At 70.4% G+C, this 45,713-nt stretch carries 44 protein-coding genes, 1 tRNA gene, 1 other RNA gene and 1 riboswitch; of the genes, 27 read left to right on the plus strand and 19 right to left on the minus strand.

Going from position 1 to position 45,713, the window contains the following annotated elements; translation table 11 throughout:
• The coding region (locus JHD63_RS07325; RefSeq protein WP_198970094.1) for a putative bifunctional diguanylate cyclase/phosphodiesterase at positions 1-1,180 on the plus strand (1,180 nt) is incomplete at its 5' end.
• Between the two features lie 42 nt (positions 1,181-1,222).
• Here JHD63_RS07325 and ssrS read toward each other — a convergent pair.
• The 3 genes from ssrS to JHD63_RS07335 all read right to left on the minus strand — a co-directional run bounded on the left by ssrS (position 1,223) and on the right by JHD63_RS07335 (position 2,150).
• Positions 1,223-1,403, minus strand: a non-coding RNA gene (gene ssrS / locus JHD63_RS25270) — 6S RNA.
• 193 nt (positions 1,404-1,596) lie between these two features.
• The gene (locus JHD63_RS07330) at positions 1,597-1,917 is read right to left on the minus strand and encodes a cell division protein ZapA (protein WP_198970095.1); all 321 of its coding nucleotides are present in this window, start codon (positions 1,915-1,917) and stop codon (positions 1,597-1,599) included.
• Complete coding sequence (locus JHD63_RS07335; RefSeq protein ID WP_198970096.1) at positions 1,914-2,150, minus strand: cell division protein ZapB; 237 nt, start codon at positions 2,148-2,150, stop codon at positions 1,914-1,916. The genes JHD63_RS07330 and JHD63_RS07335 overlap by 4 nt, the downstream gene beginning before the upstream one ends.
• 92 nt (positions 2,151-2,242) lie before the next feature.
• A riboswitch (cobalamin riboswitch) is annotated at positions 2,243-2,478 on the plus strand.
• A gap of 91 nt (positions 2,479-2,569) precedes the next feature.
• Here JHD63_RS07335 and JHD63_RS07340 point away from each other — a divergent pair.
• Genes JHD63_RS07340 through JHD63_RS07400 form a run of 13 tightly spaced genes read left to right on the plus strand, consistent with a single transcriptional unit; the run spans position 2,570 to position 14,750 of the window.
• Positions 2,570-4,399 carry a TonB-dependent receptor domain-containing protein gene (locus JHD63_RS07340; RefSeq protein ID WP_198970097.1) on the plus strand — a complete coding sequence of 610 codons (1,830 nt, stop codon included), beginning with the start codon at positions 2,570-2,572 and terminating at the stop codon, positions 4,397-4,399.
• Between the two features lie 29 nt (positions 4,400-4,428).
• Entirely contained in the window at positions 4,429-5,010 is a 582-nt protein-coding gene (locus tag JHD63_RS07345) for a bifunctional adenosylcobinamide kinase/adenosylcobinamide-phosphate guanylyltransferase (RefSeq protein ID WP_198970098.1), read from the plus strand.
• Positions 5,007-5,873, plus strand: a complete 867-nt coding sequence (locus JHD63_RS07350; protein WP_198970099.1) for an ABC transporter substrate-binding protein — start codon at positions 5,007-5,009, stop codon at positions 5,871-5,873. The genes JHD63_RS07345 and JHD63_RS07350 overlap by 4 nt, the downstream gene beginning before the upstream one ends.
• Before the next feature lies 1 nt (position 5,874).
• Positions 5,875-6,903 (plus strand): FecCD family ABC transporter permease, encoded by a 1,029-nt coding sequence (locus JHD63_RS07355; RefSeq protein ID WP_198970100.1) that lies wholly within the window; start codon positions 5,875-5,877, stop codon positions 6,901-6,903.
• A gap of 11 nt (positions 6,904-6,914) precedes the next feature.
• Positions 6,915-7,568: a MarC family protein gene (locus JHD63_RS07360; RefSeq protein WP_370590415.1), complete on the plus strand. Its 654-nt coding sequence runs from the start codon at positions 6,915-6,917 to the stop codon at positions 7,566-7,568.
• Entirely contained in the window at positions 7,568-8,338 is a 771-nt protein-coding gene (locus tag JHD63_RS07365; protein ID WP_198970101.1) for an ABC transporter ATP-binding protein, read from the plus strand. The genes JHD63_RS07360 and JHD63_RS07365 overlap by 1 nt, the downstream gene beginning before the upstream one ends.
• Positions 8,339-8,356: 18 nt before the next feature.
• The gene (cobO, locus tag JHD63_RS07370) at positions 8,357-8,926 is read left to right on the plus strand and encodes a cob(I)yrinic acid a,c-diamide adenosyltransferase (RefSeq protein ID WP_198970102.1); all 570 of its coding nucleotides are present in this window, start codon (positions 8,357-8,359) and stop codon (positions 8,924-8,926) included.
• Between the two features lie 45 nt (positions 8,927-8,971).
• On the plus strand, positions 8,972-10,465 hold the full coding sequence (locus tag JHD63_RS07375) for a hypothetical protein (RefSeq protein WP_233167758.1): 1,494 nt from the start codon (positions 8,972-8,974) through the stop codon (positions 10,463-10,465).
• Positions 10,466-10,491: 26 nt separating this feature from the next.
• Positions 10,492-11,427 carry an adenosylcobinamide-phosphate synthase CbiB gene (gene cbiB / locus JHD63_RS07380; RefSeq protein WP_198970135.1) on the plus strand — a complete coding sequence of 312 codons (936 nt, stop codon included), beginning with the start codon at positions 10,492-10,494 and terminating at the stop codon, positions 11,425-11,427.
• Positions 11,415-12,410: an aminotransferase class I/II-fold pyridoxal phosphate-dependent enzyme gene (locus JHD63_RS07385; RefSeq protein WP_198970103.1), complete on the plus strand. Its 996-nt coding sequence runs from the start codon at positions 11,415-11,417 to the stop codon at positions 12,408-12,410. Before cbiB ends, JHD63_RS07385 begins: the two co-directional genes overlap by 13 nt.
• Positions 12,411-12,441: 31 nt before the next feature.
• On the plus strand, positions 12,442-13,002 hold the full coding sequence (locus JHD63_RS07390; RefSeq protein WP_198970104.1) for an NYN domain-containing protein: 561 nt from the start codon (positions 12,442-12,444) through the stop codon (positions 13,000-13,002).
• Positions 12,999-14,486: a cobyric acid synthase gene (locus JHD63_RS07395; protein WP_198970105.1), complete on the plus strand. Its 1,488-nt coding sequence runs from the start codon at positions 12,999-13,001 to the stop codon at positions 14,484-14,486. The genes JHD63_RS07390 and JHD63_RS07395 overlap by 4 nt, the downstream gene beginning before the upstream one ends.
• A 24-nt stretch (positions 14,487-14,510) precedes the next feature.
• Positions 14,511-14,750 carry a helix-hairpin-helix domain-containing protein gene (locus tag JHD63_RS07400; protein ID WP_198970106.1) on the plus strand — a complete coding sequence of 80 codons (240 nt, stop codon included), beginning with the start codon at positions 14,511-14,513 and terminating at the stop codon, positions 14,748-14,750.
• A 14-nt stretch (positions 14,751-14,764) separates the two neighbouring features.
• Here JHD63_RS07400 and JHD63_RS07405 read toward each other — a convergent pair whose 3' ends face one another.
• From JHD63_RS07405 to JHD63_RS07430, 6 genes are all read right to left on the minus strand, one after another.
• Positions 14,765-16,141 carry a sensor domain-containing protein gene (locus JHD63_RS07405; RefSeq protein ID WP_198970107.1) on the minus strand — a complete coding sequence of 459 codons (1,377 nt, stop codon included), beginning with the start codon at positions 16,139-16,141 and terminating at the stop codon, positions 14,765-14,767.
• A 50-nt stretch (positions 16,142-16,191) separates the two neighbouring features.
• A complete protein-coding gene (locus tag JHD63_RS07410; protein ID WP_198970108.1) occupies positions 16,192-17,124 on the minus strand; it encodes an NAD(P)-dependent oxidoreductase in 933 nt (310 codons plus the stop codon).
• Complete coding sequence (locus JHD63_RS07415) at positions 17,121-17,807, minus strand: RraA family protein (protein ID WP_198970109.1); 687 nt, start codon at positions 17,805-17,807, stop codon at positions 17,121-17,123. Before JHD63_RS07415 ends, JHD63_RS07410 begins: the two co-directional genes overlap by 4 nt.
• A 41-nt stretch (positions 17,808-17,848) precedes the next feature.
• Positions 17,849-18,838: a Bug family tripartite tricarboxylate transporter substrate binding protein gene (locus tag JHD63_RS07420; protein WP_198970110.1), complete on the minus strand. Its 990-nt coding sequence runs from the start codon at positions 18,836-18,838 to the stop codon at positions 17,849-17,851.
• Positions 18,835-19,749 (minus strand): amidohydrolase family protein, encoded by a 915-nt coding sequence (locus JHD63_RS07425; RefSeq protein ID WP_198970111.1) that lies wholly within the window; start codon positions 19,747-19,749, stop codon positions 18,835-18,837. Before JHD63_RS07425 ends, JHD63_RS07420 begins: the two co-directional genes overlap by 4 nt.
• A 109-nt stretch (positions 19,750-19,858) precedes the next feature.
• Positions 19,859-20,854, minus strand: coding sequence for a Bug family tripartite tricarboxylate transporter substrate binding protein (locus tag JHD63_RS07430; protein ID WP_198970112.1), 996 nt, complete (start codon positions 20,852-20,854; stop codon positions 19,859-19,861).
• 109 nt (positions 20,855-20,963) lie between these two features.
• Here JHD63_RS07430 and JHD63_RS07435 point away from each other — a divergent pair, with 109 nt between their 5' ends.
• Complete coding sequence (locus tag JHD63_RS07435; RefSeq protein ID WP_198970113.1) at positions 20,964-21,743, plus strand: IclR family transcriptional regulator; 780 nt, start codon at positions 20,964-20,966, stop codon at positions 21,741-21,743.
• A 682-nt stretch (positions 21,744-22,425) separates the two neighbouring features.
• Positions 22,426-22,896 carry a CHRD domain-containing protein gene (locus JHD63_RS07440; RefSeq protein WP_198970114.1) on the plus strand — a complete coding sequence of 157 codons (471 nt, stop codon included), beginning with the start codon at positions 22,426-22,428 and terminating at the stop codon, positions 22,894-22,896.
• Between the two features lie 51 nt (positions 22,897-22,947).
• Here JHD63_RS07440 and nth read toward each other — a convergent pair whose 3' ends face one another.
• Together nth and JHD63_RS07450 are read right to left on the minus strand one after the other, a co-directional pair.
• Complete coding sequence (gene nth / locus JHD63_RS07445; protein WP_198970115.1) at positions 22,948-23,589, minus strand: endonuclease III; 642 nt, start codon at positions 23,587-23,589, stop codon at positions 22,948-22,950.
• Complete coding sequence (locus JHD63_RS07450; protein WP_198970116.1) at positions 23,586-24,044, minus strand: Lrp/AsnC family transcriptional regulator; 459 nt, start codon at positions 24,042-24,044, stop codon at positions 23,586-23,588. Before JHD63_RS07450 ends, nth begins: the two co-directional genes overlap by 4 nt.
• Before the next feature lie 93 nt (positions 24,045-24,137).
• On the opposite strand from JHD63_RS07450, the gene JHD63_RS07455 reads away from it, so the two are divergent.
• Both JHD63_RS07455 and JHD63_RS07460 read left to right on the plus strand, forming a co-directional pair.
• Complete coding sequence (locus tag JHD63_RS07455) at positions 24,138-24,752, plus strand: LysE family translocator (RefSeq protein ID WP_198970117.1); 615 nt, start codon at positions 24,138-24,140, stop codon at positions 24,750-24,752.
• 148 nt (positions 24,753-24,900) lie between these two features.
• Positions 24,901-26,088, plus strand: coding sequence for an aminotransferase-like domain-containing protein (locus tag JHD63_RS07460; protein WP_198970118.1), 1,188 nt, complete (start codon positions 24,901-24,903; stop codon positions 26,086-26,088).
• Here JHD63_RS07460 and bla read toward each other — a convergent pair.
• On the minus strand, positions 26,085-26,981 hold the full coding sequence (gene bla / locus JHD63_RS07465) for a class A beta-lactamase (RefSeq protein ID WP_198970119.1): 897 nt from the start codon (positions 26,979-26,981) through the stop codon (positions 26,085-26,087). The genes JHD63_RS07460 and bla overlap by 4 nt on opposite strands.
• Before the next feature lie 135 nt (positions 26,982-27,116).
• Here bla and JHD63_RS07470 point away from each other — a divergent pair, with 135 nt between their 5' ends.
• Positions 27,117-29,420, plus strand: coding sequence for a penicillin-binding protein 1A (locus JHD63_RS07470; RefSeq protein ID WP_198970136.1), 2,304 nt, complete (start codon positions 27,117-27,119; stop codon positions 29,418-29,420).
• A gap of 22 nt (positions 29,421-29,442) precedes the next feature.
• Positions 29,443-29,763 carry a DUF6172 family protein gene (locus JHD63_RS07475; protein ID WP_198970120.1) on the plus strand — a complete coding sequence of 107 codons (321 nt, stop codon included), beginning with the start codon at positions 29,443-29,445 and terminating at the stop codon, positions 29,761-29,763.
• Positions 29,764-29,769: 6 nt separating this feature from the next.
• Here the strand turns inward: JHD63_RS07475 and JHD63_RS07480 are convergent, their stop codons facing one another.
• Together JHD63_RS07480 and JHD63_RS07485 are read right to left on the minus strand one after the other, a co-directional pair.
• On the minus strand, positions 29,770-31,047 hold the full coding sequence (locus JHD63_RS07480) for a DEAD/DEAH box helicase (RefSeq protein WP_198970121.1): 1,278 nt from the start codon (positions 31,045-31,047) through the stop codon (positions 29,770-29,772).
• Between the two features lie 5 nt (positions 31,048-31,052).
• The gene (locus JHD63_RS07485; RefSeq protein ID WP_198970122.1) at positions 31,053-31,280 is read right to left on the minus strand and encodes a hypothetical protein; all 228 of its coding nucleotides are present in this window, start codon (positions 31,278-31,280) and stop codon (positions 31,053-31,055) included.
• 91 nt (positions 31,281-31,371) lie between these two features.
• Between JHD63_RS07485 and JHD63_RS07490 the strand changes: the two genes are divergently transcribed.
• Positions 31,372-31,704, plus strand: coding sequence for a hypothetical protein (locus JHD63_RS07490; RefSeq protein ID WP_198970123.1), 333 nt, complete (start codon positions 31,372-31,374; stop codon positions 31,702-31,704).
• Between the two features lie 105 nt (positions 31,705-31,809).
• Here JHD63_RS07490 and JHD63_RS07495 read toward each other — a convergent pair whose 3' ends face one another.
• The 3 genes from JHD63_RS07495 to mfd form a co-directional block, all read right to left on the minus strand.
• Positions 31,810-32,796: a glycerophosphodiester phosphodiesterase family protein gene (locus JHD63_RS07495; protein ID WP_198970124.1), complete on the minus strand. Its 987-nt coding sequence runs from the start codon at positions 32,794-32,796 to the stop codon at positions 31,810-31,812.
• Positions 32,797-32,872: 76 nt separating this feature from the next.
• Complete coding sequence (gene serB / locus JHD63_RS07500) at positions 32,873-33,583, minus strand: phosphoserine phosphatase SerB (protein ID WP_198970125.1); 711 nt, start codon at positions 33,581-33,583, stop codon at positions 32,873-32,875.
• Positions 33,580-37,062 (minus strand): transcription-repair coupling factor, encoded by a 3,483-nt coding sequence (gene mfd, locus JHD63_RS07505; protein WP_198970126.1) that lies wholly within the window; start codon positions 37,060-37,062, stop codon positions 33,580-33,582. Before mfd ends, serB begins: the two co-directional genes overlap by 4 nt.
• Before the next feature lie 130 nt (positions 37,063-37,192).
• On the opposite strand from mfd, the gene ispD reads away from it, so the two are divergent.
• Both ispD and ispF read left to right on the plus strand, forming a co-directional pair.
• Entirely contained in the window at positions 37,193-37,984 is a 792-nt protein-coding gene (gene ispD, locus JHD63_RS07510) for a 2-C-methyl-D-erythritol 4-phosphate cytidylyltransferase (RefSeq protein ID WP_198970127.1), read from the plus strand.
• Between the two features lie 13 nt (positions 37,985-37,997).
• Complete coding sequence (gene ispF / locus JHD63_RS07515; protein WP_198970128.1) at positions 37,998-38,474, plus strand: 2-C-methyl-D-erythritol 2,4-cyclodiphosphate synthase; 477 nt, start codon at positions 37,998-38,000, stop codon at positions 38,472-38,474.
• Here the strand turns inward: ispF and JHD63_RS07520 are convergent.
• Both JHD63_RS07520 and ompR read right to left on the minus strand, forming a co-directional pair.
• Entirely contained in the window at positions 38,460-39,947 is a 1,488-nt protein-coding gene (locus JHD63_RS07520) for a sensor histidine kinase (RefSeq protein ID WP_198970129.1), read from the minus strand. The genes ispF and JHD63_RS07520 overlap by 15 nt on opposite strands.
• Positions 39,948-40,028: 81 nt before the next feature.
• Positions 40,029-40,760: an osmolarity response regulator transcription factor OmpR gene (gene ompR, locus JHD63_RS07525; RefSeq protein WP_198970130.1), complete on the minus strand. Its 732-nt coding sequence runs from the start codon at positions 40,758-40,760 to the stop codon at positions 40,029-40,031.
• A gap of 183 nt (positions 40,761-40,943) precedes the next feature.
• On the opposite strand from ompR, the gene JHD63_RS07530 reads away from it, so the two are divergent.
• From JHD63_RS07530 to JHD63_RS07545, 4 genes are all read left to right on the plus strand, one after another.
• Entirely contained in the window at positions 40,944-41,648 is a 705-nt protein-coding gene (locus JHD63_RS07530; protein WP_198970131.1) for an SIMPL domain-containing protein, read from the plus strand.
• A 155-nt stretch (positions 41,649-41,803) separates the two neighbouring features.
• Positions 41,804-42,751 (plus strand): alpha/beta fold hydrolase, encoded by a 948-nt coding sequence (locus tag JHD63_RS07535; protein WP_198970137.1) that lies wholly within the window; start codon positions 41,804-41,806, stop codon positions 42,749-42,751.
• On the plus strand, positions 42,748-44,964 hold the full coding sequence (locus JHD63_RS07540; RefSeq protein ID WP_198970132.1) for a RelA/SpoT family protein: 2,217 nt from the start codon (positions 42,748-42,750) through the stop codon (positions 44,962-44,964). Before JHD63_RS07535 ends, JHD63_RS07540 begins: the two co-directional genes overlap by 4 nt.
• A gap of 76 nt (positions 44,965-45,040) precedes the next feature.
• Positions 45,041-45,117 (plus strand) — tRNA-Val (locus JHD63_RS07545).
• The last annotated feature ends 596 nt before the right edge of the window (positions 45,118-45,713 follow it).

The following is a 45,713-nucleotide window of genomic DNA, read 5'->3' on the forward strand; positions in this document are numbered from 1 at the left end:
CCTGGACCTGGACCGCTTCAAGAACATCAACGATTCGCTCGGACACCAGTTCGGCGACCGGGTGCTGGTGAAGGTGGCCGAGCGCATCGAGGGCTGCCTGCGGCTGGCCGACACGCTGTGCCGGCTCGGAGGTGACGAGTTCGTGATCCATCTCCACCACGCCGACGCCGCCTCGGCGGAGGTGGTGGCGCGCCGCATACTTGAAGCCATGGGCCAGCCGTTCGAGCTGGACGACATGCACTTCTCGATCAGTTGCAGCATCGGCCTGGCCCTGTACCCGCAGGACGGCTCCACGCTGGACGACCTGGTGCGGCACGCCGACACCGCGATGTTCAGGGTCAAGGAGCACGGTCGCGGCAGCTACCGTTTCTACCAGCCGCAGATGAACTCCAACCTGCTGGCGCGCATGAAGCTCGACCATGCGATGCGGCAGGCCATGGAGGAAAAGCGCTTCATGCTGCACTACCAGCCGCAGATCCACATAGGCAGCGGCGAACTGGTCGGCGTCGAGGCGCTGATCCGCTGGACCGACCCAGAACTGGGCGCCATCTCCCCGGGCGTTTTCATTCCTCTGGCAGAGGAGTCCGGCTTCATCGTGTCCATCGGCGCCTGGGTGCTGGAGGAGGCGGTGCGCCAGGCCGCGGTCTGGCAGCGCGCCGGCCAGGCGGTGCCGGTGTCGGTCAACGTCTCGGCGCTGCAGTTCCGACAGGCGGACTTCGTGGATCGCGTGGCAGCGGCCATCGATGCGTCGAGCCTTGCTCCGTCATTGCTGGAGCTGGAGCTCACCGAGTCCATCCTGCTGCAGGGGGCGGACGAGGCGCTTGAGCGACTGCACGCGCTGGCGGCGCTGGGCGTGCGGCTGGCCATCGATGATTTCGGCACCGGCTACTCCAGCCTGGCCTACCTCAAGCGTTTCCCGATCCATCGGCTCAAGATCGACCAGTCCTTCGTGCGCGGCCTGCCCGACGACGAAAGCGACCGCGCCATCGTCAGCGCCATGACCAGCATGGGCGCCGCGCTGCGCTTCCAGATGGTGGCCGAAGGCGTGGAGACGCAGGCCCAGCACGACTGCCTGCAGGCGCTGGGGTGCGAGCTGTTCCAGGGGTTCCTGTGCGCTCCCGGCCTGCCGGCCGATGTCCTGACGGAGCGCATGCAGGTGCGGCCGTTCATGGCGCAATGAGAACAACGCCGTGCGGGTCGGTGACCGGCACGGCGTTGGGAATAGGCGTCTGCGAATGCCACCGGACCGGCATCCTGAACCGGGGGTTCAGGTGGGCGAGGGCAACCAAGCATTGGGTTCATCTGACGCGAGATGATCACGCTTGCCAGGCAATGTACCAAGCCCGTGCTCAGTGAGCATTGGTTCAAGGAAATATAAAGCCCGGCGAGCACCGCAGACGGCTCCATTGTAGAGCCGTCTGGCTGCATGACCTAGGGCAACGCTGAATAAGTCCGCGTGGTGGCGCGCGCCCTGGTGTGGGATGGGATGCAAGGCGCAAACCGCAGCCATAGCCGCAGCTATGGCGAGGATTTGCAACGCCGCAGACCGCCCACAGCAGGGATGCGCGACACGCGAGGGGCTTGTTCAGCGTTGCCCTAGAGCAGCCGCCCGTCGCCCAGCGCATCGTCCAGGCGGCGCAGCAGTTGGGTCCAGCGCGCGCCGTCCTCGTCGTCGCCCGGAGGCGCCGCGGCCGGGGTGATGGACGGTGGCGCCTGTGCCCGGTCGGCCACGTCGAATGCCAGGTTGAGCGCGGCCAGCACCGCGATGCGGTCCCGGGCGCGTACCTTGCCGGCGTCGCGGATGCGCTGCATGGTGGCATCCACGCGCTCGACCGCGGCGCGCAGCCGCGCTTCACCGCCCTCGGGGCAGCCCAGCAGGTAGCTTTGCCCCATGATCTGTACTTCGAGCTGCTTCATGTGTCGTTGCCGGGGCCGGGTGCCGGAGCGATGAGGTCGGCCGGAAGCCGCTCCAGCAGCGCGTCGATGCGGGCGCGGGCCGCGCGCAGACGCGACTTGAGCGAGTCCCGTTCCTGGGTCAGGGCCGCCACCTGCTGCGCCAGCAACTGGTTGGTGCGCTGCAGCTCCGCATGGCGCAGCAAGAGGCGCTCGACGCGTTCAGCGACCTGGTCGACGGTTGCGGGGCTGGGCATAGGCCGGCAGATTGTAGGTGTCTGCCATGGTTTGATGCATTCGGCCTGCCGCTGGAGTGTGCAATGGTTCTCGGAACAGGCGGCAAGGTGCGCCTACAATCCTGCCCGTTGGTGCTCGCGGCCTGGTTCACAGGGCGCAGTTCAACGGGAAGCAGGAGGGCGCGCCGGTGATGGGCGCCTGACCTGCGCTGCCCCCGCAACGGTCAGCGGACGAATCGCAAGATTCCGCACCCCCTACACAGCCACTGGGCGCACTGAACACGTGCCTGGGAAGGCGGGGGTTGTCGATTCCGCCAGCCCGGATACCGGCCAACGAGGTGGACGCGCGCGCCCAAGCTCCGGCGACGTTGCGCGCGTCCGTGACGCCCACAGACTGGCGGGGAGGCCGGTCAGGGGTTTACATGCTCTGCTCCTTTCCGATGAGAACCCGTTTTTCCTGCCTGCGCGCCGCCGCGCTGCCCCTGGCCCTGGCCGCCGCATTTCCCCTGCATGCGCAGAACGCCGCCATCGCGCCCGAACTTGCCGCGACCGTGGTCACGGCCACGCGCGTGGCCCAGCCGCTGTCCGACCTGGTGGCCGACGTGTCCATCGTCGACCGTGACAGCATCGAGCGCAGCGGCGCCGCCGGCGTGGCCGACGTGCTGGCGCGCCTGCCGGGCGTGGAGATCACGCGCAACGGCGGCCCGGGCACTTCCACCAGCGTGTTCCTGCGCGGCGCGGAGTCGCGCTTCACGGCGGTCTACATCGACGGGGTGCGCGTCGATTCCCAGTCCACCGGCGGGGCGCCCTGGGAGCAGATCCCGCTGTCGCAGATCGACCGCATCGAGGTGCTGCGCGGCCCTGCGGCGGCGGTGTACGGTTCGGACGCGATCGGTGGCGTGATCCAGCTCTTCACCCGCAAGGGCGAGGGCGGGCCCGCGCCTTTCGTCGGGATCGGCGTCGGCAGCCACGGCACCTCGCGCGCGGAAGCCGGCATCAGCGGTGCAGGCGGCGTGGACGGCGCCTTCGACTACTCGCTGGGCGTGGCGCATGAGGAAAGCTCCGGCTTCAATGCCCGCCCGATCGCCGGCCAGAACCCGGACAAGGACGGCTACCGCAGCAACTCCTTCAACACCAGGCTGGGCCTGCGCATCGACGCGCGCCAGCGCATCGACGCCACCTTGCTGGCCAACAACCTCAACTCGCAGTACGACAGCAGCCCGAAGGCCGACGACCGCAGCCTGAACCGGCTGCGCACCGCCGGCCTGGGCTGGACCGCGCAGTGGACCGACGCCTGGAAGACGCGCGTGCAGGTCACCGATTCCAGCAGCCGCTACCAGACCACGCCCTCGCCGTACCTGACCCTCACCGACCTGCGCGGCTACCTGTTCCAGAACGAATTGCGCTTCGGCGCGCATCTGGTGACGGCGGCCCTGGAGCGGCGCGAGGACCACCTGAAGAACGCGCCCATCGACCGCGGCCGGCATCAGGACGGTCTGGCGCTGGGCTATGGCTTCACGCAGGGGGCGCACACGCTGCAGCTCAATGCGCGGCACGACAAGGACAGCGAGTTCGGCGGCAAGACCACCGGCAGCGCGGCCTACGGCTTCGCCTTTGCGCCGAACTGGCGCGCCACCGCGTCGGCCGGCACCGCCTTCCGCGCGCCCACGCTGTACCAGCGCTTCAGCGACTACGGCGTGGCCACGCTGCAGCCGGAGAGCAGCCGCAACCTGGAGGCCGGCCTGCGCTGGAGCCAGGGCGGCAGCAGCGCCGGCGTGGTCGCCTACCGCAACCGCGTGAGCAACGTCATCACCTTCGCCGGCGCCGGCGCCTGCCCATCTCCGTTCGGCTGCTATGCGAACGTGGCGCGGGCCGAGTACAAGGGTGTGACCTTCTCGGGCGAGCAGCGCCTGGGCGACGTCGCGCTGCGCGGCTCGCTGGACTTCCAGGACCCGCGCGACCTGGCGACCGACAAACTGCTGGCGCGCCGCGCACGCCGGCACGGCACGCTGGGCGCGGACACGCGCATCGCCGGCTGGACGGTGGGCGCCGAGGCGCAGTTCTCCGCCAGCCGATTCGACAACGCCGCCAATACGCAGCGCCTGGGCGGCTATGCGCTGCTCGGCCTGTACGCCAGCACGCGCCTGTCGCGCGACTTCACGCTGCAGGCGCGCATCGACAACCTGGCCGACAAGGACTACCAGCTGGCCCGCAACTACGCCACCCCGGGCCGCGTCGCCTTCGTCAGCCTGAAGTGGATGCCGCAGTAGGCAGGGCGCGCGCGCCTTGGACGACGGACGTGAACCCTGCGAGCGAACTGGTGCTGGGCGGTCAGAAGAGTGGCAAGTCGCGCCGTGCCGAGCAACGCGCCGAGGCCTGGCTGGCGGCGTCGCCCGGGCGCCGGGCGGTGTTCATCGCCACGGCCCAGCCCTGGGACGAGGAAATGCGCCTGCGCATCGAACGCCACCGCCAGGACCGCGCCGAGCGCCTGCCGCGCATGGCGACGGTCGAGGCGCCGCGCCGCCTGGCCGAAGCCATTGCGGCGCATGATTACCCGCATACGCTGCTGGTGGTGGACTGCCTCACGCTGTGGCTGACCAACCTGATGATGCCCCTGCACCCAGAATCTGAAGAAAAAGTGCCTGAAGCCCAGGTGATACCTGGGCATGTAGCTATGCTTTTGGTAGCAATAGGGCAGGCAAGGGGCCCGCTGGTGCTGGTCTCCAACGAGATCGGCCTGGGGGTGGTGCCGATGGGGCGCGAGGTGCGCGCCTTCGTCGACATGCTGGGCCAGACCAACCAGCGCGTGGCCGCGGCCTGCCGGCGCGTGACGCTGATGGCGGCCGGGCTGCCGCTCGTCTTGAAGGACGATGCTCCATGAAAACCGCTCTGCGCTGGCTGCTGCTGGCGCTGTGCCTGCACGCCGCCGCCGCGCGGGCGCTCAGCGTCCGCGATGACCGCGGCCGCGCGCTGCGGTTCGAGCACGGCCCGCAGCGCATCGTGAGCCTGCTGCCCTCGCTCACCGAAAGCGTCTGCGCGCTGGAGCAGTGCCAGCGCCTGGTGGGCGTGGACCGCTATTCCAACTGGCCCGAGAGCGTGCGCCGGCTGCCGGTGGTGGGCGGCGGCCTGGACCCCAACATCGAGGCCATCGTCGCGCTCCAGCCCGACGTGGTGCTGCTGGCCACGTCCTCGCGCGCCAGCGAACGGCTGGAGGCGCTGGGCGTGAAGGTGCTCGCGCTCGAACCCAAGACCCATGCCGACGTGCGCCGCGTGCTGTCGAAGCTGGCGCAACTGCTGGAGCTGCCGGACGAGCGCGCGGCGCAGCTCTGGCGCGTGATCGATGCCGGCGTGCAGGCCGCGGCGCAGTCGCTGCCGCCGCGCGCGCGGCAGGCGCGGGTGTATTTCGAGGTGAGCCGCGGGCCGTATGCGGCGGGCGAATCGTCCTTCATCGGCGAGACGCTCTCGCGCCTGGGCGTGCGCAACGTGGTGCCGGCGGCGCTCGGTCCGTTTCCGCGGCTCAACCCGGAGTTCGTGGTGCGCGCCCACCCCGATGTGATCATGATCGGCAACCGCAGCATGCAGGCCGCCGTGCCCTACCCGGGCTGGGGCGGCATGCGCGCGATCCGCGAGCAGCGCATCTGCGTGTTCGGGCCGGAGGACTCCGACGTGGTGGTGCGCCCCGGGCCGCGCATGGCCGAGGCGGCGCGGCTGATGGCGCAGTGCATCGCCGAGAAGGCGCCCTAGCATGATGCCGCGCACCCGCCGCCGCGCCGCGCTGCTGGGCAGCGCCCTGTTCGTGCTGGCCCTGGTGCTGCTGGCGCTGGGCGCGGCGGTGGGCAGCACCGGCCTGGACAGCCTGCGCGCGATGCGCGAAGACCCGGTCGCCTGGCAGATCGTGCGCGACATCCGCCTGCCGCGCACCGTCGGCGGCTGGATCGTCGGCGCGCTGCTCGGGCTGGCCGGCGCGGTGGCGCAGGGCCTGTTCCGCAATCCGCTGGCCGACCCGTACCTGCTGGGCAGCGGCTCGGGTGCGTCGCTGGGGGCCGCGCTGGCGCTGCTGGCGGCCGGGCTGTCGCCGGCCGCGGCCATGGCCAGCGGCTGGTGGCTGCAGGTGGGCATCACCGGCGCGGCCTTTGCCGGCGCGGTGCTGGCGGTGATGCTCACGCTGGCCCTGGCGCGCGGCGCGCAGCACACGCTGCGGCTGCTGCTGGGCGGCGTCATCGTCGGCGTGGTGCTGGGCGCGGCCAAGGACCTGGTCACGCTGGCGGCGCCGGAGATCCTGCAGTCCATGCAGGGCTTCACGCTGGGCAGCACCAGCTTCCTGGGCTGGCAGGCGGTCGCGCTGATGGCGCTGGTGCTGGCGCTGTGCGCGGGCGCATCCTGGCTGCTGGCGCCGGTGCTCGACGGCCTGAGCCTGGGCGAGGCCACGGCCGCCAGCCTGGGGCTGCCGCTGCCGCGCCTGCGCGCCGCGCTGGTGGCGGTGCTGGCGCTGGCCACCGCCACGGCGGTGGCGCAGGCCGGGCTGATCGCCTTCGTCGGCCTGGCCGCGCCGCACCTGGTGCGGCCGCTGCTGCGCTCCACCCATGGCGCGCTGCTGCTGCTGTCGGCCGGCATGGGCGGCGCGCTGCTGATGGCCGCCGACCTGCTCGCGCGCTGGCTGCTGGCGCCGCAGGAACTGCCGGTGGGCGTGCTCACCGCGCTGCTGGGCGGCGGCTACCTGCTGTGGCTGATGCACCGGCGCGGCATGGCGCGCAGCGGGGCGCGGGTCAGTTAAGGTATGCGCCCATGAGTACATCGATGGATCTGATCAAGCCGCTGGTCACGCTGGTGGCCATCGTCAACCCGCTGGCCATCGTGCCCTTCTTCATCCACTACACCCAGGGCTACAGCGACGCGCAGCGCCGCCGCACGGTGCGCATGTCGGCCTTCAGCGCGTTCGTGGTCATCGCGGTCAGCGCGCTGCTCGGGCTGCAGCTGCTGTCCTTCTTCGGCATCTCCATCGCCAGTTTCCAGGTCGGCGGCGGCATGCTGCTGCTGATGAGCTCCATGTCCATGCTCAACGCCAAGCCGGCCGAGAGCCAGACCAACGCCGACGAGCTGCGCGCCACCGAGGTGAAGGCCTCGATGGGCGCCTCCATCGCGGTGGTGCCGCTGACCATCCCGCTGCTCACCGGCCCGGCCGCGATCTCGACCGTGGTGATCTATGCCGACAAGGCGCAGCACCTGTGGGAGCTGGCGCTGCTGGTCGGCTATGGCGTCGTGGTGGCGCTGGCGACCGCGCTCGCCTTCTCGCTGGCGCAGCCGATTGCGCGCGTACTCGGCAAGACCGGCATCAACATCATGACGCGGCTGATGGGCCTGATCCTGGCCGCGCTCGCGGTCGAGGTGATGGCCGACGGGCTCGGCAAGCTGTTCCCGATCCTGTCGAGGGCATCCTGATGCGCGCGGCCGCGCTGCAGGCGCGCGCCGTGCAGGCGCGGCTGGGCCGGGCCGAGGTGCTGCACGGCATCGACCTGGCGCTGCCCGCCGGCCGCTGGACCAGCATCGTCGGCCCCAACGGCGCGGGCAAATCCACGCTGCTCAAGCTGCTGGCGGGGCTGGTGCCCTGCAGCGGCGGCGCGGTCGCGCTGCAGGGCCGGCCGCTGGCGCAGTGGCCTGGCAGCGCGCGCGCGCGCGAGGTGGCCTGGCTCGGCCAGGGCGAGGGCGGCGCGGACGACCTGAACGCCTACGACGTCGCCATGCTCGGCCGGCTGCCGCACCGGCCCTGGCTGGCGCCGCCGGGCCCGGCCGACCATGCGGCGGTGGAGCGCGCGCTGCGCGCAACGCACGCCTGGGACTGGCGCGATCGCGCGCTGGGCGAGCTCTCCGGCGGCGAGCGCCAGCGCGTGCTGCTGGCGCGCGCGCTGGCGGTGGAGGCGCCGGTGCTGCTGATGGACGAACCCCTGGCCAATCTCGACCCGCCGCACCAGGCCGACTGGCTGGCCGCCGTGCGCCGGCGCGTGGATGCGGGCGGCACCGTCGTCAGCGTGCTGCACGAGATCGGTTTCGCGCTGCAGGCCGACGAGGTGGTGGTGCTGCAGGCCGGGCGCGTGGCGCATGCCGGCGCCGCCGCCGACGCCGCCACGCACCGCGCGCTGGAGGCGGTGTTCCAGAACCGCATCGCCATCCTGGCCGTGCAGGGCCAGTGGGTGGCGCTGCCGCGCCCCTGAAACATCCGAGGACACCCCATGCAGATCGAAACCCCGCCCTCCGTCAAGCCCTACGAGAAGCCCGAGGGCGAGCGCCGCGGCCTGGTGCTGGTGAACACCGGCGACGGCAAGGGCAAGAGCACGGCCGCCTTCGGCCTGGCGCTGAGGGCGCATGGCCGCGGCAAGGCCGTGAAGATCTACCAGTTCATGAAAGTGCCGAGCGCGCGCTTCGGCGAGCACCGCATGTTCGAGCAGATCGGCATCCCGATCGAGGGGCTGGGCGACGGCTTCAGCTGGAAGAGCCAGGACCTGGAGCGCAGCGCGCAACTGGCGCGCGAGGGCTGGGCGCGGGCGCGCGCGGCGATCCTCTCGGGCGCATACTTCCTGGTGGTGCTCGACGAGATCACCTATCCGCTGATCTACGGCTGGCTGCCGCTGCCGGCGGTGCTGGAGACCCTGCGCGAGCGCCCCCGCGACGTCCACGTAATGCTGACCGGACGCCGCTGCCCGCCCGAGATAATCGCGCTGGCCGACACCGTGACCGAGATGCAGATGATCAAGCATGCGTTCAAGGCCGGCATTCCCGCACAGCGGGGCATCGAGGACTGAGCCGCCTCGCTGCCCGCGTTTTTTCCGAAGGCAACCGCAGCGCATATGGGTATGAAGAAGGTCGTGGTCAGCCTGCACCAGATGCTGGGCGTGGTCCTGGCCTTGCTGCTGCTGGCCTGGATGGTGGGCGGCCTGGTGCTGCACTTCGTGCCTTTCGGCGCGTCGGTCCTGGCCGAGCGCCTGACCGCGCTGCCGCCGTTGCAGGCGCTGCCCGGCTGCTGCCTGACCGCGCAGCAGGCCGCCCGGCGCGCCGGCCTGCTGGCCACCGAGGGCCGCCTGAGCCTGCACGGCGGCGTGCCGGTGTGGCGCCTGCTGGTCCGCGAGCCGGGCAGTGACGATGCGCCGCGCTGGACGGTGCTCGATGCGCGCAGCGCCGCCGCGCTGCCGCCCCTGTCCGAATCCCAGGCCGCCGCGGTGGCCGAGGCCTTCAGCGGCCGGCGCATGCTGCAGACGGACTGGCTCGACAGCGATCCCTGGACCCGCTCCCCGGAGCTCGATCCCTACCGGCCGCTGGTCAAGGTCACGCTCGACGGTGACGACGGCCTGCAACTGTACGTCTCCGTCGGCGCGGCCGAGGTGGTGCGCAGCACGCGCTTGGCCGAGCGCTTCTGGTCCCGGCTGGGCAGCGCGCCGCATTGGCTCGACCCCACCGTGCCGCGGTCGCCGGCGCGGCCCTGGCACCAGATGGTCGTCGGGCTGCTGCTGGCCGCCGCCACTCTGGCTCTGGGCCTGGGCCAGTTCCTGCTGTACCGGCTCGGCTGGATTCCCGCGCGGGCCGGCCTGCGCTGGTACCAGCTCGCCGGGCTGGTGGCCGTGGCCTGCGCGCTCAGTTGGATGTTCACGGGGTCGCTGGACATGGAGCAGGACTTCGGGGCGACGCCTCTGGCGCGCGCGATGCCGTCCGCCGAGGCCACGCTCGACCCCAGCCGGGCATTGGCGCAGGCGCAGTTGCGCGGCATCGCGGTGCGCGAACTCGACCTGCTGCAGGTGGCCGGCCAGGCCTGGTACCTGCTGCGCGAGGCAGGACGGCGGCAGATGCTGCTGCGGGCCGATGCCGGCGCCTCCCTGGAGCCCTTGCCGGTGCTGCCCGAGGCCACGGTGGCGCGGGCGCTGAGCGCGCTGCGCCCGCAGTCCGGCGCCCCCTCGCTGCGCCGCCTCGACGCCTATGACGAGCAGTACTACCTCTGCCATCGCGCCTGGATCTGCCGCCAGCAGGAGCGGCCGCTGCCGGCGTGGCGCGCCGACTGGGCCGACGGCGCGCGCGCCTACGCCGACCCGGCCTCGGCCCGCGTGCTGCTGAACAGCCCTGCGCCCGCAGCCTTGCCGCGCTGGCGCTACCCCGGCCTGCACGGCCTGACGGAGGTGCCGCCGTGGGCGCGCGCCGGGCTGTGCCACGGCGTGGTGCTGGGCCTATCGCTGCTGGGCCTGGGGCTGTGCCTGGGCGTGCTCGCGGCCGCCTGGCAGGCGCTGCGGCCGGGCCTGCCGGAGCGCCGGCAGCCCGCGGCAGGCAGCCCCGGCGCCGGGACGCTGGCATCGTGAACGGCCTGCTGCCGGCCGGCGCCTGGATGGCGCTGGTGCCGCCGCTGGCACTGCTGGTGGACCGCCTGTGGGGCGAGCCGCGCGCGGCCTGGCACCCGGTGGTGTGGATCGGGCACTACCTGGGCCGTGCCGGGCGCCGCATCGCGCCGGCCGCCGGCAGCGTGCCGCCGTCGCCCGACTACCGGCGCCTGCTGCTCGGCGCGCTGGCCTGGTGGGCGGGCGCCGCGACCGTCTGGTGCGTGGCGGCCGTGGTGCAGCAGGGGGTGTCGCGGCTGCCTGGCTGGGTGGCGCTGCCGCTGCTGGCACTGCTGCTCAAGCCCCTGCTCGCCTGGCGCATGCTGCGCGAGGAAGTGGCGGCGGTCGAAGCCGCGCTGGCGCAATCGCTGGCTGCCGGCCGCGCCCGGCTCGCGCGGCTGGTCAGCCGCGACGTGAGCGCGCTGTCGGCGGCCGAGGTGCGCGAAAGCGCCATCGAGACGCTGGCGGAGAACCTCAACGACTCGGTGCTCGCGCCGCTGTTCTGGTTCGTGCTGCTGGGCCTGCCCGGCGCCGCGCTCTACCGCTTCGCCAACACCGCCGACGCCATGTGGGGCTACCGCGGCCGCTGGGAATGGGCCGGCAAGTGGGCCGCCTGGGCGGACGACCTGCTGTCCTGGCTGCCCGCGCGCATCACGGCCGCGCTGTTGCTGCTGGGCGCCCCCGCTGCCGCATGGCGCGCGCTGCCGGCCGAGGCGCGCCGCACCGCCTCGCCCAACGGCGGCTGGCCCATGGGCGCCATGGCGCTGCGGCTGGGCGTGCGCCTGGGCAAGCCCGGGGTCTATGTGCTCAACCCGGCGGCGCGCGAGCCGGATGCCGGCGACGTCGCCCGTGCCGGGAAATATGCATCAAAAGTGGTTGTAGCCCATGTAATACCTGGGGTGTTAGCTATTGTTTTGATAGTGATGAGCCGCGCATGGTGGCCGTGAGCGGGGCCGCGCTCCCGCGCCGCGCGCACGGCGGCCCCGACGCCGCGGGCGCCGCGCCATTCGACTTCTCGACCAATGCCAATGCCTGCGGCCCCTGCCCGCAGGCGCTGGCGCGGGTACAGGCAGCCGATGCCACCCGCTACCCCGACCCGGCCTACCAGGCGCTGCGCGAGCGCCTGGCCGCGCGCCACGGCGTGGCGCCCGCGCGCATCGTGCTGGCGGCCAGCGCCAGCGAAGCCATCTTCCGCCTCACGGCCCGCGCCGCGCAGCGCGGCCTGCGCCGGGTGGCGCTGCCGGCGCATGCCTATGGCGACTATGCGCATGCGGCCCAGGCCTGGGGCCTGGACGTCGAGCCTGGCCCAGGGGAGGGCGCCGTGCTGCGCTGGCAGTGCGACCCGTCCAGCCCGCTCGGCCAGCCCGACCCGCCCGGGCCCGGCGGCCTGCGCGTGCTCGACCGCGCCTACGCGCCCCTGCGTCTGAGCGGCGCGGACCCGTGGAGCCGCGCCGCGCTGGAGCCGGTCTGGCAGCTCTGGAGCCCGAACAAGGCGCTGGGCCTGACGGGCGTGCGCGCCGCCTACCTGGTGGCGCCCGAGGGCGGCGGGGGCGAGGCCGCCGCACTGGAGCGGCTGGCCCCGTCCTGGCCGCTGGGCGCGCACGGCGTGGCCCTGCTGCAGGCCTGGTGCGAGCCTGCCGTGGCGGCCTGGCTGGCGCAGAGCCTGGCCACGCTGCGCTCATGGAAGGCGCAGCAGCAGGCGCTGTGCACCGGTTTTGGCTGGACCTGCCTGCCCAGCGAAGCCAACTTCTTCTGCGCCCGGGTGCCGGGCGGTGGGACGGCGCCGCTGCTGCGGCGGCTGCGCCGGGCCGGCGTCCGGCTGCGCGACGCCGCCTCCTTCGGCCTGCCGGGCCACGTGCGCCTGGGGGTGCTGCCGCCGCAGGGGCAGGCCGCGCTGGCGGCGGCGCTGCGGGCGGAGGGCGCGCCGTAAGATCAGGCTTTCCATTCGCAGAAAGTCCGACGTGGCCCAGGCCGACAGCGACAACCCCCGCTCCGTAGCCCTGTACTGGGACTTCGAGAACCTGCACGCCAGCCTGTTCGAGGAGCGCTACGGCGAGGGCGCCTATGGCCGGCCCGACGGGCGCTTCCGGCTGCAGGAGCCGCTGGTGGACGTGCCGGCCGTGCTGGAGCGCGTGGCCGCCTTCGGGCCCATCGCCATCCATCGCGCCTACTGCAACTGGCAGTTCTTCGGCCGCTACCGCGACGCGCTGCTGCAGGCCTCGATGGAGCTGGTGCAACTGTTCCCGCCGGGCGCCTCGGCCAAGAACGGCGCCGACATCCAGCTGTGCCTGGACGCGGTGGACGACCTGCAGCGCCACGCGCACATCGGCACCGTGGTGGTGGTCGGCGGCGACAGCGACTTCATGCCGGTGTCGCACCGCATCAAGGCCGCCGGCCGCAGCCTGGTGGGCATCGGCACGCGCAAGTCCACCAACCGGCACTGGGCCAGGAGCTGCCATGCCTTCCTGTACTACGACGACTGGGCCACGCCGCCGCCCGCGGATGGCGCGGCCCCGCCATGACGGCGCGCTGCGTGATGGTGCTAGGCACCACCAGCGGTGCGGGCAAGAGCTGGCTGGCCACCGCGCTGTGCCGCTGGTATGCCGACCAGGGCTGCAAGGTCGCGCCCTTCAAGGCGCAGAACATGAGCAACAACGCGCGCGTGGTCGCCGGCCCGGGCGGCGTCTACGGCGAGATCGGCAGCGCCCAGTACTTCCAGGCGCTGGCCGCGCGTGCCGTGCCCGACGTGCGCATGAACCCGCTGCTGCTCAAGCCCGAGGCCGACACCCGCAGCCAGGTCGTGCTGCTGGGCCAGGTCAGCGATGAGCTGTCGCGCCTGCCCTGGCGCGGCCGCAGCGCGCGCGTCTGGCCCGTGATCGCGCAGGCGCTGGACGCGCTGCGCGAGGAGAACGACGTCGTCGTCATCGAAGGCGCGGGCTCGCCGGCCGAGATCAACCTGCACGCCAGCGACGTCGTCAACATGCGCGTGGCGCGCCATGTCCATGCCGATTGCCTGCTGGTGGCCGACATCGACCGCGGCGGCGCCTTTGCCCACCTGTACGGCACCTGGGCGCTGCTGCCGCAGGACGAGCGCGCCCACCTCAAGGGCTTCGTGCTCAACAAGTTCCGGGGCGACGCCGCGCTGCTGGCGCCCGGCCCCGAGATGCTGCAGCAGCTCACCGGGGTGCCCACGGTGGCCGTCATCCCCATGCAGTGGCGGCACGGCCTGCCCGAAGAGGACGGCCTGTTCGATGAGCGTGCGAGCAGCGGCGGCGGCGTGGTCCACACCCGCATTGCCGTCGTCGCCTATCCGCGCATCAGCAACCTGGACGAATTCCAGCCGCTCAAGAACATGCCCGGCGTGCGCCTGCAATGGGTGCGCAGCCCGGCAGAGCTGCAGGGCGCCGACTGGATCGTGCTGCCCGGCTCCAAGGCCACGGCGGCCGACCTGGCCTGGCTGCGCGCACAGGGCCTGGACCAGGCCATCAACGCCCACGCCGCCGCGGGCGGCCGGGTGCTGGGCGTCTGCGGCGGCCTGCAGATGCTGGGAGAGGCGCTGGTCGATCCGCACGGCATCGACGGCAACGCGCCCGGCCTGGGCCTGCTGCCGCTGGTCACCGTGTTCGAGCCAGCCAAGACCGTGCGCCCGGTGCGCACTGCGTTTGGCGCGCTCGGCGGCGCCTGGAGCGCGCTCTCGGGGGTGGCGGTGCAGGGCTACGAGATCCACCACGGACAGACCGCCCAGCACCCCGCGATGGCCGCCGCCGGCGACCTGGCGCACGCCGCCATGCCCGACGGGCTGGCCTGGCGCAACCAGCGCGGCAACGTGCTCGGTGTCTACCTGCACGGCCTGTTCGAGGACGGCGCCGTGCTGCAGGCGCTGTTCGGCACCGGCGTGCCGACGCTGGACAGCGTGCTCGATGGGCTGGCGCGCGGGGTGGACGAATGGTTCGAACCCGGAGTGCTGCGGGGCATGCAGGCAGAGGCCGCCTGCGCGCCTGCATGAAATTCAACGTCACAAGGAGAATGCATGGGTTTTTCATTGGAAGAGCGCGCCGCGCTGCTGGGCGTCAAGGGCGTGGGCCCCACGGTCGTGGCACGGCTGGAGCAGATGGGCTTCATATCGCTCGCGCAATTGGGCAAGGCCAACGCGCTGGACATCGTGTCCAGGGCGTCGGAGATCGTGGGTTCCTCCTGCTGGAAGAACAGTCCGCAGGCCCGGGCGGCGATTCAGGCCGCCATCGCACTGGCGCGGTCCCGCGGCTCCTGAGCGTCAATTGAGCGTCAACTGATGGCCGGAACTGCGGGCGCCGCCAGTTGCACCCGGTTGCCTCCCTGCCGCTTGGCCTGGTACATGGCCTGGTCGGCCTGCAGCATCAGCTGCCGCTCGTCCACGCCGTGCTCGGGATACAGCGCCATGCCGATGCTGGGCGATATCCGTACCGGCTCTCCGGCCAGATCGAAGGGTTCGCCGAGGGCCGCGCGGATTTTCTCGGCCACCTGCAGGGCCTGCTCCATCCGGTGCAGACCGACGAGCAGCACCAGGAATTCGTCGCCGCCGATGCGGCCGACCGTATCGGACTCGCGCAGGCAGCGCTGCAGGCGGCGCGCGGCCTGCTGCAGCAGCAGATCGCCGGCGGCGTGGCCGAGCCGGTCGTTGACCGGCTTGAAGCGGTCCAGGTCGAGGTAGAGCAGCGACAGCCGCGCGCCGTTCTGCCGGGCCTGCACGAGCGCCGCCTGCAGGCGCTCGTGCAGCACGCTGCGGTTGGGCAGGTCCGTCAGCGGGTCATGGCAGGCGGCGTGCCGCAGGCGCGCCTCCGACTGCTTGCGCTCGATGGCCGCGGCGACCTGCAGCGACACGAACTGCAGCAGTTCCACATCCCCCCCGGTGTAGCGCGCCACGCCCGCGCCGCTTTGCACCACCAGTGCGCCGATGGTGCCCTGCTGGCCTTTGAGCGGCACGCCCAGCCAGTTCGGCAGATCGTCCGCGGGGCCGGACTGGAGCGACTGCCCGGGCGCGGCCGTGCCGCCGGGCGTCAGCAGCAGCGCCTGCCCGCTGCGGATGACCTGGGCGCAGAGGGCGTCGGCTTGCGGCTGCCGCGGGCCGGGCGCGGTGTCGCCCTCGTGGGCGCGGTAGGGCACGGTCAGCTCGCCGGTGGTCCCGTCATGCAAGGCAATGAAGAAGTTGGCCGTGGTCAGCAGGCCCCCGATGACGCGGTGGATGCGTTCGAACAGGGCGAGCAGGTCCCCGGCGGAGTGGGCCGCTTCGGAAATGGCATACAGCGCCGAGCGCATGGATTCGTCGCGCCTGCGCTGCGTGACGTCGCGCGCCACGGCCACGCGCAACTGCTGCGCCTCCGACCAGTGGGCCGACCACATGATGTGGGCGACGCGCCCGTCCTTGCGCAGGTAGCGGTTTTCGAAGTGGGGCTGGTGCGTGCCGGCCAGGATCTCATCCACGGCCTGCAGCGTACGGGCGCGGTCCTCGGCGTAGACGAAGCCGAGCATGGGCTGGCCCACCATCTCGTGCGGTGGGTAGCCGAAAATGCGTTCACCCGCGGCGCTCACGAAGACGAAGAAGCCCTGTGCATCGACGACGCAGACGGCGTCGAGCAGCAGGTCCAGGACGGTGGGCAGGAGGGCGTCGCTGATTTTTTTCATGCAGCAGCGATGGTAGTGGCCGTTGCCGCAACGTGCGCCCCGCGCAGTGTTCAGGCCCCAGCCGTGGCCGGCTGGCGAGCCAGCACGCCCAGCAGGTTGTTCGCGGCGGCGACGCCCATGTTCACGTAGGCGTCGCTGGTGACGCCGCCGATGTGCGGACTCAGCACGAAGCGCGGCTCGCCCTGGAAAGGGTGGCCGGCCGTCATGGGCTCGACCGCGAAGCTGTCCAGGCCCGCGGCCATCACCTGGCCCGAGCGCACGGCTGCCAGCAGCGCCGCCTCGTCGATGAGGCCGCCGCGCGCGGTGTTGACCACGATCACGCCGCGCTTGCACCGCGCCAGCGTGTGGGCATTGAGCATGCCGCGGTTGTCATCGGTCAGCGGACAGTGCAGCGAGATCGCGTCGGATTCGCGCCAGACCGTCTCCAGATCCACGGCCTGCACATAGGGGGGCAGGTTCTGCGCGAATGGGTCGAAGCCGATCACGCGCATGCCCAGTGCATCGGCCATGCGCGCAAAGCGCAGGCCGATGGCGCCCAGGCCCACCAGGCCGATGGTGCGGCCGCCCAGCTCCAGGCTCTTGTGCGTGGCCTTGTCCCAGTGGCCGGCGTGCATGCGTGCGTCGAGCGGCACCACCGACTTGGCGCAGGCCAGCAGCAGCGCCAGCGCCTGCTCGGCCACGGCCGCGGCATTGGCGCCGACGGCGGCCACCACCTCGATGCCGCGCGCCCGGGCCGCGGCCTTGTCGATGGTGTCGGTGCCGCTGCCGTGCTTGGAGATCACGCGCAGCGAAGGCGCGGCGTCCATCACCGCGGCGCCGACCTTGCCGTAGCGCACGATGATCGCCACCGGGTCGTGCGCGCGGCACAGCGCCACCAGGTCGGCTTCGGTCGGCGTCCTGCCGGCGTAGACGATCTCGTAGTCCTTGAGCAGGTCGAGCGCCTGCTGCGCCAGGTCGGCGCCCGTGACGACGATGCTGCTCACAGTGCTTCGCCTTCCTTCAGCACGCCGGCGGCGCGCAGGGCGGCGGGCAGCCACTTCGACGCGGTGTCGCCGCGTGCGATGGCGTCGAGGCGGGCGGCCTCGTCGGCCACCTTCTTGTCGGCCAGCGCGAGCATGGCGGACGCCTTCTCGCGCTCGATGACCACCACGCCGTCGGCGTCGGCCACGATCAGGTCGCCGGGATTGACGACGGTGCCGCCGGCGGAGATCGGGTGGTTGATGCGGCCGGGCGCGAGCTTGGTCGGGCCGGCCGGGTTGAAGCCGGCGCTGAAGACCGGCAGGCCCAGTTCCAGCAGCTCGGCGCGGTCGCGGATGGCGGCATCGACCACCACGCCGGCGATGCCGAGCTTCTTGCAGGCGCTGAGCATCAGCGTGCCCATCAGCGCGGCGGTCTGGTCGCCCTTGCCGTCGACGACGATCACGTCGCCGGGCCTGGCCAGTGCGATCGCGGCATGGATCATCAGGTTGTCGCCGGGGCGCACTTCCACGGTGAAGGCGGGGCCGGCCAGCCGCATGCCATGGTGCACCGGCGCCACGCGGCCATGCATGGTGCCGCGCCGGCCGGCGACGTCGGCCAGGATGGCGGCCTGGAAGGTGCCGGCCTTGGCGACGACGTCGGCGCAAACGCGATCGATGTCACGGATGATGTCGGGGAGATTGCTCATGGTGTCTGTGGTGAGTGCGTGGTTGGGATGGGAGGGCGGAATCACTCGGCCTTGATGTTTCCGTCGCGGATGACCTTGGCCCACTTGGCCGAATCGGCCTTCTGCAGGTCGCCCAGCTGGCGCGGCGTGCCGCCGACCAGGGTCACGCCGAGCTTGTCGGCCAGGGCCACGATGGCGGGGTCTGTCAGCGACTTGGCGATCTCTGCGTTCAGCCGCTGCACGATGGGGGCGGGCGTCTTGGCGGGCGCGAACACGGCCTGCCATTGCTCGACCACGAAGTCCTTCATGCCGGCCTCGCCCATGGTGGGCACGTCGGGCAGGGCCTTCAGGCGTGCGGCCGAAGTCACGGCCAGCGCCCGCAGCTTGCCGGCCTGCACGTGCGGCAGCGCCGCGGCGGCGGGGGCGAACATGAAGTTGACCTGCTCGGCCAGCGTGTCCTGCAGCGCCGGCGTGTCGCCCTTGTAGGGCACGTGGATGAACTGGGTGCCGGTCTGCTGCTTGAGCAGCTCGCCCTGCATCTGCAGGATGGTGCCGTTGCCGCCCGAGGCAAAGGCCAGCGTGCCAGGCGCCGCCTTGGCCGCGGCGACCAGGTCGGCCACCGTGCGGTAGGGCTGCCTGGCGCCCACCACCAGGATGTGCGGAATGGTGCCGATGGTGATCACCGGCTCGAAGCCCGCGATCGGGTCATACGGCAGCTTACCCATCAGGTGCGGCGCAATGGCCTGCGGGCCGATGGAGGTGCCCAGCAGCGTGTAGCCGTCCGGCGCCGCCTTGGCAACGTAGGCCGCGCCGATGGTGCCGGTGGCACCGGCCTTGTTGTCGACGATGACGTTGGTGCCCAGCGCCGTGCCGATGCGCTGCGCCACGTTGCGGCCCAGCACGTCGGTGCTGCCGCCCGGCGGGTAGGGCACGACCCAGGTGATGACGCGGCCGCTGGGCCAGTCGCCCTGCGCCAGCGCGGAGCCGGTGGCCAGCAGGCCGCAGGCGCCCGCCAGCAGGCGGCGGCGCAGCGGGGAGGGAAGTGTGCTCATGGTGATGTCTCTGATGAAGGGAGCGGGGGAAATCCGTAGAGCGCCTGCGGGTTGTCCACCTGCACGCGTTGCAGCACGGCGCTGCTGCCGGCCCATTGCGCGAGCCGGTCAATCTGCCGCGCGTCGTCGGGCAGCGGCTGCACGCCGGCGGAGGCCGTGGCATGCGGCCAGTCGCTGCCCCACAGCACGCGCTCGGGGGCCACGTTCAGATAGCTGCGGGCCAGTGCATCCAGGTCAGGGTCTTCGACCGAATGCGTGCTGCTCACGATGTAGCCGCCGGACAGCTTGATCCAGGCGCGGCCCTGCCCCAGCAGCTCCAGCAGCAGTGCGTGGGCCGGGTGGCGCCCAGCCTGTGAGGGATTGATGCGGCCCAGGTGGTCGAACACCAGCGGCACCGGCAGGCGCCGCAGCGTGTCCCCCAGGCCGGCCAGCAGCTCAGGCGCCATCAGCAGTTGCAGGTGCCAGCCCAGCTCGGCTATGCGCTGCGCCAGGGGCTCCAGCATGTCGACCGTGTTGGCCACGCCCAGCGACAGGTTGCAGCGGATGCCGCGCACGCCCAGTGCATCGAGCCGGCGCAGCTCGGCATCGCTCTCGCGGCCATCCATCACCGCCACGCCACGCGCCTGCGCCCCCAGCGCCGCCAGCCCATTCAGCATGCAGCGGTTGTCGCTGCCGTAGGTGGACGGCGTAACCAGCACCGTGCGCGAAGTGCCAATGCGCCGCTGCAGCAACCGGTAGTCGGCTACCGAGGCATCCGGCGGCAGCAGCTTGGCGCCCGGCGCGCTTGGATAGCGACCGTCGTAGACATGCATGTGGCAGTCGCACGCGCCGGCTGGCAGCGCCGTTTTCGGCCGCTCAGTGCCGGCCGAAAACGGCACCGCGAAAGAGGCGTTGATTTGGTTCGGTGACATGAGTCAACCCCGGTCCATCCCCAAAACACCGCGGAACTGGCTTTGCCAGGCCGCAGGTGTTGCCCCCTGCAAGGGGGTTGGCGAAGACACGAAGTGCGTAGCCTGGGGGTTAGTCGATGCGCGCGCCCGAATCCCGCACGATCTGCCCCCAGCGCACGATGTCGGTCTTGAGCAGGGCCCCGAACTGTTCGGTGCTGCCGCCCAGGACGTCGCCGCCTTCGGACTTGAGCTTGGCGGCCACGTCGGGCTGCTTGAGCACCTTGTTGATCTCGGTGTTGAGCGTCTTCACGATGGCCGCGGGCGTGCCGGCCGGAGCCAGGATGCCGAACCAGGTCGAGGCGTCGAAGCCCGGGTAGCCGGATTCCGCCAGCGTGGGCGTCTGCGGCAGTTCGCTGGAGCGTGTGGCCGAGGTCACCGCAATCGCGCGCAGCTTGCCGTTGTTGACGTGGCCGAGCAGCGTGGGGACCGAGGACATGTAGATGTCGACCTGGCCGCTCATCACGTCGGTCATGGCCTGGGCCGCGCCCTTGTAGGGCACGTTCTGCATCTGGATGCCGGCGGCTTTCTTCACCTGTTCGCCCGAAAGGTGGGCCACCGTGCCGTTGCCGGAGAAGCCCAGGGTCAGCGCGTCCGGCTTGGCCTTGGCCGCGGCCACGATGTCGGCAAAGCTCTTGTAGCGGGACTGCGGCGGCACGACGATCGCGATCGGCGAGGAGGCCACCAGCACCACCGGCACCAGGTCCTTCAGCGGGTCGTAGGGCAGCTTGGGATAGAGCGTCGGGTTGACCGCGAGGTTGCTGGTCTGGCCCATCACCAGGGTGTAGCCGTCGGGCGCGGACTTGGCCACAGCATCGACGCCGATGTTGCCGCCGGCGCCGGGGCGGTTGTCGATGATGACCGTCCACTTGAGCGTGTCGGACAGTTTCTGGGCCACGGTGCGCGCCAGCAGGTCGGTGCCGCCGCCCGGAGGGAAGGGCACGATCAGCTTGATCGGCTTGTTGGGGTAGGGGGCCTGGGCCCAGGCGAAGGTGCCGGCGGTGGTGCTGGCCAGGGCAAGGCCAAGGGCGAGGGCCATGCGGCGGCTGGTTCCGGATCGGATGGGCATGCTTGTGTCTCCTTGAGGGCGCGCGGCCGGGTGCCGCGCGTCGGGTCGGACTGTAGAGTGGGGTTTCGATAGATACAATGAAGTTTCGACTGTCGAAACAAAGGCCAGCATGCGAAACACCTCCCATCCCGCATCCCAGATACCGGGCGGTATTGCAGACGAACCCAGTACCGGCAGCGTGGTGGCGGTGACGCGGGCGATGCAGCTGCTGGGTGCATTCGCTCTGGGCGAATCACAGCTGCCGCTGGCCGAGCTGAGCCGTCGATGCACCATGCACAAGACCACGGTGCTGCGCATCGCGCGCACGCTGGCCATGGCCGGCTACCTGGTGCAGTGCGAGAACGGCGAATGGCGCCTGGGCCCGGCGGCAGGCTGGCTGGGCGCGCGCTACCAGTCGGGCTTCGACGTGCAGAACGTGGTCGAGCCCATGCTGCGCGAGCTGTCGCACGCCACGGGCGAGAGTGCGGCGTTCTACGTGCGCGAAGGCGATTTCCGGACCTGTCTGGTGCGGGTCGAAGGGCCGCAGCCGTTGCGCCACCATGCCCGCATGGGGGAAGCGCTGCCACTGGACCGCGGCTCGCCCGGGCGGGTGATCCTGGCCTTCTCGGGCGAGCGCGGCGCGGTCTACGAGGCGATCCGCCAGCGCGGCTACCACCTGTCCATCGGCGAGCGCGAGAAGGACGTGGCCACCGTCTCCGCGCCGGTGTTCGGCCTGCACTGGCGCCTGCTGGGATCGGTCTGCATCTCGGGGCCCGCCTCGCGCCTGCCGGAGGACAAGCTCAATGCCCTCGCGCAGACCGTGATCGCGGCCGCCAACCGCCTGTCCTACAGCCTGGCCGGGGACCGCTCCACACAGACGCCCAAGGTGGTCTCGACCTGGCATCCTTGAACCACCCCCAGGCTGCGCGCTTCGCGTCTTCGCCCGCCCCCTCAAGGGGGCACATCCTGCGGACCGGCGAAGCCGGTTCCGCGGATGTTTGCGCATGGCCTGCTCTGCGGCCTTTCGTTCCTTTGGGTTTTAATCGCTGCGGGTGCTGCGTAGCGCGGTGCTGGGATGAGTCACCCCCAGGCTACGCGCTTCGCGTCTTCGCCCGCCCCCTGCGAGGGGGCTGAGCCCGTACACGAAAGGTCCGGTGGACCTTTCGTGACTGGCGAAGGGCCGGGCCGCTGGCCCGGCGCGGTCTGCAAGACCTCTCCTGCGGACCGGCGAAGCCGGTTCCGCGGATGTTTGCGCATGGCCTGCTGCGCGGCCTTTCGTTCCTTTGGGTTTTATTCGCTGCGGGTGTTGCGTCGCGCGGTGCTGGAATGGGACCACCCACAGGCTGCGCGCTGCGCGTCTTCGCCTTCTCCCTGCGAGGGGGCTGAGCCCGTACACGAAAGGTCCGGTGGACCTTTCGTGACTGGCGAAGGGCCGGGCCGCTGGCCCGGCGCGGTCTGCAAGACCTCTCCTGCGGACCGGCGCAGCCGGTTCCGCGGATGTCTGCCGATGGCCTGCTCCTCGGCCGTCTGGATCTTTGCGCCGCCTGCGGCGCAGCATGGAAGAATGGGGCACCGTGAAAGGAGTTCTCCGGATGAAAGCCATTGCTGCCCCATTCCGCCGCCTGTCCCTGCCGGCAGGGTTTGCCGTTGCGATTGCGCTCGCTGGCTGCGCGTCGTTGCAGCCGCCCGATCCCAATGCCCACCTGGCCACCTTCACGACCCGGCTGGCCGGGACCAACGAGGTGCCGCCCAACGGCAGCATGGGCACCGGCACGGTGGATGCCGTGCTGGACAAGAACACGCTGCTGCTGCGCTGGAAGCTGTCCTACGGCAACCTGAGCGGGCCGCCCACCATGGCGCATTTCCATGGCCCGGCGGAGATCGGCGCCAATGCCGGGCCGGTGATCACCTTTCCGCCGCCGCTGACCGCGGCCTACGACGGCCGCGCGACCCTGACTCCGGCGCAGGCGGCCGAACTGCTCGCGGGCAAGTGGTACGCCAACGTGCACACCGCGCGCTTCCCCGGCGGCGAGCTGCGCGGGCAGATGATCGAGCGCAAGTAGCTTTCCACGCCGCCCGCGGCGCACCAGTTCCACGGCTCGGAACTCGGGTGCTCATGCGGGGGCTGGTGTCTTGGGCCGGTAGTCGCAGTAGGGCGCCACGCCGCAGCGCCAGCACTGGGGCTTGCGCGCGACGCAGACGTAGCGGCCGTGCAGGATCAGCCAGTGGTGCGCATGCACCATGTAGGCAGGCGGCACGCGCTTGAGCAGCTTCAGTTCCACCTCCAGCGGCGTCTTGCCCGGCGCCAGGCCGGTGCGGTTGGCAACGCGGAAGATGTGCGTGTCCACCGCCATCGTCGGCTCGCCGAAGGCCACGTTGAGCACCACGTTGGCGGTCTTGCGGCCGACGCCGGGCAACTCCTCCAGCGCCTCGCGGGTGCGCGGCACCTCGCCGCCGTGCTTGTCGACCAGGATGCGGCAGGCGGCCATCAGGTTCTTGGCCTTGGTGCGGTACAGGCCGATGGTCCTGATGTAGCCCTCCAGCCCTTCGAGCCCCAGATCGAGGATCGCCTGCGGCGTGTTCGCCACCGGGTAGAGCCGGCGCGTGGCCTTGTTCACGCCCACGTCGGTCGCCTGCGCGCTCAGCAGCACGGCGGCCAGCAGCTCGAAGGGGGTGCTGTACTCCAGTTCCGTTTCGGGCGCCGGGTTGGCGGCCTGGAGCGTGGCGAAGAAGGCGGCGATGTCGGTTTTTTTCATGGCAGGGGGCGGCGTGGTCCGCGCCGCGGGACGGGCGTGGACATGATGATCGCGGTGCGCGTCTCGCCCCAGCGGTTGACGTCGCCGAGGAAGGATTCCAGCGCCGCCATGTCCGCCACGGCGACCGTCATCATGTACGAATCTGCGCCGGTGACATGGTGGCACTCCAGGACCTCGGCGCGTGTGCGCAGCACCTTGAGCAAGGCCTGCTTGTGCGGCTGGCCTGTGGTGATGCCGATGATGGCCTGCACCGGCAGGCCGAGCCTGGCGGGATCGAGGTCGGCATGCACGCCGCGGATGACGCCCGCGTCCTGCAGGCGCCTGAGGCGTTCGGCGGTCGCGGCAATCGACAGGCCGGCCGCCTTGGCGAGGGTCTTGAGCGGCGCGCGGCCATCGGCCTGCAGCGCTTCGAGCAGTTTCCAGGCTTTGGCGTCGAGTTGAAGGCTTTCGGTCATGGGCACGGTTTTCCATAAAAATTCCGGCGATAACCATGATATGCCGTAAAAATATGCTGCACCAAGCGAAAATGCCTGCGTACGATGAGCGGCATGGAATTGCTTGAAGTCTTCATGTCTTCGCTGCTGATCGGACTGTCGATCGCCGCGCCGGTCGGCCCCATCGGCGTGCTGACCATCCAGCGCAGCCTGGAGCAAGGCCCGCGCGCGGGGCTCGCCACCGGCCTGGGCGCCGCCGCGGCGGATGCCGTCTATGGCGCGATCGGCGCCTTCGGCGTGAGCTGGCTGATGCAGGCGCTGGCGGCGGTGCGCCTGCCGCTCGCCTTGTTCGGCGCCGGTTTTCTGCTTTGGATGGCCTGGACACTGGTGCGCGCGCCCGCGGCCAAACGCACGGCCGGTGCCGGGGCTGCGCGCAGCCTCTGGAAGTACTTTGCAAGCACGTTCGCGCTGACCTTGTCCAACCCGGCAACGATCCTCTCGTTCGCCGCGATCTTCGGCGCGATGGCCGGCCGCTCGGCCGTGACCTCACCCGCAACCATGGTCTCGGGCGTGCTGATTGGCTCGGCGATCTGGTGGCTCTGCCTCAGCAGCGTCGTCGGCCGGCTGCGCGAGCGCTTCGACCTGCGCTGGCAGCGCCGCGTCAGCCTGGGCAGCGCCACCGTGCTGGCGCTTTTTGCCGTGTGGCAGTTGACGTCGATCGCGTGGTGAGGGAATTTCAATAAAAAAGTGGCTGAAGCCCAGGTGTATCCTGGGCATATAGCTATCATTTATATAGCAAACCGCGTCGGCCCAAGCCCGCGGCGCCGCGCGACAATATGCCGCAGCGTTTCCCTCCATCACCAAAGAGGCCCTCTCCATGCGATTCGCCGACCGTCTTCAGAAAGTCGAAACCTCCGCCATCCGCGAACTCTTCAAGCTGCTGGGCAAGCCCGGCATCATCAGTTTTGCCGGCGGCTTCCCGGACAGCGCCATGTTCGACGTCGAGGGCCTGCGCGAAGCCAGCGCGCGGGCACTGGGCGAGGAGGCCGGCAGCGCGCTGCAGTACGGCGCCACGGAGGGCTACGACCCGCTGCGCGAGCAACTCGCGGCCTTCATGCAGGCCAAGGGAGCGGACGTGGCGCCCGCCGGCCTGATCGTCACCACCGGCAGCCAGCAGGCGCTGGACCTGCTGGGCAAGACCATGATCAGCCCCGGCGACAAGGTGATCGTCGAAGGCCCGACCTTCCTCGCCACCATCCAGTGCTTCCGCCTCTATGGCGCCGAGCTGGTCAGCGCCCCGATCGACGCGCACGGGGTGCAGACCGACCGGCTGGAAGCCCTGATCGCCGAGCACCGCCCGAAGTTCGTCTACCTGATCCCGACCTTCGGCAATCCCAGCGGCGCCCTGCTCAACCTGGAGCGCCGCCGCAAGGTGCTGGAGCTGGCCGTCAAGTACCAGACGCTGATCGTCGAGGACGATCCCTATGGCGACCTGTACTTCGGCGAGGCGCCGCCGCCCTCGCTGCTGGCGCTCAGCAAGGAAGTGCCCGGTAGCCGCGAACTGCTGGCCCACTGCGGCAGCATGAGCAAGGTGCTGAGCCCGGGCCTGCGCGTGGGCTGGATGATCGCCCCGCCGGCGCTGCAGGCCAACGCGGTCATGTGCAAGCAGTTCAGCGACGCCCATACCAGCACCTTCGCCCAGGCCACCGCCGCCCAGTACCTGAAGGCCGGGCGCATGCCCGCCACGCTGGCGCACGTGCGCAAGGTGTACGGGCAGCGCGCCCAGGCCATGGGGCAGGCGCTGCAGCGCGAACTGGGCGAGGCCGTCAGCTTCACGCAGCCGCAGGGCGGCCTGTTCTTCTGGGCCCGGCTGACCGGGGCCGGCGGCAGCACCCGCGACGCCGGCGAGTTCGCCCGCAGGGCCATCGAGCAACTGGTGGCGTTCGTGCCCGGCGCGCCGTTCTACGCCACCGCGCCCGATGCGTCCACGCTGCGCCTGAGCTTTGCCACGGCCGACGTGGCGCGGATCGAAGAGGGCATCCAGCGGCTCAGGAATGCGCTCTAGGCCAGGGACGCCGCGAGCCGGCCCACCTCGGCCAGCGTCCGCTCCCGCACCGCCACCGGCGCCGTGGTGCCGGTGAGGTAGCCGCACACCAGCAGCGGCGCCCGCCCGCCCGGCGGCCAGAGCACGCCCACGTCGTTGTGGGTGCCGTGGCCGCCCGTGCCGGTCTTGTCGCCCACGCGCCAGCCCGGGGGCAGCAGGGCGCGCAGGCGCGCGTCGCCGGTCTTGTTGGCCAGCAGCCAGCGGTTCATCTGCTCCCGGGACGCGGGCGACAGCGCATCGCCCAGGGCGATCCTGTGCAGGCTGCCCAGCATGGCCGCCGGCGTGGTGGTGTCGCGCGGATCGCCCGGCGTGGCCTCGTTGAGCTGCGGTTCGATGCGGTCCAGCCGGGTCTTGTCGTCCCCCAGCGTGCGCAGGTAGGCGCTCAGGCCCCGCGGGCCGCCGAAGCTCGCGAGCATGAGGTTGGCGGCGGTGTTGTCGCTGAGCGTGACGGCCGTCTCGCACAGTTCCGCCATCGTCATCGGCGCGCCGCCGATGCGCGGCTGCGTCGCGGGCGAGTAATCGACGATGTCCTGCGCCCGTACTTCGACCCGGCGGTCCAGCCGCTCGCGGCCCTGGTCCACGCGCGCGAGCACCAAAGCCGCGGCCAGCAGCTTGAAGGTGCTGCACATGGGGAAGCGTTCGTCCTCGCGGTAGCCGTGGCGCGCACCGGAGGCGGTGTCGAGCACGGCCACGCCCAGGCGGCCGCCGCTGGCGGTCTCGATGCGGCGCACCTCGTGCTGGAACGAGGCGGCCGGTGCGTCGGCGCCCGCGCCCCGGACTCTCTGGGCGCAGCCGCTGCCGGCCAGGGTGAGCACAAGCAGGCCGGAGGCGTGGGTGAACTGGCGTCTTTTCATCTTCACTTGCAGGAATTCATGGGCGGGGCGCGAATGATGCACTACGCCTTCCGAAGGCCGCAGGGCATGGCGGGTGCCGGCGCGCGTGCCCGTTTTACAAGTCTGTTGCATCCGCCGCCTAAGATGCCGCCCTTGATGTCTTCCGTATTCGCCCGTTCCTCCCATTTCCTGGCCCTGCAGGGGCGCCGCGCCTGGGGCGCGGCGCGTGCGCACCCGTGGCGGGTGGCGGCTGCGCTGCCGGCGCTGTTGCTGGTGTACCTGCTGTTGCTGATCCCGTTCACGCCCAGCATCGGCGACATCCGCAAGGCCAGCGACGAGAAGCCGGCCGTGCTGCTGTCGGCCGACGGCAAGGTGCTGGCCGAATTCCGGCGCGCCAACCGGCAGTGGGTCAAGCTGGCCGACATCTCGCCGCATGTGATCACGGCGCTGTTGTCGACCGAGGACCGGCGCTTCTACCAGCACCACGGCATCGACATCAAGCGCACGCTCGCGGCCATCGCCCATACCGCGCGCGGCGACCGGCAGGGCGGCTCCACCATCACGCAGCAGCTCGCGCGCAACCTCTATCCGGAGCAGATCGGCCGTTCGGTCAGCCTGACGCGCAAGGCCAAGGAGGCGATCACCGCGCTGAAGCTCGAGGCGGCGTACTCCAAGGAGCAGATCCTGGAGACCTACCTCAACACCGTGCCCTTTCTTTACAACGCCTATGGCATCGAGATGGCGGCGCGCACCTACTTCGACACCTCGGCCGACAAGCTGGACGTGCTGCAGAGCGCCACGCTGATCGGCATGCTCAAGGGCACCAGCTACTACAACCCGGTGACCAACCCCGAGCGCGCGCTGGAGCGCCGCAACCTCGTGCTGGCGCAGATGGCCCAGCGCGACGGCCTGGCGCCGGCGCAACTGGCGGCACTGCAGAAGAAGCCGCTGAAGGTGGACTTCGAGCGCCAGGACGAGGCCGTGGGCCCCGCTCCCCACATGGCGCGGCAGCTGCGGCGCTGGCTGATTGACTGGGCCGACCGCAACGGCTACGACATCTATTCCGACGGCCTGCGCGTGCAGACCACCATCGACTCGCGGCTGCAGGACTACGCCAACCGCGCGGTGCAGCGCCAGGCCGACCCGTTGCAGAAGGCCGCGGCCGCGCACTGGGGCCCGCGCGCCTGGACCCTGCGGCGGCCCGTGGTGCAGGCGCTGCTGCGCGAAACGGCGGCCTACAAGGCCGCGCGCGATGCCGGCCTGGACGACGCCGCAGCGCTCAAGCAGGTGCTGGCCGATGGCGAGGCGATGCAGGCGCTGCGCGAGGACAAGATACGGCTGCAGGCCGGCTTCCTGGCGCTGGACCCGCGCAACGGCCAGATCCGCGCCTGGGTGGGCAGCCGCGGCTTCGCCGAAGACCAGTTCGACCATGTGCAGCAGGCGCGCCGGCAGCCGGGCTCGACCTTCAAGCCCTTCGTCTACGGCGCGGCGTTCGCGCAGGGCATCGACCCGAACGAAACCTTCATCGACGGCCCGGTCGATATCGACCTGGGCAACGGCCAGGTCTGGCGGCCCACCGACGGCAACGAATCCAGCTTCCAGCCCATGACGCTGCGCGACGGCCTGGCGTTCTCGCGCAACACCATCACCGCGCAGTTGATGCAGCAGGTCGGCCCGGCCAAGGTGGCCGCACTGGCGCGGGCGCTGGGCGTGCGCCAGAGTAGGCTCGAAGAGGTGCCCTCGCTGGCCCTGGGCACGAGTTCCGTCACGCTCAAGGAAATGGTCGCGGCCTACGGCAGCATTGCCAACGGCGGCAACTACGTCGCGCCGCTGCTGGTCACGCGCATCGAGAACAGCGAGGGCGCGGTGCTGGAGCAGTTCCAGCCCGCCGCCCCCGAGCCGGCGCTGGACCACGCGGCCGCGCAGAAGCTGATCGACGCCATGCGCGGCGTGGTGGACCGCGGCACCGGCGCCGGCCTGCGCGCGCGCTTCGGCATCCAGGGCGACGTCGCCGGCAAGACCGGCACGACCCAGGACAACACCGACGGCTGGTTCATCCTGATGCACCCGCAACTGGTGGCCGGCGCCTGGGTCGGCTTCAACGACAGCCGGCTGAGCATGGGCGATGCCTGGGGCCAGGGCGCGCGCAGCGCGCTGCCCATCGTCGGCGACTTCATGCAGGCCGCCCTGCGCGCCAAGCTGCTGGACGCCAGCGCCCGGTTCGACGCGCCGCGCCAGCCGCCGCCCCCGGCCCCGGCCGAGGAGCCCCCGGCCGCGCCGCCCGAGCCCCTGGCGACCGGCGCGGCGGCCGTGGGGCCGTCGGAGGGGCGCGCCATGACGGCGGTCACCCCGGTCGTGGTCGATTCACCCGCGCCGCAGCCGGCGCCCTTGGTGGAGCAGGGCGTAGTCGTCTCGCCGGTCCGGGCCGCCACTCCCGGGCCGGCCCTGGCGCCCCCATGAGCGAGGGGCGGTACGATCACCCATGAAGAAAACTTTTCAGATCACCATCGAAGGCAAGAACCGCGACCGGGTTCTGGATGCCGTCAAGCACGAGATCCGCAAATACATCAAGCGCGAACGCCGCCGCGAACTGCCGCCGGGCGTCGACTACTGGGACTTCGATTGCCGCTTCGGCCTGACAGAAGAAGCCGCCGAACGCGTGCACCTGGCCAACCTCACCGCTCTCATCGATGCCGCCGCCCGCGACGCGGCAGACAGTTTCTACGTCGAAATCCTGGCCACGCACGGCGTGCGCCGGGCGCGGCCGGTGGAGGCCGCGGGCGAGGCGGCCGAGGGCGGGTAAGCCGCGCTACGCCTGCCCGCGTGCCGCCGCGGCACGCAGCTTGTCTTTCTTGCTGGGGCGCTTGCCCTTGATGCCGCCGGTGCCGGGTGCCTCGGCGGCTTTTTCCTGGGGCTCGACCTCGGTCGGCTCGAAGCCCGCGATCTGCTCGCGCGGCAGGCTCAGGTGCTGCCGCTTCTCGATCAGGCGCATGTGCGCCTCGGTGGCGGCGCTGACGAAGCTGACCGCCACGCCGCTTTCCCCCGCGCGCCCGGTGCGGCCGATGCGGTGCACGTAGTCGACCGCCGAGCGCGGCAGGTCGTAGTTCACCACCGCCGGCAACTGCAGGATGTCGATGCCGCGCGCGGCCAGGTCGGTGGTCACCAGCACGTCCCAGCGGCCGGCCTTGAATTCCTCCAGCACCTGCCGGCGCGCGCCCTGGCTCAGGCCGCCATGGAAGGGCGTGGCGAACAGGCCGTTCTTGTAGAGCTTCCAGGCCACGTGCTCGGTGGCGTACTGGGTCGCCACGAACACCAGGGCACGGCCGGGGCCGCCGGCAACGCCCAGGCTCTGCGGGCTGTCGGCCCTCAGAAGGTGGCGCAGCAACTCGGTGCGCCGGCCGGCATCGACCTGGATCACCCGCTGCAGGATGGCCGGCGCGTCCTGCGGCGTGGCCGCCACTTCCACCCGCACCGGCTCCTGCAGCAGGCCGGCGGCCAGCGTTTCGACCGCAGGCGCAAAGGTGGCGGAGAAGAACAGGTTCTGGCGCCGCGCCGGCAGCAGCGCCAGCACGCGATGGAGTTCCTCGGCAAAGCCCAGGTCCAGCAGGCGGTCGGCCTCGTCCAGCACCAGCAGTTCGACCGCCGACAGGCGCAGCGCGTTGTGCTGCACCAGGTCCAGCAGGCGGCCGGGGGTGGCCACCACCACGTCGGCGCCGCCGCGCAAGGCCATCATCTGCGGGTTGACCGAGACGCCGCCGAACACCACGGCGACCTTGGGCGGCTGCGGCAGGCCCTGGGCCAGGCTGCGCAGCACCTCGCCCACCTGCGCCGCGAGTTCGCGCGTGGGCACCAGGACCAGCGCCCGCACGCGCCGCGGCGTGTGGCGGGGGCCTTCCTGCAGGCGCTGCAGCAGCGGCAGGGCAAAGGCCGCCGTCTTGCCGGAGCCGGTCTGCGCGCAGCCGAGCACGTCGGCGCCCCGCAGCACGGCGGGAATGGCCGCGGCCTGGATCGGGGTGGGCGTGAGAAAGCCGAGGGTGCCGGCGGCATGGACCAGCGCCGGGGCAAGGCCGAGTGAGGGAAAAGGCATGGGGATCAGGGCGAGCGGTGCAGCCGGGGCGCGGACAAGGCGTCGATGTTGTCGCGCACCGCCACCTCCACGTCGGGCCAGCGGCCGGCGCTCTGCTGGGCGGCCAGGGCGGTCTGCAGCGCGCGCAGATCCTTCACGCTGGGGGCGACCTTGATCTGCGCAATGGCGGCCGGCGTGTTGCCGCCCTTGACCAGCGCGAGCACCTTGCCCGCCCATTCGTTGGCTCGCGCCATGGATTCCCCTGAGATTGAGTGTCGAGCCCCCGATTGTCCCAGACCGGCCGCCGCCCCTTGCATCCGGCGCGCGCGCCCCCAGTTGCCGTGCATGAACACCACCCATGCACTTTCATCCAACGCTGTCGTGCTGGCCGGGTTGCTGGAACGGCTGGAGGCCGCCGGCCCGAGCGACGCAGGCCAGTACCGCGACGTGGTCGCCCGCCTGACGGCCGAACTGGCCGACGTGGCACATGACGCCGCCCTCGACCGGCTGCTCGACGCATCGCCCGCGGCGGCGCTGCTGTACGAAAACCTCAACTACCAGCACGCCGGCCTGTGCCGCTCGCTGCTGGATGCCTCGCTCGCGTCCGAGAAGCTGGCGCGCGAAGCCATCGGGCGCGCCATGCGCACGGCGGTGCAGGGCTCGGGCGGGCGCTCGTGATGGCGGCGGCGCCGCCGCCTGTCTCGATTGAAAATCCAGGTGAAAATGGGCTGAAGCCCAGATTCCATCTGGGCTTTATGCTATATAAAATATAGCAATATGCGCTCAGCGCGCCTTGACGAACGCGTCGCGCGCGCGCACGGCCAGGTCGGTGTAGTTGCTGAACATGCCGTCCATGCCCATGTCGAGGTACTGCTTGTACTCTGCCGCGGCGGCGGAGGGTTCGGTCTGGGCAAAGGTCCAGCCATGCACCTTGAGGCCGGCGGCATGGGCCTGGGTGATGAAGTCCTTGCTCACGTTGTAGGCGGGGGTGTTGATCACCACGCCGACGCCCTCGGCAAACGTCGCCACGTCCTTCAGCTCCAGCAGCTTCACGCCCGTGGCGCCGATGACCCCCATGCGGGCCACGCCGTCGGTGCCGGTCATGGCCGCGCCGAGCAGGATCATGGGCATGCGCCTGTTCTGCGCGTTCTGCTTCGCGCGCAGGCTGCGCACCGTGGCGTCGCTGAACGACTGTATGAACACCTTGCTCCGCGCGTCGTAGCCGTTGGCCGCGAGGGTCTTGAGGATCGCGTCCTCCATCACCGGATCGGCCTGCTTGGCCTCGGGATAGATGCCCACGGTGCGTCCGGTGAGCGCGCTCTGCCGGCGCGCCAGGTCTACGACTTCCTGGAAGGTCGGCACTGCCCATGGCGTGGCCGCGCTCGGCGTGTAGCCGGGGTAGCTGGCCTTGCCGGTGCCCGTGGGCTGGACGGTCAGCGTCTTGATCTCGGCCAGCGTGAAGTCGGACACCAGGTACTTGCCATTGCGCTTGGCAAACAGGCTGGCGACGTTGGTGGTGCGCTCCAGGGTGTCGTCGTGCATGGCGACCAGCGCGCCCTCCCTGGTGAGCTGCAGGTCGGGCTCGATGTAGTCCGCGCCCAGGCGCACCGCCAGCTCATAGCCGCCCAGCGTGTGTTCGGGCAGGTAGCCGCTGGCGCCACGGTGGGCGATGACCACCGGGATTTCGGGTTGGAGTGAAGCGCCGCCGCCACAGGCGCTCAGGCCCAGCGTGGTGATGGCGAGTGCGATCAGCAGGGCGCGGGCGTGCATGGGCGTGTTCCTCGTTTCGAGTGGTTGTCACGAATGTCGAGTGGCCCCGTGACCGCCCGATGACACGGGCAGCGCGTCAGCGCCCCAGCAGTTCCAGCAGCCGGTCGAGGCCGCCCTCGTTGATGGCGACCATGGCCTGCGCGCGCACCCTGGGCTTGGCGTGGTAGGCGACCGACAGGCCGGCCGCGGCCATCATCGGCAGGTCGTTGGCGCCATCGCCGACGGCAATCGCCTGCTGCGGCGCTATGCCCAGCAGCGAGGCGACTTCGAGCAGCGTGCGGCGCTTCTCCGCGCCGTCGCAGATGTCGCCCCAGCTCTGCTCCACCACGCGGCCGGTGAGCAGGCCGTTGGCTTCTTCCAGCAGGTTGGAGCGGGCGAAGTCGATGTCCAGCCGCGCCTTCACCCGGTCCGCGAAGAAGGTGAAGCCGCCGCTGACCAGCAGCGCCTTGAGCCCGGCCGACTTGCAGGCCGCCACCAGCTCGGCCGCGCCGGGCGACAGCCGCAGGCGCTCGTCGTAGACCCGCTGCAGCGCTGCCACCGGCACGCCCTCGAGCAGCGCCACGCGGCGGCGCAGGCTCTCCTTGAAGTCGGCGATCTCGCCGCGCATCGTGGCCTCGGTGATGGCGGCGACCTCGGCCTTCTTGCCGATGACGTCGGCGATCTCGTCGATGCATTCGATGGTGATCAGCGTCGAATCCATGTCGAACGCGATCAGCCTGAAATCCGCCAGGCGCAGCGGCGGCGTGACGCGTTGCAGGACGAGGCCGGGGGCGAAATCTTGGCTCATGCGAGCGTGGGTTCCTCAGAGGTGATCGGTTGGCCGAGGCTGCGCAGCACGTCGCGCACCTGCTGCGCGCGCTCCTTGGGGTCGGGCAGCTCGCGTTCGATGCGCAGCTTCTCGTTGCCGGCGAGCTTGATGTGCCTGTTCTTCTGGATCAGCGCGATGATGCGCATCGGGTCCACCGGCGGGCTGGGGCGGAAGGTGATGCTGGTCACGCCCGGCGCGGCGTCGACCTTGACCACGCCGTAGGGCTTGGCCAGCACGCGCAGCCGGTGTACGTCGATCAGGGTCTGCGCCTGGGGGGGCAGCTTGCCGAAGCGGTCGACGATCTCTTCCAGCAGCGCGTCGACCTGCTCGCTGGTCTTGGCCGTGGCCAGCTTCTTGTAGAAGGACAGGCGCAGGTGCACGTCGCCGCAGTAGTCGTCGGGCAGCAGGGCCGGCGCGTGCAGGTTGATCTCGGTGGTGGCCGACAGCGGCGCCAGCAGATCGGGCTCGCGGCCGGCCTTGAGCGCCTTCACCGCTTCGCCCAGCATCTCGTTGTAGAGCTGGAAGCCGATCTCCATCATGTTGCCGCTCTGGCTCTCGCCCAGCACCTCGCCGGTGCCGCGGATCTCCAGGTCGTGCATGGCCAGGTAGAAGCCCGAGCCCAGCTCCTCCATCTGCTGGATGGCGTCGAGCCGCTGCTGGGCCTGCTTGGTCAGGCCCTCGATGTCCGGCACCATGAGGTAGGCGTAGGCTTGGTGGTGCGAACGCCCCACGCGGCCGCGCAACTGGTGCAGTTGCGCCAGGCCGAACTTGTCGGCGCGGCTCATGACGATGGTGTTGGCGGTCGGCACGTCGATGCCGGTTTCGATGATGGTCGAGCACAGCAGCAGGTTGTAGCGCTGCGCCACGAAGTCGCGCATGACGCGCTCCAGCTCGCGCTCGGGCATCTGGCCGTGGGCCACGGCGATGCGGGCCTCGGGCAGTATCTCTTCGAGCTTCTGGCGCCGGTTCTCGATGGTCTCGACCTCGTTGTGCAGGAAGTAGACCTGCCCGCCGCGCTTCAACTCGCGCAGCACCGCCTCGCGGATCACGCCGGTGCCTTCGTTGCGCACGAAGGTCTTGATCGCCAGGCGCCGCTGCGGCGCGGTGGCGATCACGGAGAGATCGCGCAGGCCTTCGAGCGCCATGCCCAGCGTGCGCGGGATCGGCGTGGCGGTCAGCGTGAGCACGTCGACCTCGGCGCGCATGGCCTTCATCGCCTCCTTGTGGCGCACGCCGAAGCGGTGCTCCTCGTCGATGATGAGCAGGCCCAGGTTCTTGAACCGGACCGATTCGCTGAGCAGCTTGTGCGTGCCCACGACGATGTCCACGCTGCCGTCGGCCAGGCCCTTGGCGGCGGCGCTGATCTCCTTGGCGGAGCGGAAGCGGCTCATCTCGGCCACCTTCACCGGCCACTTGCCGAAGCGGTCCACCAGCGTCTGGTAGTGCTGCTCGGCCAGCAGCGTGGTGGGCGCCAGGAACGCCACCTGCTTGCCGCCGGTGACGGCGACGAAGGCCGCGCGCAGCGCCACCTCGGTCTTGCCGAAGCCCACGTCGCCGCAGACCAGCCGGTCCATCGGGCGCGGGCTGATCATGTCCTGGATCACGGCGTGGATGGCGGCGCGCTGGTCGGCGGTCTCGTCGAAACCGAAGTCGTTGGCGAAGATCTCGTACTCGGCCGCGGCATAGCGGAACGCGTGGCCCTCGCGCGCCGCGCGGCGGGCGTAGATGTTGAGCAGTTCGGCCGCGGAGTCGCGCACCTGCTCGGCGGCCTTGCGCTTGGCCTTTTCCCATTGGCCCGAGCCCAGCTTGTGCAGCGGCGCCTCGTCGGCGCTGACGCCGGTATAGCGGCTGATCTGGTGCAACTGGCTCACCGGCACGTAGAGCGTGGCCTTGTCGGCATATTCCAGGTGCAGGAACTCCTGCATGGCGGGCGTGCCGTCGGCATTGCGGCCCTGGCCCAGGTCCATGTTGACCAGCCCGCGGTAGCGGCCGATGCCGTGCGCGGCATGCACCACCGGGTCGCCCACATTGAGTTCGGACAGGTCCTTGATCAGCGCCTCGACGTCGCTGACCTGCTCCTGGCGGCGGCGCCGGCGCGTGGTCGGGCCTGCTGCGAACAGTTCGGTCTCGGTGACGAAGTCGATGCCGCCTTCGATCCAGGCGAAGCCGGTGACCAGCGCGGCCGTGGCAATGCCCAGCTTCTCTTCGCCCATGGCCTCGAACTCGGCCAGCGAGTCGAAGGCCGGCGGGCTGACGTTGCTCGCGCGCAGGAAGTCGAGCAGGCTTTCGCGTCGGCCATCGCTCTCGGCCAGCAGCAGCACGCGATGGCGCGTGGCGCCGATGTGGGCCTTGAGCCGCGCCAGCGGGTCGTCCGCGCCGCGCAGCACCGAGAGGTCGGGCAGCTTCTGGAAGTGCGGGTTGTCGGCCACGTCCTCGACGCCGCAGCGCAGGGCGAGCTGTGCATGACGGTTGGCGCGGGCGTGGAACTGCTCGCTGGAGAGAAACAGCGCATCGGGTGGCAGCACGGGGCGCTCCGGATCGCCCTGCACCAGGCGGAACCGGTCCTTGGCATCCAGCCAGAAGCGCTGGAATGCCGACTCCAGGTCGCCGTGCAGCACCACCGTGGCGCTGTCGCCCAGATAGTCGAACACGGTGGCGGTGTCGTCGAAGAACAGCGGCAGGTAGTACTCGATGCCGGCCGTGGCCACGCCCGCGCCCATGTCCTTGTAGATGCGGCTTCTGGTCGGGTCGCCCTCCAGCAGTTCGCGCCAGCGGTGGCGGAACTTGGCGCGCGCATCCTCGTCCATCGGGAACTCGCGCCCCGGCAGCAGGCGCACCTCGGGGACCGGGTACAGGCTGCGCTGGGTGTCCGGGTCGAAGGTGCGGATCGAGTCGATCTCGTCGTCGAACAGGTCCACCCGGTAGGGCACCGGCGAGCCCATCGGAAACAGGTCGATGAGGCCGCCGCGCACCGCGTATTCGCCGGGGCTCACCACCTGCGTCACGTGGCTGTAGCCGGCCAGGGTGAGCTGGGCCTTGAGCCGAGCCTCGTCGAGCCGCTGCCGGACCTTGAAGTGGAAGGTGTAGCCCGCCAGGAAGGCCGGCGGCGCCAGCCGGTACAGCGCCGTGGTGGCGGGCACCACGACCAGGTCGGCCTCGCCCTGGCTGATGCGCCAGAGCGTGGCCAGGCGCTCGCTGATCAGGTCCTGGTGCGGCGAGAAGGTGTCGTAGGGCAGCGTTTCCCAGTCGGGGAACAGCGCGCAGCGCAGCTCCGGCGCGAAGAAGGCCAGCTCGTCGATCAGCCGCTGGGCATCGGCGGCATCGGCCGTGACGATGGCGGTGCGCTGGCCCGCTGCCTTCTCCCGCAGTCCGAGCCGGGCCAGCAGCAGCGCGTCAGCCGAGCCGGGCGGGCGTGGCACCGAGAAGCGTTTTCCGGGGGCGATGCGCGGGAGATCCATGGGAGGGTGCGGGAGGTTCTGGAAAAGCTTCGTACAAACAGGAACACCCCCCGGCGCGAGGACGGGGGGCGTGTCATCCTAAGAGCCCGATTCTAGAATGGCCTCTTTTCGCCGGCCTCGCGCCTCATCCATGCCCTTGTCCGATCCCCCGGCACCTGCCGCTGTCTCTCCGCGTTTCTGGGCGCTGATCCCCTGCGCCGGCGTGGGGGCGCGGGCGGGCGGCGAGGGGCCCAAGCAGTACCGGCCGCTGGCCGGGCAGGCGCTGGTCCTGCATACGCTGGAGGCTTTTTCCTCGGTGTCGCGGCTCGCCGGCGGCCTGCTGGTGGTGGCGCCGGACGATCATTTCTTCGACGGCCGGGAACTGCCCAGCCCGCAATGGTGGGTGGCGCGGTGCGGAGGCGCGACGCGGGCGGTGAGCGTGGCCCACGGCCTGGAGGCATTGGCAGGGCGGGGCGCCGCGCCGCAGGACTGGGTGCTGGTGCATGATGCCGCACGCTGCCTGGTCACGGCCGCGCAGATCGATGCGCTGATCGATGCCTGCGCCGCCGATCCGGTCGGCGGCCTGCTGGCGCAGCCCCTGGCCGACACTCTCAAGATCGCCGTGGCCGACCGGGTCGAAACCACAGTCGAGCGCCGGGGCAAGTGGCTGGCGCAGACGCCGCAGATGTTCCGCATCGGCATGCTGTCCCAGGCGCTGGAGCGCGCCGGAGCCCAGGTCACCGACGAGTCCAGCGCGATCGAAGCCATGGGCCTGCGGCCGCGTCTGGTGCCCGGCAGCGCGCAGAATTTCAAGGTCACCTGGCCCGAGGATTTCGCTCTGGCCGAGGCGGTGCTGGCCAGCCGCCGGCACGCCGACACGGTCGGCCGCTTCGGCGGCCCGCGCGGCGAGGCATCGTTGTTGCCTGCGAAGACACATTTCTGAAAAGTCGACTTCCATGAACATCCGCATTGGCGAAGGCTGGGACGTGCACGCTCTGGCGGCCGGCCGCAAGCTCATCCTGGGCGGCGTCGAGATCCCGTACGCGCTGGGCCTGCTCGGCCACTCCGACGCCGACGTGCTGCTGCACGCCATCACCGACGCGCTGCTGGGCGCGGCCGCGCTCGGTGACATCGGCACGCACTTCCCCGATACCGACGAGCGCTTCCGCGGGGCCGACTCCACCGTGCTGCTGGCCGAGGCCGCCCGCCGCGTTCGCGCCGAGGGCTGGCGCATCGGCAACGTCGACAGCACGGTGGTCGCGCAGGCGCCCAAGCTCATGCCGCACATGCCCGCGATCCGGGCCCGCATCGCCGAAGTGCTGGCGCTGGAGGTGGGCCAGGTCAACGTCAAGGCCAAGACGGCCGAGAAGCTCGGCCCCGTGGGCAAGGGCCGCAGCATGGAAGCGCGCGCGGTGGTCCTACTGCTTGGGTAGCGGCTTGCGCGCGACGCTCTGGCGCCAGGAACGCTTCTCCGGGGGCTGCGCCGGGGCTGGCGTGCCCTCGCCCGTGGCACGCGTGAGGACGATGCGTGCGTTCAGTCCTCCGGTGGGCGCATTGCTCAGCGTGAAGCTGCCCCCCATGCGCCGTACCGTCTTGTCGACGATGGACAGGCCCAGGCCGGCGCCGGTGGCCGAGGTGCGGGCGGTATCGCCGCGGAAAAAGGGCTTGGTCAGACAGGACAGTGTCTCGGGCGGAACGCCGAGGCCATGGTCGCGCACGGTCATCACCAGCGAGTCGTCCCGCAGATGGGCCTCGATGTCGACTTCAGCCACGTCCAGCCCCGGCGACTTGCCATAGCGCCGCGCGTTCTCGATCAGGTTTGACACGACGCGAGCCAGTTCAGTGCCGTCGGCCATGGCCCGCAGGTCATCGGGCACGTCGACGCGGATCTGCAGCTCGTCATGGTCTTCCACCGCATAGACGCAGGAGGCCACCACGTCGGCCAGCACGACCGGCCGCAGGTTTACGTGGTCCGGGCGGGCATAGTCCAGGAACTTGTCGATGATGGCGTCGAGCTGCGCCATGTCGGCCACCATGTGGTCGCGCGCATCCTCGTCGGCCACGCTCAGTTCGGTCTCCAGCCGCAGCCGCGCCAGCGGCGTGCGCAGGTCGTGCGAGATGCCGGCGAGCATCACGGCACGGTCCTGCTCCAGCTGTGCCAGCCGCCGCGCCATGCGGTTGAAGCCCAGGTTGACCTCGCGGATCTCGCTGGTGACGGCCTGCTCGTCTAGGTGGCTGCCCGCAAAGTCGCCTTCGCGCACGCGGTTGGCCGCCAGCGACAACTGCTTGAGCGGGCGGTTGATCAGCCGGGCAATGGCGGCGGCCCCCGCCAGCGACAGCGCGGCGGCGGTCACCAGCCAGATCAGCCAGGTCTTGCCGCCCGCGGGGCTGAAGCGCGCGCGGTCCAGCAGCAGCCAGTTGGAATCGCCATTGATGGCAAAGCCGACCCACAGGCCTTCCTCGCCGTTGACCGACTTGGCAATGACGGTGCCTCGGCCCAGGCGCTCCACCAGCTCGTCGGTCATGCGGCGGCCCAGCGCGCTGTTCTCCAGCGGCTCGAAGGTGTCGCCGGGCTCGCGTGGAAGGATGCGCACGCCTTCCTGGTCGGCCATGGTCTTGATCAGCGAGACGCGGGCAATGGCGTCGGCGTGGATCAGCGCGGCGCGGCTCAGATTCACGAGCGAGGCGATCTGCTGGGCCGTGTGCAGCGCACGCGGCTCGAACTCCAGCGCGCGCAGGGTCTGCAGCCATGCCAGGATGCTGCCCACGAGCAGCACGGCGAGCAGGAAGAAGGTGCGCCAGAACAGGTTCAGCCCGAAGCGCGGCGGGCGTGCTTCTTCCGGCGCCACGCCCGCATCCCGCGGTGAGGGCTCCTTGTTGGGAATGTCGTGGGCGATCACTGCCATGGCGCAAAACGCGCTGCATCCTGAAGATGATGGGGCCTGGAAGCAACGGGGCCGTGCCGCGACCAAAGCCGACTCCCTCTATCAGCCCGCTCCGTCCGGTACGAAGACATAGCCCACGCCCCACACGGTCTGGATGAAGCGCGGCGCGGCGGCGTCCACTTCGACGAGCTTGCGCAGGCGCGACACCTGCACGTCCAGGCTGCGGTCGAAAGGCTCGAATTCGCGGCCGCGCGCCAGCAGTGCCAGCTTTTCACGGGAGAGCGGCTGGCGCGGGTGGCGCACCAGCGCCTTGAGCATGGCGAACTCGCCGGTAGTGAGCGGCAGTTCCTCACCGTTCTTCTGCAGGGCGCGCGTGCCCAGGTCGAAGGTGAAGGGACCGAAGTTCACCACCTCGTTGTCGCCCGAGGGGGCGCCAGGCGCTTCCTGGGGCGGCCGGCGCCGCAGCACGGCATGGATGCGCGCCAGCAGCTCGCGCGGGTTGAAGGGCTTGCCGAGGTAGTCATCCGCCCCGACCTCCAGCCCCACGATGCGGTCAACGTCCTCGCCTTTGGCCGTGAGCATGATGATGGGAGTGCGGTCGTTGGCGGCACGCAGGCGCCGGCAGATGGACAGACCGTCCTCGCCCGGCATCATCAGGTCAAGCACGATCAGGTCGACGGTATCGCGCAGCAAGATGCGGTTTAGCGCCTTGCCGTCCTCCGCCACCATGACTTCGAAGCCTTCCTGGGTGAGATAGCGGCGCAGCAGGTCACGGATGCGTGCGTCATCGTCGACCACCAGAATCTTGTCGGTACGGGCTGCAGGTTGGGCCATGGGCGTTTCCAGGAATTTGTAACAGCGGCCATTTTGTGGGCGTAAAACGGGTCCGTGGGCATTTTCTTGACTCAATGTTACAAGTCTTGCGCAGCGGCGCAGGTAGTTGCGGCACGTCGGGCAACATCGCTTCAGTGCATTTCAAACGCATGTTCTTTTTCTTTGATCGCAACCGGAGTTTCAATGACACCCATCCGCCGACTGAGCATTCTTGCCGCCGTACTGGCCTGTGCCATGCCCGTACTCGCCCAGACCCTGCCGCCACCGCAGAACGTGATCCAGCTGAGTGCCGACGCCCAGGCCGAGGTGCAGCAGGACCTGCTCAACATGGTGCTCACCACGACCAAGGAAGGGGCCAACCCCGCCGCCGTGCAGGCGCAGCTCAAGACCGCCCTGGACGCGGCGCTCGGACTGGCGCGCGGCGAAGCCCGGGCGGGCCAGATGGACGTGCGCACCGGCAACTTCAGCCTGAGCCCGCGCTACAGCAAGGAGGGCCGCATCGCCAGTTGGCAGGGTACCGCCGAGCTGGTGCTGGAAGGCCGCGATTTCGACCGCATCACGTCTACCGCGGGGCGCATCAGCACCATGACGCTGGGCCGCGTCGGCTTTGGCCTCAGCCGTGAGCAGCGCCTGAAGGCCGAGGCCGACGTGCAGTTGCAGGCGATCGAGAATTTCAAAGCCAAGGCAGCCACCCTGGCGCGCGGCTTCGGCTTCAGCAGCTACACGCTGCGCGAGGTGTCTGTGAACTCCAGCGATTCCTCGCCCATGCCGGTTCCGCGCATGATGGCCATGGCTGCCAGGGCCATGGAGGCAGACGCTCCGGTGCCGGTCGAGGCGGGCAAGAGCACCGTGGTGGTCAACATCTCGGGCTCCGTTCAGTTGCAGTAGCCGGCCGGACTTCCCGCAGCCGCGTTCTCTTTGGAGGGCGCGCGCTTTGCCCCCAGGTTCCGGAGGTGCCATTCCGGATCCATTAGGATGCCACGCAGGTTCTGACGGCTGCGGTTTCGCAGCGTGGGCCGGCCGTCTGGTGATCCGCGATGCATATCCTTGAACCTCAGTTGAAATTCGTTTCCTGCCCCGGCGCAGCCGGGGCGCCCCGTGGTGCCACGCCGCATGACGGCAGCCATCGGATGGCCTATTGGGAGTGGAATGCGACCGGCGATCCCCAGCATCCGCATGTCGTGGTGTGCGTGCATGGGCTCTCGCGGCAGGGCCGCGATTTCGACGTGCTGGCGCGGGCCCTGGCTCCGCATGCCCGCGTGGTCTGCCCGGACGTCGTCGGGCGGGGCCGCAGCGATTGGCTGCAGGACCCGCAGGGCTATGCCGTGCCTCTCTATGTCGCGGACATGATGGCGCTGCTGGCGCAACTTCAGGCGCGCGCGCGGGTGGAGACGCTGGACTGGGTCGGCACCAGCATGGGTGGGCTGATCGGCATGGGCCTGTGTGGTCAGCCGGGCCTGCCACTGCCGCTGCCGGTGCGCCGGCTGGTGCTCAACGACGTCGGCCCGGCCATCCAGTGGCAGGCCTTGCAGCGCATCGGCCAGTATCTGGGGCAACCAGTGTGCTTTCAATCCCTGGAGCAGGCCGCCGAGGCATTGCGCCTGCTGTCGCTGAGCTTCGGCCCGCACAGCCCCGAGGAGTGGCTGGCGCTGTCTCGGCCGATGGTGGTGCCCGCCGATCCCGCTGCGCCGGCGGCCGGACTGGTGATGCACTACGACCCCGCCATCGCCGTGCCCTTTCGGAGCATGACACAGGAGGGCGCGCAGCAGTCGGAGGCGGTGCTGTGGGCGCTGTACGAGCACATCCAGGCCGAAACCCTGCTGCTGCGCGGCGCGGAGTCGGACCTGCTCTCATCGTCCACCGCGCAGGCCATGACCCGGCGTGGACCCCGGGCGCGCGTGGTGGAGTTCGCAGGCGTTGGTCATGCCCCCACCCTGGTGGCGGCTGCGCAGGTGCAGACGGTCACCGACTTCCTGCTGCGGTCCGAATGAAGAGCGTGCCGGGTCCCCACGCGGCTGGCGCAGCCGAGGGCGTGTCCAACCTCATCGTGGCGACGGCGCATGCGCTGCCCGAACAGAAGCAGGCGCTGGCGCGCGCCCGTGCCTTTGCCGAGCCCTTCCTGACCAACGAAACCCTGGATTCGGGACAGAACACGCTGGCGCATGCGGACCATGTATCGGACATCCTGCTGGGCATCGGCGGCTCCGAGGCGATGCGTGCGGCCAACTACCTGGTGCACGCCTGCGAACATCTCGCGCGGCCGCAGGAGACCATTGCGCGTGCGTTCGGCGAAGAATACGCCGCACTGGCCGTGGAGACCAACCGGCTCATCCACGTACAGCGGCAGGCGCGTGGAGCGGCATCGTCTGCGCAACTGGTCGACGATCCGGCCGTGCAGACCGAGAACGTGCGCAAGATGCTGCTGGCCTTCTCCCGCGACCTGCGCGTGGTCCTGCTGCGGCTGGCATCACGGCTGGAGACGCTGCGCTATTGCGCCGCGACCAAGACTCCCATGCTGCCCAGCCTGGCGCGCGAGTCGCTGCATGTATTTGCTCCGCTGGCCAACCGCCTGGGCATCTGGCAGATCAAGTGGGAGATGGAAGATCTCGCCTTCCGGTTCCTGGAGCCCGATACCTACCGCGAGGTGGCGCGGCTGCTCGACGAGAAGCGCGCGGAGCGCGAACTCTCCATGGAGCAACTGCGCGGCGGCCTGGAGGCAGAGTTGCGCCAGCGCAGCATCGGCGCCACCGTGCAGGGGCGGCCCAAGCACATCTACAGCATCGTGCGCAAGATGCGGGGCAAGTCGCTGGGCTTCGATCGGGTGTTCGACATCCGGGCGCTGCGCGTCATCGTGCCAACGGTAAAGGACTGCTACGCGGCGCTGAGCTGGGTGCACGAGCGCTTCCGGCCCATCGTCGAGGAGTTCGACGATTACATCGCCAAACCCAAGGCCAATGGCTACCAGTCGCTGCACACGGTGGTCCGCGACGATGCCGGCCGCCCGATCGAGATCCAGATCCGCACGCAGGCCATGCACGAGCACGCCGAGCACGGGGTGGCGGCGCACTGGGCCTACAAGGAGGCAGGCCAGAAGGGCTATGCCGGCGTGTCCGCCAGCAGCGACTACGACGCCAAGATCGCCGTGCTGCGCCAGTTGCTGGCGTGGGAGCGCGACCTGGCCGGCGGACAGCAGGGCAAGGGCCTGTTCGAAGACCGCATCTACGTGCTCACGCCCGATGCCGCGGTCGTCGAACTGCCGCAGGGGGCGACGCCGGTGGACTTCGCCTACGCGGTGCACACCAGCATCGGCCACCGTTGCCGCGGCGCGCGCCTCGATGGGGTCATGGTGCCGCTCAACACGCCGCTGCAGAACGGCCAGACGGTGGAGATCACCGTGGCCAAGGAAGGCGGGCCGTCCCGCGACTGGCTCAATGCCGGCCTGGGCTACCTGACCAGCCATCGTGCCAAGGCCAAGGTGCGGGCCTGGTTCAATGCGCAGATCGCGCACGAGAACGTGGCGCGCGGCCGCGAGGCGGTCGAGAAGATGCTGCAGCGGGAAGGCCGCACGGCCATGAAGCTGGATGACCTGGCCGCGCAACTGGGCTTCAAGACCTCGGACGATCTTTTCGAAGCGGTCGGCAAGGACGAGTACTCGCTGCGCAACATCGAGACGCTGCTGCGCCCGCCCGAGCCGGTGCTGGAGCCGGACGACTACCTGCTGCTGAAGAAGTCGCGCGGCGCCGGCACCACGCCCAAGGGCGGGGTGCTGGTGGTCGGGCTCGATTCCCTGTTGACCCAACTGGCCAAATGCTGCAAGCCGGCGCCTCCGGACGACATCCGCGGTTTCGTCACCCGCGGCAAGGGGGTGAGCATCCACCGCGCCGACTGCAACAACTTCCGGGAAATGGCCGCGCGCAGCGCCGAGCGCGTGATCGAGGTCGAATGGGGCGTGCCGAAGAAGGAAGCCGGCGAGGTCTACCCCGTGGACGTGACCGTGGAGGCGAGCGACCGCCAGGGGCTGCTGCGCGACATCTCCGACGTGTTCGCGCGCGAGAAGACCAACGTCGTGGGCGTGCAGACCTTGTCGGTCAAGGGCACGGCGTGGATGACCTTCACGGTGGAAGTCGCCGATTCGGGGCGGCTGCAGAAGGTGCTGTCCATCGTCGCGGCAGTACCGGGGGTGCGCTCGGCGCGGCGCCGATGAAGGGCTCGCGCGTCTTCGTCGATGCCTCGCCGGAAGCAGCGATTTATGCTGCTACAATCTCATCTTTAGACGACTTAGGCGCGTAGCTCAGCTGGTTAGAGCACCACCTTGACATGGTGGGGGTCGTTGGTTCGAGTCCAATCGCGCCTACCAAATTTGGTAGATACCCAAGTCAAAAAAAGCCCTCTAGGATCAACGTCTTAGAGGGCTTTCTCCTTTGTGGCTCCGAGGGCGTGGGGCTTTATTGGGGCTGGTCTGTTATCCGGTTGCCAGCTTCAGATGTGCTGGGGCTTATGTCGTTGCCTCGAATGCTTCGGCCAACCTCGCCCGAGCGAAGCCGCCATCAGCAGCCGGCAGCCACTTCGCATAGGTCTGCTCGACCTGACTCGGCGTCGTGTGGCCCATCTGGGCGCTGGCGTAGGCGCCAGCCTGGAGCAGCAGAGTGGCGAACGTGTGGCGAGTGCAGTAAGCCCGACGGGGTTCGATCTTCAGCGCCTTGAGGGCGGGGATCTAGACGTTCTCGCGCGGCCTGCGGCCGTCGTGCCAGCGTCTGTCCGTCCATGGATTCTGAAAGACCTCTTTTCCATCTCTCTTTGTCCATGGGTCCATCGCCGCCAGGGCCTTAGGGCAACGCTGAACAAGTCCCTCGCGTGTCGCGCATCCCTGCTGTGGGCGGTCTGCGGCGTTGCAAATCCTCGCCATAGCTGCGGCTATGGCTGCGGTTTGCGCCTTGCATCCCATCCCACACC

The sequence above is a fragment of the Xylophilus sp. ASV27 genome, assembly GCF_016428875.1.
Lineage (GTDB): Bacteria > Pseudomonadota > Gammaproteobacteria > Burkholderiales > Burkholderiaceae_C > Xylophilus.

What these genes read in the sequence shown, in the direction of transcription:
- JHD63_RS07330 (WP_198970095.1), bottom strand. Translation starts at nt 1,917, where the DNA reads ATGAAGCAGCTCGAAGTACAGATCATGGGGCAAAGCTACCTGCTGGGC.
- JHD63_RS07335 (WP_198970096.1), bottom strand. Translation starts at nt 2,150, where the DNA reads ATGCCCAGCCCCGCAACCGTCGACCAGGTCGCTGAACGCGTCGAGCGC.
- JHD63_RS07340 (WP_198970097.1), top strand. Translation starts at nt 2,570, where the DNA reads ATGAGAACCCGTTTTTCCTGCCTGCGCGCCGCCGCGCTGCCCCTGGCC.
- JHD63_RS07350 (WP_198970099.1), top strand. Translation starts at nt 5,007, where the DNA reads ATGAAAACCGCTCTGCGCTGGCTGCTGCTGGCGCTGTGCCTGCACGCC.
- JHD63_RS07355 (WP_198970100.1), top strand. Translation starts at nt 5,875, where the DNA reads ATGATGCCGCGCACCCGCCGCCGCGCCGCGCTGCTGGGCAGCGCCCTG.
- JHD63_RS07360 (WP_370590415.1), top strand. Translation starts at nt 6,915, where the DNA reads ATGAGTACATCGATGGATCTGATCAAGCCGCTGGTCACGCTGGTGGCC.
- JHD63_RS07365 (WP_198970101.1), top strand. Translation starts at nt 7,568, where the DNA reads ATGCGCGCGGCCGCGCTGCAGGCGCGCGCCGTGCAGGCGCGGCTGGGC.
- cobO (WP_198970102.1), top strand. Translation starts at nt 8,357, where the DNA reads ATGCAGATCGAAACCCCGCCCTCCGTCAAGCCCTACGAGAAGCCCGAG.
- JHD63_RS07375 (WP_233167758.1), top strand. Translation starts at nt 8,972, where the DNA reads ATGGGTATGAAGAAGGTCGTGGTCAGCCTGCACCAGATGCTGGGCGTG.
- cbiB (WP_198970135.1), top strand. Translation starts at nt 10,492, where the DNA reads ATGGCGCTGGTGCCGCCGCTGGCACTGCTGGTGGACCGCCTGTGGGGC.
- JHD63_RS07385 (WP_198970103.1), top strand. Translation starts at nt 11,415, where the DNA reads ATGGTGGCCGTGAGCGGGGCCGCGCTCCCGCGCCGCGCGCACGGCGGC.
- JHD63_RS07395 (WP_198970105.1), top strand. Translation starts at nt 12,999, where the DNA reads ATGACGGCGCGCTGCGTGATGGTGCTAGGCACCACCAGCGGTGCGGGC.
- JHD63_RS07400 (WP_198970106.1), top strand. Translation starts at nt 14,511, where the DNA reads ATGGGTTTTTCATTGGAAGAGCGCGCCGCGCTGCTGGGCGTCAAGGGC.
- JHD63_RS07405 (WP_198970107.1), bottom strand. Translation starts at nt 16,141, where the DNA reads ATGAAAAAAATCAGCGACGCCCTCCTGCCCACCGTCCTGGACCTGCTG.
- JHD63_RS07415 (WP_198970109.1), bottom strand. Translation starts at nt 17,807, where the DNA reads ATGAGCAATCTCCCCGACATCATCCGTGACATCGATCGCGTTTGCGCC.
- JHD63_RS07420 (WP_198970110.1), bottom strand. Translation starts at nt 18,838, where the DNA reads ATGAGCACACTTCCCTCCCCGCTGCGCCGCCGCCTGCTGGCGGGCGCC.
- JHD63_RS07425 (WP_198970111.1), bottom strand. Translation starts at nt 19,749, where the DNA reads ATGTCACCGAACCAAATCAACGCCTCTTTCGCGGTGCCGTTTTCGGCC.
- JHD63_RS07430 (WP_198970112.1), bottom strand. Translation starts at nt 20,854, where the DNA reads ATGCCCATCCGATCCGGAACCAGCCGCCGCATGGCCCTCGCCCTTGGC.
- JHD63_RS07435 (WP_198970113.1), top strand. Translation starts at nt 20,964, where the DNA reads ATGCGAAACACCTCCCATCCCGCATCCCAGATACCGGGCGGTATTGCA.
- JHD63_RS07440 (WP_198970114.1), top strand. Translation starts at nt 22,426, where the DNA reads ATGAAAGCCATTGCTGCCCCATTCCGCCGCCTGTCCCTGCCGGCAGGG.
- nth (WP_198970115.1), bottom strand. Translation starts at nt 23,589, where the DNA reads ATGAAAAAAACCGACATCGCCGCCTTCTTCGCCACGCTCCAGGCCGCC.
- JHD63_RS07450 (WP_198970116.1), bottom strand. Translation starts at nt 24,044, where the DNA reads ATGACCGAAAGCCTTCAACTCGACGCCAAAGCCTGGAAACTGCTCGAA.
- JHD63_RS07455 (WP_198970117.1), top strand. Translation starts at nt 24,138, where the DNA reads ATGGAATTGCTTGAAGTCTTCATGTCTTCGCTGCTGATCGGACTGTCG.
- JHD63_RS07460 (WP_198970118.1), top strand. Translation starts at nt 24,901, where the DNA reads ATGCGATTCGCCGACCGTCTTCAGAAAGTCGAAACCTCCGCCATCCGC.
- bla (WP_198970119.1), bottom strand. Translation starts at nt 26,981, where the DNA reads ATGAAAAGACGCCAGTTCACCCACGCCTCCGGCCTGCTTGTGCTCACC.
- JHD63_RS07470 (WP_198970136.1), top strand. Translation starts at nt 27,117, where the DNA reads ATGTCTTCCGTATTCGCCCGTTCCTCCCATTTCCTGGCCCTGCAGGGG.
- JHD63_RS07475 (WP_198970120.1), top strand. Translation starts at nt 29,443, where the DNA reads ATGAAGAAAACTTTTCAGATCACCATCGAAGGCAAGAACCGCGACCGG.
- JHD63_RS07480 (WP_198970121.1), bottom strand. Translation starts at nt 31,047, where the DNA reads ATGCCTTTTCCCTCACTCGGCCTTGCCCCGGCGCTGGTCCATGCCGCC.
- JHD63_RS07485 (WP_198970122.1), bottom strand. Translation starts at nt 31,280, where the DNA reads ATGGCGCGAGCCAACGAATGGGCGGGCAAGGTGCTCGCGCTGGTCAAG.
- JHD63_RS07490 (WP_198970123.1), top strand. Translation starts at nt 31,372, where the DNA reads ATGAACACCACCCATGCACTTTCATCCAACGCTGTCGTGCTGGCCGGG.
- JHD63_RS07495 (WP_198970124.1), bottom strand. Translation starts at nt 32,796, where the DNA reads ATGCACGCCCGCGCCCTGCTGATCGCACTCGCCATCACCACGCTGGGC.
- serB (WP_198970125.1), bottom strand. Translation starts at nt 33,583, where the DNA reads ATGAGCCAAGATTTCGCCCCCGGCCTCGTCCTGCAACGCGTCACGCCG.
- mfd (WP_198970126.1), bottom strand. Translation starts at nt 37,062, where the DNA reads ATGGATCTCCCGCGCATCGCCCCCGGAAAACGCTTCTCGGTGCCACGC.
- ispD (WP_198970127.1), top strand. Translation starts at nt 37,193, where the DNA reads ATGCCCTTGTCCGATCCCCCGGCACCTGCCGCTGTCTCTCCGCGTTTC.
- ispF (WP_198970128.1), top strand. Translation starts at nt 37,998, where the DNA reads ATGAACATCCGCATTGGCGAAGGCTGGGACGTGCACGCTCTGGCGGCC.
- JHD63_RS07520 (WP_198970129.1), bottom strand. Translation starts at nt 39,947, where the DNA reads ATGGCAGTGATCGCCCACGACATTCCCAACAAGGAGCCCTCACCGCGG.
- ompR (WP_198970130.1), bottom strand. Translation starts at nt 40,760, where the DNA reads ATGGCCCAACCTGCAGCCCGTACCGACAAGATTCTGGTGGTCGACGAT.
- JHD63_RS07530 (WP_198970131.1), top strand. Translation starts at nt 40,944, where the DNA reads ATGACACCCATCCGCCGACTGAGCATTCTTGCCGCCGTACTGGCCTGT.
- JHD63_RS07540 (WP_198970132.1), top strand. Translation starts at nt 42,748, where the DNA reads ATGAAGAGCGTGCCGGGTCCCCACGCGGCTGGCGCAGCCGAGGGCGTG.